57 protein-coding genes (1 of these 57 only partly in view) are annotated in these 55,946 nt (G+C 60.1%); 22 read left to right on the top strand and 35 right to left on the bottom strand.

Going from position 1 to position 55,946, the window contains the following annotated elements:
* The 5 genes from iadA to WCL58_RS17695 form a co-directional block, all read right to left on the bottom strand.
* Positions 1-106, bottom strand: partial view of a beta-aspartyl-peptidase gene (gene iadA, locus WCL58_RS17715; RefSeq protein WP_336851439.1) — the 5' end (the start) only. The gene continues 1,058 nt to the left of window position 1, outside the view; only the first 106 of its 1,164 coding nucleotides appear in the window; its start codon is at positions 104-106; the stop codon falls past the left edge of the window.
* The gene (locus WCL58_RS17710; RefSeq protein WP_336851438.1) at positions 103-807 is read right to left on the bottom strand and encodes a creatininase family protein; all 705 of its coding nucleotides are present in this window, start codon (positions 805-807) and stop codon (positions 103-105) included. The genes iadA and WCL58_RS17710 overlap by 4 nt, the downstream gene beginning before the upstream one ends.
* 10 nt (positions 808-817) lie before the next feature.
* A complete protein-coding gene (locus WCL58_RS17705; protein ID WP_228011812.1) occupies positions 818-1,735 on the bottom strand; it encodes a GntR family transcriptional regulator in 918 nt (305 codons plus the stop codon).
* A 65-nt stretch (positions 1,736-1,800) separates the two neighbouring features.
* Positions 1,801-3,336 (bottom strand): sodium:solute symporter family protein, encoded by a 1,536-nt coding sequence (locus WCL58_RS17700; protein WP_141958937.1) that lies wholly within the window; start codon positions 3,334-3,336, stop codon positions 1,801-1,803.
* Positions 3,333-3,581: a hypothetical protein gene (locus WCL58_RS17695; protein ID WP_141958936.1), complete on the bottom strand. Its 249-nt coding sequence runs from the start codon at positions 3,579-3,581 to the stop codon at positions 3,333-3,335. Before WCL58_RS17695 ends, WCL58_RS17700 begins: the two co-directional genes overlap by 4 nt.
* A gap of 148 nt (positions 3,582-3,729) precedes the next feature.
* Here WCL58_RS17695 and WCL58_RS17690 point away from each other — a divergent pair, with 148 nt between their 5' ends.
* Complete coding sequence (locus WCL58_RS17690) at positions 3,730-4,911, top strand: DegT/DnrJ/EryC1/StrS family aminotransferase (protein WP_141958934.1); 1,182 nt, start codon at positions 3,730-3,732, stop codon at positions 4,909-4,911.
* Positions 4,912-4,959: 48 nt separating this feature from the next.
* Here WCL58_RS17690 and WCL58_RS17685 read toward each other — a convergent pair whose 3' ends face one another.
* Positions 4,960-5,406: a tautomerase family protein gene (locus WCL58_RS17685; protein WP_180548445.1), complete on the bottom strand. Its 447-nt coding sequence runs from the start codon at positions 5,404-5,406 to the stop codon at positions 4,960-4,962.
* A gap of 189 nt (positions 5,407-5,595) precedes the next feature.
* Between WCL58_RS17685 and WCL58_RS17680 the strand changes: the two genes are divergently transcribed.
* Positions 5,596-6,066 (top strand): winged helix-turn-helix transcriptional regulator, encoded by a 471-nt coding sequence (locus tag WCL58_RS17680; protein WP_208523541.1) that lies wholly within the window; start codon positions 5,596-5,598, stop codon positions 6,064-6,066.
* 7 nt (positions 6,067-6,073) lie between these two features.
* Here WCL58_RS17680 and WCL58_RS17675 read toward each other — a convergent pair whose 3' ends face one another.
* Positions 6,074-6,754, bottom strand: a complete 681-nt coding sequence (locus WCL58_RS17675) for a helix-turn-helix domain-containing protein (RefSeq protein WP_230458156.1) — start codon at positions 6,752-6,754, stop codon at positions 6,074-6,076.
* A gap of 375 nt (positions 6,755-7,129) precedes the next feature.
* Between WCL58_RS17675 and WCL58_RS17670 the strand changes: the two genes are divergently transcribed.
* Genes WCL58_RS17670 through WCL58_RS17645 form a run of 6 tightly spaced genes read left to right on the top strand, consistent with a single transcriptional unit; the run spans position 7,130 to position 14,062 of the window.
* Positions 7,130-7,663 carry a fimbrial protein gene (locus tag WCL58_RS17670; RefSeq protein ID WP_015377562.1) on the top strand — a complete coding sequence of 178 codons (534 nt, stop codon included), beginning with the start codon at positions 7,130-7,132 and terminating at the stop codon, positions 7,661-7,663.
* 59 nt (positions 7,664-7,722) lie between these two features.
* Entirely contained in the window at positions 7,723-8,475 is a 753-nt protein-coding gene (locus tag WCL58_RS17665) for a fimbrial biogenesis chaperone (RefSeq protein ID WP_249105897.1), read from the top strand.
* 20 nt (positions 8,476-8,495) lie between these two features.
* Positions 8,496-11,030, top strand: coding sequence for a fimbria/pilus outer membrane usher protein (locus tag WCL58_RS17660; protein ID WP_336851437.1), 2,535 nt, complete (start codon positions 8,496-8,498; stop codon positions 11,028-11,030).
* A 28-nt stretch (positions 11,031-11,058) separates the two neighbouring features.
* Positions 11,059-12,399, top strand: a complete 1,341-nt coding sequence (locus WCL58_RS17655; protein WP_336851436.1) for a fimbrial protein — start codon at positions 11,059-11,061, stop codon at positions 12,397-12,399.
* Positions 12,399-13,151, top strand: coding sequence for a fimbrial biogenesis chaperone (locus tag WCL58_RS17650; RefSeq protein WP_227818413.1), 753 nt, complete (start codon positions 12,399-12,401; stop codon positions 13,149-13,151). The genes WCL58_RS17655 and WCL58_RS17650 overlap by 1 nt, the downstream gene beginning before the upstream one ends.
* 44 nt (positions 13,152-13,195) lie before the next feature.
* On the top strand, positions 13,196-14,062 hold the full coding sequence (locus tag WCL58_RS17645; RefSeq protein ID WP_060419394.1) for a hypothetical protein: 867 nt from the start codon (positions 13,196-13,198) through the stop codon (positions 14,060-14,062).
* Positions 14,063-14,068: 6 nt separating this feature from the next.
* On the opposite strand, the gene WCL58_RS17640 is transcribed toward WCL58_RS17645, so the two are convergent.
* The 7 genes from WCL58_RS17640 to ebgR form a co-directional block, all read right to left on the bottom strand.
* Positions 14,069-14,662 (bottom strand): ATP-dependent Clp protease proteolytic subunit, encoded by a 594-nt coding sequence (locus WCL58_RS17640; protein WP_336851435.1) that lies wholly within the window; start codon positions 14,660-14,662, stop codon positions 14,069-14,071.
* Positions 14,663-14,707: 45 nt separating this feature from the next.
* On the bottom strand, positions 14,708-15,037 hold the full coding sequence (locus WCL58_RS17635; protein ID WP_060419398.1) for an SRPBCC family protein: 330 nt from the start codon (positions 15,035-15,037) through the stop codon (positions 14,708-14,710).
* On the bottom strand, positions 15,034-15,348 hold the full coding sequence (locus tag WCL58_RS17630) for an ArsR/SmtB family transcription factor (RefSeq protein WP_047727753.1): 315 nt from the start codon (positions 15,346-15,348) through the stop codon (positions 15,034-15,036). Before WCL58_RS17630 ends, WCL58_RS17635 begins: the two co-directional genes overlap by 4 nt.
* 101 nt (positions 15,349-15,449) lie before the next feature.
* On the bottom strand, positions 15,450-16,952 hold the full coding sequence (locus tag WCL58_RS17625; protein WP_049202532.1) for an amino acid permease: 1,503 nt from the start codon (positions 16,950-16,952) through the stop codon (positions 15,450-15,452).
* A gap of 58 nt (positions 16,953-17,010) precedes the next feature.
* Entirely contained in the window at positions 17,011-17,463 is a 453-nt protein-coding gene (locus WCL58_RS17620) for a beta-galactosidase subunit beta (RefSeq protein ID WP_055312129.1), read from the bottom strand.
* Positions 17,460-20,549 (bottom strand): beta-galactosidase subunit alpha, encoded by a 3,090-nt coding sequence (gene ebgA, locus WCL58_RS17615; RefSeq protein WP_336851434.1) that lies wholly within the window; start codon positions 20,547-20,549, stop codon positions 17,460-17,462. The genes WCL58_RS17620 and ebgA overlap by 4 nt, the downstream gene beginning before the upstream one ends.
* Before the next feature lie 169 nt (positions 20,550-20,718).
* Positions 20,719-21,699 carry a transcriptional regulator EbgR gene (gene ebgR, locus WCL58_RS17610; RefSeq protein ID WP_049202529.1) on the bottom strand — a complete coding sequence of 327 codons (981 nt, stop codon included), beginning with the start codon at positions 21,697-21,699 and terminating at the stop codon, positions 20,719-20,721.
* Between the two features lie 336 nt (positions 21,700-22,035).
* On the opposite strand from ebgR, the gene ygjJ reads away from it, so the two are divergent.
* A complete protein-coding gene (gene ygjJ / locus WCL58_RS17605; protein ID WP_336851433.1) occupies positions 22,036-23,106 on the top strand; it encodes a protein YgjJ in 1,071 nt (356 codons plus the stop codon).
* 17 nt (positions 23,107-23,123) lie between these two features.
* On the top strand, positions 23,124-25,499 hold the full coding sequence (gene ygjK / locus WCL58_RS17600; RefSeq protein ID WP_336851432.1) for an alpha-glucosidase: 2,376 nt from the start codon (positions 23,124-23,126) through the stop codon (positions 25,497-25,499).
* Between the two features lie 43 nt (positions 25,500-25,542).
* Here ygjK and WCL58_RS17595 read toward each other — a convergent pair whose 3' ends face one another.
* Together WCL58_RS17595 and WCL58_RS17590 are read right to left on the bottom strand one after the other, a co-directional pair.
* Entirely contained in the window at positions 25,543-25,968 is a 426-nt protein-coding gene (locus tag WCL58_RS17595; protein ID WP_015377548.1) for a universal stress protein, read from the bottom strand.
* 147 nt (positions 25,969-26,115) lie between these two features.
* On the bottom strand, positions 26,116-26,634 hold the full coding sequence (locus tag WCL58_RS17590) for a hypothetical protein (RefSeq protein WP_049202527.1): 519 nt from the start codon (positions 26,632-26,634) through the stop codon (positions 26,116-26,118).
* Between the two features lie 236 nt (positions 26,635-26,870).
* Here WCL58_RS17590 and metQ point away from each other — a divergent pair, with 236 nt between their 5' ends.
* The 5 genes from metQ to lhgO all read left to right on the top strand — a co-directional run bounded on the left by metQ (position 26,871) and on the right by lhgO (position 32,788).
* Positions 26,871-27,686 (top strand): methionine ABC transporter substrate-binding lipoprotein MetQ, encoded by an 816-nt coding sequence (gene metQ, locus WCL58_RS17585; protein WP_047727757.1) that lies wholly within the window; start codon positions 26,871-26,873, stop codon positions 27,684-27,686.
* 186 nt (positions 27,687-27,872) lie between these two features.
* Complete coding sequence (locus WCL58_RS17580) at positions 27,873-28,907, top strand: TAXI family TRAP transporter solute-binding subunit (RefSeq protein WP_049202560.1); 1,035 nt, start codon at positions 27,873-27,875, stop codon at positions 28,905-28,907.
* 13 nt (positions 28,908-28,920) lie between these two features.
* The gene (locus tag WCL58_RS17575; protein ID WP_336851431.1) at positions 28,921-30,876 is read left to right on the top strand and encodes a TRAP transporter permease; all 1,956 of its coding nucleotides are present in this window, start codon (positions 28,921-28,923) and stop codon (positions 30,874-30,876) included.
* Positions 30,873-31,592, top strand: a complete 720-nt coding sequence (locus tag WCL58_RS17570) for a FadR/GntR family transcriptional regulator (protein ID WP_336851430.1) — start codon at positions 30,873-30,875, stop codon at positions 31,590-31,592. Before WCL58_RS17575 ends, WCL58_RS17570 begins: the two co-directional genes overlap by 4 nt.
* Positions 31,592-32,788 (top strand): L-2-hydroxyglutarate oxidase, encoded by a 1,197-nt coding sequence (gene lhgO / locus WCL58_RS17565; RefSeq protein WP_336851449.1) that lies wholly within the window; start codon positions 31,592-31,594, stop codon positions 32,786-32,788. Before WCL58_RS17570 ends, lhgO begins: the two co-directional genes overlap by 1 nt.
* A gap of 29 nt (positions 32,789-32,817) precedes the next feature.
* Here lhgO and WCL58_RS17560 read toward each other — a convergent pair whose 3' ends face one another.
* The 5 genes from WCL58_RS17560 to WCL58_RS17540 form a co-directional block, all read right to left on the bottom strand.
* A complete protein-coding gene (locus tag WCL58_RS17560; RefSeq protein ID WP_049274233.1) occupies positions 32,818-33,582 on the bottom strand; it encodes an SDR family oxidoreductase in 765 nt (254 codons plus the stop codon).
* Between the two features lie 139 nt (positions 33,583-33,721).
* A complete protein-coding gene (locus WCL58_RS17555) occupies positions 33,722-34,642 on the bottom strand; it encodes a sugar ABC transporter substrate-binding protein (RefSeq protein WP_336851429.1) in 921 nt (306 codons plus the stop codon).
* Between the two features lie 63 nt (positions 34,643-34,705).
* On the bottom strand, positions 34,706-35,746 hold the full coding sequence (locus WCL58_RS17550) for an ABC transporter permease (RefSeq protein WP_025160279.1): 1,041 nt from the start codon (positions 35,744-35,746) through the stop codon (positions 34,706-34,708).
* A gap of 15 nt (positions 35,747-35,761) precedes the next feature.
* A complete protein-coding gene (locus WCL58_RS17545; protein ID WP_049202519.1) occupies positions 35,762-37,246 on the bottom strand; it encodes a sugar ABC transporter ATP-binding protein in 1,485 nt (494 codons plus the stop codon).
* Between the two features lie 75 nt (positions 37,247-37,321).
* On the bottom strand, positions 37,322-38,251 hold the full coding sequence (locus tag WCL58_RS17540) for a sugar ABC transporter substrate-binding protein (RefSeq protein ID WP_033642730.1): 930 nt from the start codon (positions 38,249-38,251) through the stop codon (positions 37,322-37,324).
* 484 nt (positions 38,252-38,735) lie between these two features.
* On the opposite strand from WCL58_RS17540, the gene WCL58_RS17535 reads away from it, so the two are divergent.
* The 3 genes from WCL58_RS17535 to dcuR all read left to right on the top strand — a co-directional run bounded on the left by WCL58_RS17535 (position 38,736) and on the right by dcuR (position 42,029).
* Entirely contained in the window at positions 38,736-39,578 is an 843-nt protein-coding gene (locus WCL58_RS17535) for a class I fructose-bisphosphate aldolase (protein ID WP_336851428.1), read from the top strand.
* A 125-nt stretch (positions 39,579-39,703) separates the two neighbouring features.
* Complete coding sequence (locus WCL58_RS17530) at positions 39,704-41,317, top strand: sensor histidine kinase (RefSeq protein ID WP_087762339.1); 1,614 nt, start codon at positions 39,704-39,706, stop codon at positions 41,315-41,317.
* Positions 41,310-42,029, top strand: a complete 720-nt coding sequence (gene dcuR / locus WCL58_RS17525) for a two-component system response regulator DcuR (RefSeq protein WP_336851427.1) — start codon at positions 41,310-41,312, stop codon at positions 42,027-42,029. The genes WCL58_RS17530 and dcuR overlap by 8 nt, the downstream gene beginning before the upstream one ends.
* A gap of 37 nt (positions 42,030-42,066) precedes the next feature.
* Here the strand turns inward: dcuR and WCL58_RS17520 are convergent, their stop codons facing one another.
* The 4 genes from WCL58_RS17520 to fabV form a co-directional block, all read right to left on the bottom strand.
* Positions 42,067-42,402, bottom strand: coding sequence for a hypothetical protein (locus WCL58_RS17520; RefSeq protein ID WP_060419415.1), 336 nt, complete (start codon positions 42,400-42,402; stop codon positions 42,067-42,069).
* 43 nt (positions 42,403-42,445) lie between these two features.
* Entirely contained in the window at positions 42,446-42,751 is a 306-nt protein-coding gene (locus WCL58_RS17515; protein ID WP_060419416.1) for a hypothetical protein, read from the bottom strand.
* Positions 42,752-42,922: 171 nt separating this feature from the next.
* Positions 42,923-43,141, bottom strand: a complete 219-nt coding sequence (locus WCL58_RS17510) for a hypothetical protein (protein ID WP_064291234.1) — start codon at positions 43,139-43,141, stop codon at positions 42,923-42,925.
* A gap of 226 nt (positions 43,142-43,367) precedes the next feature.
* Positions 43,368-44,567, bottom strand: coding sequence for an enoyl-ACP reductase FabV (gene fabV, locus WCL58_RS17505; protein ID WP_048322950.1), 1,200 nt, complete (start codon positions 44,565-44,567; stop codon positions 43,368-43,370).
* A gap of 286 nt (positions 44,568-44,853) precedes the next feature.
* Here fabV and WCL58_RS17500 point away from each other — a divergent pair, with 286 nt between their 5' ends.
* Positions 44,854-45,156 carry a hypothetical protein gene (locus tag WCL58_RS17500; RefSeq protein ID WP_049202506.1) on the top strand — a complete coding sequence of 101 codons (303 nt, stop codon included), beginning with the start codon at positions 44,854-44,856 and terminating at the stop codon, positions 45,154-45,156.
* Positions 45,157-45,206: 50 nt separating this feature from the next.
* On the opposite strand, the gene WCL58_RS17495 is transcribed toward WCL58_RS17500, so the two are convergent.
* From WCL58_RS17495 to ftnA, 6 genes are all read right to left on the bottom strand, one after another.
* Complete coding sequence (locus WCL58_RS17495; RefSeq protein ID WP_060419421.1) at positions 45,207-45,557, bottom strand: DUF4377 domain-containing protein; 351 nt, start codon at positions 45,555-45,557, stop codon at positions 45,207-45,209.
* A gap of 135 nt (positions 45,558-45,692) precedes the next feature.
* Positions 45,693-46,100, bottom strand: a complete 408-nt coding sequence (locus tag WCL58_RS17490; RefSeq protein WP_336851426.1) for a hypothetical protein — start codon at positions 46,098-46,100, stop codon at positions 45,693-45,695.
* A gap of 489 nt (positions 46,101-46,589) precedes the next feature.
* Entirely contained in the window at positions 46,590-46,931 is a 342-nt protein-coding gene (locus WCL58_RS17485) for a YebY family protein (RefSeq protein WP_025302452.1), read from the bottom strand.
* 69 nt (positions 46,932-47,000) lie between these two features.
* Positions 47,001-47,882: a copper homeostasis membrane protein CopD gene (gene copD / locus WCL58_RS17480; RefSeq protein ID WP_060440195.1), complete on the bottom strand. Its 882-nt coding sequence runs from the start codon at positions 47,880-47,882 to the stop codon at positions 47,001-47,003.
* A gap of 2 nt (positions 47,883-47,884) precedes the next feature.
* Positions 47,885-48,301, bottom strand: a complete 417-nt coding sequence (yobA, locus tag WCL58_RS17475) for a CopC domain-containing protein YobA (RefSeq protein WP_336851425.1) — start codon at positions 48,299-48,301, stop codon at positions 47,885-47,887.
* A 291-nt stretch (positions 48,302-48,592) separates the two neighbouring features.
* Positions 48,593-49,111 carry a non-heme ferritin gene (gene ftnA / locus WCL58_RS17470; RefSeq protein WP_025302449.1) on the bottom strand — a complete coding sequence of 173 codons (519 nt, stop codon included), beginning with the start codon at positions 49,109-49,111 and terminating at the stop codon, positions 48,593-48,595.
* A gap of 344 nt (positions 49,112-49,455) precedes the next feature.
* Between ftnA and WCL58_RS17465 the strand changes: the two genes are divergently transcribed.
* The gene (locus WCL58_RS17465; protein WP_070914783.1) at positions 49,456-49,686 is read left to right on the top strand and encodes a DNA polymerase III subunit theta; all 231 of its coding nucleotides are present in this window, start codon (positions 49,456-49,458) and stop codon (positions 49,684-49,686) included.
* A gap of 33 nt (positions 49,687-49,719) precedes the next feature.
* Here WCL58_RS17465 and pip read toward each other — a convergent pair whose 3' ends face one another.
* Entirely contained in the window at positions 49,720-50,673 is a 954-nt protein-coding gene (pip, locus tag WCL58_RS17460; RefSeq protein ID WP_038875880.1) for a prolyl aminopeptidase, read from the bottom strand.
* A gap of 194 nt (positions 50,674-50,867) precedes the next feature.
* Entirely contained in the window at positions 50,868-51,293 is a 426-nt protein-coding gene (gene dksA / locus WCL58_RS17455) for an RNA polymerase-binding protein DksA (protein ID WP_033653830.1), read from the bottom strand.
* Positions 51,294-51,662: 369 nt separating this feature from the next.
* On the opposite strand from dksA, the gene WCL58_RS17450 reads away from it, so the two are divergent.
* Both WCL58_RS17450 and exoX read left to right on the top strand, forming a co-directional pair.
* On the top strand, positions 51,663-52,409 hold the full coding sequence (locus WCL58_RS17450) for a carbon-nitrogen hydrolase family protein (protein ID WP_180548404.1): 747 nt from the start codon (positions 51,663-51,665) through the stop codon (positions 52,407-52,409).
* Positions 52,410-52,435: 26 nt separating this feature from the next.
* On the top strand, positions 52,436-53,104 hold the full coding sequence (gene exoX, locus WCL58_RS17445; RefSeq protein WP_004928833.1) for an exodeoxyribonuclease X: 669 nt from the start codon (positions 52,436-52,438) through the stop codon (positions 53,102-53,104).
* A gap of 37 nt (positions 53,105-53,141) precedes the next feature.
* Here exoX and WCL58_RS17440 read toward each other — a convergent pair whose 3' ends face one another.
* Positions 53,142-55,175: a S9 family peptidase gene (locus WCL58_RS17440; protein WP_047727774.1), complete on the bottom strand. Its 2,034-nt coding sequence runs from the start codon at positions 55,173-55,175 to the stop codon at positions 53,142-53,144.
* A 68-nt stretch (positions 55,176-55,243) separates the two neighbouring features.
* A complete protein-coding gene (locus WCL58_RS17435; RefSeq protein ID WP_060440713.1) occupies positions 55,244-55,897 on the bottom strand; it encodes a tellurite resistance TerB family protein in 654 nt (217 codons plus the stop codon).
* Between the last annotated feature and the right edge of the window lie 49 nt (positions 55,898-55,946).

Below are 55,946 nucleotides of genomic sequence, written 5' to 3'. Positions count from 1 at the left end.
AATCTTCAGCCATCGCCAGAACTTTGCCCATGCCGATGAGCAGGTTCTGCTTAACGATCCCTCGCGGAATAATCACTCGCGCATTACGGATCAATGTAAAGTTCATGGCATCCACCCTTGCTCCAACAGCACGCAAGTTTCATCCAGACCGGCGGCCCAAATCTGCGCCATTTCTTCATCGCTACGTTGGTAGTCGCCGCCATAATTGCCATCGCCGATGTAACCCCTGACTGCAGCGGCAGGCAGTTGCGCCAGTTTTGCCACGTTGATCGCCGGCTTCTCTTCCCGTGGCATGTCAACATTGGGCAGACGCGTCCAGGGGAAATTTTCCATCCAGGAGGCATGCGAAGCATTGGGGGAAAAGTGCTTCACTAACCCCATAACGTTGGGAGAGGCCCACCAGTTGTGCAACTGCACGCGAGCCTCGGGATACCGGTTGAGCCAATTGTGGATCTGAACCTGGACAGGCGAGTTACCGCCGTGCCCATTGACCAGAAATAAGCGACGGAAACCGCTGCGATATAGGCTGCTCAAGACATCATCCAGAAGCGCGTTGTAAGTCTGCGGTTGCAGATTGATAGTGCCTGGAAACTCGGTAAAGTAAGGTGCCATACCAAACGGCAGGCCGGGATAAACTGGAATACCTTGTTTCTCGCCCGCCTCTTCCGCCAATCGTGAGGCCAGCAAGTGGTCGGTGCACAGGCTAAGATAAGCGTGCTGTTCAGTACTGCCGAGGGAGAGGATCACACGATCGTCGCGAGTCAAGTAATCCTGCAGTTGAAACCAGTTCATCTCGCTGATTTTCATTATTATCTCCTTAAGGTTCCTGGTGTTGGCAATAGTGATGCCAGGCTGGACGTAGCGTCTCGCGCAGATAGCGTGGCTCCGGCGTATGCCGATACTCAAAGGCTTCGCTTGTCGCCGGTAGCATGGGCTGCAAATGGCTATGGCAACCGGTGCTGTAGATGAGGGTGCGATGGCTGGCCAGCGACGCAGCCAACCCTTCGTCCTCCAGCGCGATAACATCTATTTTTCCCAGATGTGGCGCAAAATTCTTCACACCCTCCAGCATGGCGGGCAAAAAAGTTTGATAGCGTGACACCAGCAATACGCCGGTATCCGCGGAAAGCTGTGCCAATCGGGTACGAGTTTCCTCTGATGGAATGAGATATGGCGCGAATATCGGAGTCGATTCCGCGACCCGGAGCCTCAACCGTGGGATGCAATGCGGGATGGTCAACCAGAACTGATAACTGTCCAATTGCTCTTGCGCCAAATCAGCAAACTCCCGAAATGTATAGGTATCGATCGTTTGTCGATGGCCCAGAACCTCCTGAATGCTCTCAATGTAGCTGAGGTTGATACGGTTGGAGTTGCCGACCAACGCCATCTTCAATACCCGTGGAGAGATATCCGGAGACGCGTTCTGATTCAGCGCTCCGATAAAGAACGATTCCGACAAACCGATGTTGGCTGCATCTTGCAACAGCTGTTTAAAGCGCTGTTGAAGCTGTGCTACCTGGTCTTGATGAGGCGTCTCCTGGCGATTTCGCACAACATAAGTGCCTTTACCGGCAATGGTTTCAATCAGCCCCATACCTTTCAAGGTTTGATAGGCATTACTGACTGTCAGTTGTGCGACGCCCAGCTGTTTGCTGAGCGCGCGTACCGAGGGCAAAGCGATATCATCGCGAAAAGTGCCCGCCATGATGCCATACTCAATGGCGCCGACGATCTGCGTTTGCAGGGAAATCGGCAGGTTTTTGTCGATATTGATAAGACACGCCTCTTTTCAATTTATTAATGTTCAGAGTGACCCATAGGCCGCCGGGCACGTCTGACGCACAACGCTTGCAGATCTTCAAAATGACGTTTGAGCGTCGCGTCGCTGGCTGGGCAAGTGAACAGGCTGACTACCACCATCACCACCATGGTGAAACTCCAGCAGATAATCAACGGGTCAAAACCAAAGGACCAGTCAGGCAGCCACAGTTTCATCGCCACATAGGCCAGTTCGCCCAAAATCACCGCACTGATGGCACCGGCTACCGTAGCGCGTTTCCAGTACATACCGAGGATAACCGGAGCAACCCAGATACCCAGGCCACCAAAAGCGAAGCGTATCAACGCAAAGATCCCGGCAGGTTTCATAATACCGATGATGATAGCGGCAATGCCCAACAAAACTGTCATCAGGCGCGACAACGTCAAAATCTGTTGGGACGAGGCCTGTGGACGTAGCATATTCTGGTAGATGTCACGCGTTACGCCGCCGGTGGCGACCACCAACAAGGCGGAAATAGTGGACATGCCGGCAGAAACAATCCCGGTTATCAGTAGCGAGGCGATCCAGGGCGACAAATTCTGCTGCAGGATCACGGGAACGATAAAGTCAGTTTCCTGTCCACTCAAACCACTGATGAAAGTAGCAGCGTTAACCCCCGACCATTCAATCATCGTCGCCGAAAACAGCATGCCCAATGTGCCGAGGATGACGGCTTTAAACATTGTGCGGTAGCTGTTCATGGTAAAGAACTTGGTGAACAGCGTTGGCTGACCGATAGTAAAGAAACTCCACATCACGATCATCGAGACATAGGTCTGCCAAGGGAAGTCCCCCTTTGCGCCGGGATGCGTCAAATGACTCGGCATCTCCGTCGCCAGCTTTCCGGTAATGACCTCCATTCCGCCGCCGGCGTGGACGGAAACGATGAATGTAACAACAGCAGTGGCGACCATCAGCCCGCCTTGCAATACGTCTGTCATCATCGCGCCGGTCATGCCGCCTATCATGCAATAGAGCACCACCACCGCCCCCATGACTACCACACCGATCCATTCCGGCAGCCCGGTGAAGGTGTTGAGAATGACGCCGGCCCCAACGGTCTGAGCGCCCATCATGGCTATAAGGAAAATGACCATCATAACCGCATGAACGCCGCGGATAGCATTAGACTCATAGCGATCGGACAGGTAGTCGCTCATGGTCATCAGGTTATATCTGCGCCCCATCAGCATTAATTTGCGACCGACAAACAACGCCGGGATTAGCATGGAGAACGCCAACCCGGGCACAGACACACTCATACCGGCAAATCCGGTACTGTAGGTCATGGCCGGTACCCCCATAAAGGTACTCATGCTGTATTGGCTGGCAAAGTAGGCGAAGCCACCAACGACTGCACCGGCTTTCCCTCCCATGACCAAGAAGTCACTGAGCGATTTGGTGGCGCGGGCGGCATACCAGCCAATGCCGCCGAGCAGCAGCAAGAACAGGCTCAAAGTCGTATAGAAGGACACCGGTTCAGGCTGTAACAGCGTAGTGAGATTGCTCATGCGTTGTCCTCCTCAATATCGTCCTGATACTCAGGGCGCTGCAGGCATTGCCAGGCAAAAAGAACAATCAAGGCAATAACTGTTACACCATGTATTAACCAACCAAATATAAACACCGGAACACCGAGCCAACCAGGCTGGTAAGCGGTGTTGTAGAAGAATGGGAAAGGCATCATTACCAACAGATACATAAACATGAAGACATAAAACCATTTTCTTTCAAAACAGTTACTTGTTACGTCCATCACTCCCCCTTGGTACCGTTTATTATTATTTATCTCAGCAGCACACCAGCAGATTATTTGTCGTTGCACTTACTGTTATTATTTAATATAACAGCATGAACAAAATAACAACAATTATCTTACAAAGATAAAAACTGCAGGAGGGGGTATGGAAAGGCTGCCTTTCAAGTCACGGGTAGAGCTATTGAATACAACGCTCGGCAAATCGGAAGATGCATGTGCACAGCGCTGGTTGGCTGGCCACGACATCTACGCGCCAGATGAAGCGGTGCACGTTCTGCATCGACAAATTGCCGAGCTCTGGCAATGCGGCCAGGAAGGCGTGGCGAGTTTTATGGGGGGGCGCGCGGCCTTCTATGCGGTAGTGCGTACCCTTGGGCTTCAACCCGGTGATCAGGTCCTGATCCCAGCGTTTACTTGCCAGTGCGTAACCAATGCGCTGACCTACAACGGCGTGGAAGCCAGGTTTGTCGATATTGAAACCGAAACCTTTGGCATGGATGCGGAAGCATTAGCGAAATCCATTACTCCCCGCACACGCGCAGTCATGATCCAGTACAGCTTTGGCTTGGTTTGCCGCGATCTGGAGTCGCTGTTGTCGCTGGCAAGCCGCCATGGGCTGTGGATTATCGAGGATTGCGCCCACGCTACCGGAGCCAGCTACCGCGGTCAGTTGCTAGGAACGTTGGGCGACATTGCTTTTTTCAGCAGCGAGCGTTCGAAGATCGTCAATACCATTCACGGTGGGTGGGTCATCACCCGTGATCCCGCTTTGAAAGCTCGTTTGCAGCAGGTGTATGCGCAGACAGCTGATGCCGAGCCACCATTCATACGAGCGTTGTTGCGCACTTTGCGACATGCCGTACAGGCCAACCAGCAAGGAAAGGCGACGGCGGATGCATCGTGGCCTCAAGAACAGCGGATACCGCAGATGCAGCAGACCGAACTCAGCGGTTTGTTCAGCCCACAGTATCACTGGCGAATGGCTGAGCCGGTCGCGGAACTCCTGACGCTGCAACTTAATCAGTTACCAGAGCTATTACAGCGGCGACGCCGTGGTGCGGAATTCTGGCGACGCTGGGCGCTAAAACAGAGATATTCCCACGCGCTGACCGTGGTGGGAGCAGAAAACAGTTGGCTGAGGTTCCCCTTAATGCTCTCAGCGGAGCAAAAGCAACAAAAGACAACATTGGAACAAGCGCTGAATGTCGACGTCGGCGTATGGTTTACCTCACCAATGCATCCTCAACCTTTGCTGCTGCCAGATTGTCCTAGGGGTATGTTGGCTGCCGCCACCTGTATCAATTTGCCCACCTGGTTGCCCGAGTAAGGGCTGATATGATGCCGCAATATGAAAATAACCGCCCTGGCATGCCAATCAACTGCCAGGCAAAATATCAGCCCCCTCCCACGCCGAAGGCCGGTTCTCGCTGCGCCATTTCTCCCCCGCCGTCGTTCCCGGCGCCGGGGGCTTCAAGCCTTCGATAGTCCACAGCGAGAACGGCGTTTCGTCCACGTGCAGCTCCCAGCGCAACCCGCGCGCGGCAAGGTAGGGTTGCAGGATGCGGGTGCAGGCCGCCAGGAATTGCTGCTGCTCTGCGTCGTTGTCCATGGCGCGCGCAATATGGTCGATGGTCACCCGCACGAAATCATCGGCCGGTTCGCCGCCGAGATAGGCCGAACCTGGCGGCAGCGCGTGGAAGAACACGTTGACGTAAAAGCGCGGCAAAAAGTCCTGGTACAGGGCAGTGACCTTCTGCGCAATCGCGCGTTTATCGGCGGCGCTGAAAGCCGGTTCAGGGTGGTAAATCTGCCACAGTGGCATCGCGTTATCTCCTCGGTAAAGCTGCGGGGTATCGACAATCGTTCTGGCCGGCAGCCTGTGTCAAACAAAACTCCAATAATAAGAGTAATAACTCCAATCATTGAAGTGATCAAGCCTAGGCGATAAAATTATCCGCATTAGGGCGGCAAACGGAGGCAAGGCAACGTGAAAGCAAAAGGGTTTGAAGGTATGACGTGTTCGGTGGCCCACGTGCTGTCGGCATTGGGCGATCGCTGGGGCGCGATTCTCATGCGCGATCTGTTGCTGGGGCTCTCGCGCTATGACGATCTGCGCCAATCGACCGGCATCACCAACAACACGTTGGCCGATCGGCTCAAGGCGCTGGAAGGCAGCGGCCTTATCGAAAAGCGGCAATACCAGACGCGCCCCGATCGCTACGAGTATCTTCCGACGGAGAAGGGAAAAGATCTCGGTCTGCTGGTGATGGCGATGATCCAGATTGGCGACAAGTGGAACCTGTCCGAGCTGGCCGGGCCGCCGCTGCGCGTGGTCGACCGTGCGACTGGCCACCCCGCCACTCTGCGCGTGGTCGATGCCGTGACCGGCGAATCGCTGCCGCCGCAAAACCTGGCGCTGGCCGCCGGGCCCGGCGCCGACGAGATCACGCGATGGCGGCTGGCCGTCGGCAAAACCCGCTAACGGTGCGCTACAACAGCGCAATCATCTTCAGCAGTTCGACCCGATTGCGGATGCCGAACTTTTTGCCGGCGTTATTGAGGTGCGAATAAACGGTTTTCGGGTGCAGGTTAAGCCGCCGAGCGGTCAGGCGGATATCTTCGGTGCGGGCGGTTTCACACAGCACTGCCGCCTCGCCAGGCGTGATTGCCGCCCCCCGCTGCCGGTTCACCACGTGCCGTTCGCTCGTCTCCTGGCGGGCCAGCGTTGCGCAGGTCTCTCGCACCACCTGCAGCGCTTCCCGTTTGTGCAAAATCGCATCCGGCTGCGCCGCGGCGATAAACGCCAGGATCAGCGGTGAAGTCTTATCGATGAAGAACAGTAACCGGACGTCTTTATATTCACTGCGTGAATATTTAATGAATTTTAAATACGCCTCGAACCGGTAAATCTCCTGAGGAAACTCCATAATAATTAAATCAGGCGCCGGGCTTATATTTTTAATGATATTCATATTGGGTGAGGATAAGGTTATCACCCCGCCACCCAATAATGTTTTCATGCCCAGCCGGCACAGCGGTGAACCATCGATATAAATCACTCTCACTTTAATTCTCCTTATCAGCATGGACGCATGCTTCCACACCTCAGGCGGCTTGTCGCTGCTCTTTTTTGGGGTAATTCGCCTGCAAAGCACACCGATATAAAACATCTTGATAACATGTTTTTCAAATAATCACGCAACCGTCAGCACGTTGATTAATACGCAAAAAAGGCATGAATGTTTCAAATTATTTCAATAACAAAAACTGGCGATCCAATAAAATCGCAACGCAATGATATAGATCTATTTTCTATTTTGTATGATATAAGCACAAATGAAAAAAAATGTAACAGCAGGCCCTCTCGTCTTATTGCCTTATTCAAAACACCTATAGGGAAAATTCTTAGTTTGTTAGGATGAAAATCCATGTTTGCCGACGCGTTTAAAAAACAATTGCGCAACATGATTAACCCACAACCGCACGTCAGTAATTTATTACTGTCAGGAAAGCTTTTCTCTAAAGTAAATTAAAGGGCATTTCACATGAATGTTAAATTAGTCGCATTATCCATGCTGGCTCTCTCCGGCGCCTGTGCGGCCGCTTCGTCCAATACGGTGCAATTTAAAGGCGAAGTCAGCACGCAAACCTGCTCGGTGAATATTAACGGCAACCAATCCAACCCGGTCGTTCTGCTGCCGACCGTCGCCGCCAGCAAACTCGCCACCAAAGGCGCCACCGCCGGCGACACCACCTTCACCGTCAACGTGACCGGCTGTGCGGCCGCAACCAGCGATACGGCGATCAAAACCGTGCTGGCGGGCAACAACCCAACCACCAACGGCAACCTGGGCAACGCGGGCGATGCGGCCAAAGTGTCCATTCAACTGCTGGACAGCGACGCCACCACGCCGCTGTCGTTCGCCAGCGGTTCGACCGTCACCACGTCGGCGATGACGCTGGCCAAAGACGCCACCTCCACCTCGCAGAACCTGGTGGCCCGCTACTACGCGGAAGACACCGGCGTGGCGGCCGGTTCGGTGATCGCCACCGCACAGTTCGCCATTAGCTACAAATAAGCCGGCGTCAGGCGCCATACCTGTTGATGCCAGCGCCGCCCTTCGCCGGGCGGCGCTGAATGACTCGCTCCCTTTATCGGTTCACGTTTATGCCGCAGATAACCCGCTCCGCCCGCCGATGGGCCGCCCTGTCGCTTTGCCTGATGAGTTTTGCCGCTACCCACGCGTCGGCCAGCGTGACGCTGCTCGGCAACCGCGTGATCTACCCCGCCGAGGCGCGGGAAAAAACGCTGCAGTTCACCAACGACGACGGCACCCCGGCGCTGATGCAGATCTGGCTCGACATCAATAACCCCAAATCCACGCCGGAAAACGCCGATGCGCCCTTTGTCGCCTCGCCGCAAATCTTCCGCATGAATCCGCACAGCGGGCAGATGGTGCGGCTGTCGTTCGTCGGCCAGCCGCTGCCGCGCGATCGCGAATCGCTGTTCTACCTCAACTTCCTGCAGGTGCCCGCCGTGCGCCAGACGGACAGCGACAAGAACAAACTGCTGCTGGTGGTCACCAATCGGCTGAAGGTGTTCTATCGCCCCGCCGGGTTGGCCGGCGACGCCAACCAGGTCATCGATCGGCTCAGCCTGCGCCAGGCCGGTAACGCGCTGCGCGTCGACAACCCGACCGGCTACTACGCCAACGTCAGCCAGGCCGCGATCCTGAGCGGCGCGAAGCGCATCACCATCCCGCAGGCGGATCTGATCCCGCCGTTTTCGCAGGCCAGTTGGCCGGTGAACGGGGAGGTGCGGCAGGTCGCACTGCGCGTCATCAATGACTATGGGGTGGAAATCTCACGCACCCTGAACGTCGCGCGCTGAAACCAGACAGGGAGGTTTTCATGTTCGATGTCCGCAAGGCGACGCCGCTGCCCGCGCGCTGGTGTTGCGCGCTGCTGGCGCTGCCGCTGGGCTGCGCCGCCGCCGACGGCTATACCTTCGATCCCGCGCTGCTGCGCGGCAGCGTGCTGAGCAACAGCGCCCTGAGCCAGTTCAACCAACAGGACGCCGTTGCTCCCGGCAGCTATCAGATCGATCTGTACCTCAACGGCCAGTTTCTCGAGCGCGACCAAATTCGCTTCGTGCGCGCAGGCCAGCAGGTGCTGCCCTGTTTCGATCGGCCGCAGTTGGCGCGCTTCGGGCTGAAAAATCCGCCGGCGGCCGCCGAAGCAGAATGCCTGCTGCCCGGTCGGGATCTCAAGGACATCGCGGTGAACGCCGATATTTCGCGGCTGCGGCTGGATCTGAGCATTCCGCAGGCGCTGTTGAACGGCCAGCCGCGCGGCAGCATCAATCCCGCCAGCCTGGACAGCGGCGAATCGATGGCCTTCGTCAATTACAACCTCAACCAGTACCACGTCAGTTATCGACAGGGGCAAACCCGCGATCTCGACTCGACCTACGCCAACCTGAACGGCGGGTTCAACCTCGGGCTATGGCGCTACCGCCAGCAGTCCAGCTACCGCTACGATCGGGAGTTCGGCGGCCACCTGGATACCAGCCGCCGCTATGTGCAGCGCGCGATCTTGCCCTGGCGCAGCGAAATGCTGTTGGGCGAAGGCTTTACCGACGGGCACTTCTTCTCCGGCTTGGGATTTCGCGGTATTCAGCTCAGTTCGGACGACCGCATGCTGCCGGATTCGCAGCGCGGCTATGCGCCGGTGGTACGCGGCGTGGCGAAAAGCAACGCGCGCGTGACGGTGCTGCAGGGCAAAAGCACGCTGTATGAAACCACCGTCGCGCCGGGGCCGTTCGCCATCAACGATCTGTACGCCACCAACTACGCCGGCGATCTCACCGTGGTGGTGACGGAAGCCGACGGCAGCGTCAGTACCTTCACCGTGCCGTTCGCCGCGGTGCCGGAATCCATCCGCCCCGGCCAGTCGCGCTACTCCGCGATCGTCGGCCGTTCCCGCTACGTCGGCGACAACGATCTGTTCAGCGAAGTGACCTGGCAGCACGGCCTGACCAACGCCCTGACCTTCAACCTCGGCAACCAGCTGGCGGACGGTTATCAGGCGATGATGCTGGGCGGCGTGTACAGCAGCTGGCTGGGCGCCTTCGGCATGGACACCACCTATTCCCACGCCAGCCTGCCGGACGGCGGCGCCTCCGGCTGGATGCTGCACCTCTCTTACAGCCGAACCTTCAGCCCGACGGACACCACCTTATCCATCGCCGGCTACCGCTACTCCACCGAAGGCTTTCGCGATCTCAGCGACGTGCTCGGCGTACGGCGCGCCGCCACCACCGGCCAAAACTGGCAGTCCGACTCCTACCGCCAGCGTTCGCGCTTCGAGGTCGCCGTCAATCAGGGGATGGGGGCGTTCGGCAGCCTGACGATGTCCGGCTCGACTCAGGACTATCGCGATCAGCGCGGCCGCGACAATCAGCTCCAGCTGGGCTGGGGAAAAACCTTCGGCAACGGCGTGGCGCTTAACCTTTCCGTCACCCGCACCCGCAGCCTGGGCTACAGCAACGGCGACTACCGCGGCTACGGGCCGCTGGATAACGTCTACAGCGCGCCGCTGGCGCAGAGCGCGCAGACCGTCACCGCCCTGTCGCTGAGCTTCCCGCTCGGCCGTTCGTCATCCGCCCCCAGCGTCTCGCTGTTGGCCAACCACAGCCAGGGCCAGGGCGGCAACTATCAGGCTGCGCTATCGGGCAGCGTCGGCGACGAACAGCCGGTCAGCTACGGCCTGAACTTCACCACCGATGACGATCGCCAACAAAGCATCTGGGGCGGCAACCTGCAAACCCGTCTGCCTTACGCCAACGTCACCGGCTCGTTCTCCACCGCGCGCCAGTACCGACAAGGCTCCCTGTCGCTGCAGGGGGCGGTGGTGGCGCACCGCGGCGGCGTGACATTAGGGCCGTATGTCGGCGATACCTTCGCCCTGATCGAGGCGCCCGGCGCCAGCGGCGCACGGGTGATGGACGGCCAGGGTGCGCGCGTCGATCGCTTCGGCTACGCCCTGGCACCGTCGCTGGTGCCCTATCACTACAACACCGTCGCGCTGAATCCCGAGGGCATGAACGACAAAGCGGAACTGGAAGACGGCCAGCGGCGCGTCGCTCCTTATGCAGGAGCCACGGTGCGCCTGCACTTCAACACCGTGCGCGGCCAGGCGCTGCTGATCACCGCGCAGCGGCCCGATAACGCACCGATCCCGATGGGCGCCAACGTGTTGGACAACGCGGGCAACAGCGTAGGCATGGTCGGCCAGGCCAATCAGGTGTATCTGCGCAGCGATAAGCGCGCCGGGGAACTGACGCTGAACTGGGGCGACGCCCCCGGCCAGCAGTGCACGCTGCATTACCGCCTGCCCGCCGGGGAAGACGGCCCGATTCAACGGCTCAGCGCCTCGTGCCGCTAGCCCGTTAAACTTATTTTCAGGAGAGACGATGAAACGCATTCTTTACCCGTTCGCCGCCCTGGCGCTGCTCGCCCTGTCGCTGTTCGGCGCGCCCGCCGCGCTGGCGCAATGCACCCGGGTCGCCCCCTGGATCGATTCCGGTTGCGATCCCTGCGGAGTGGGCATGGCGCTGGGCCGGGTCAATTTGACCAGCACTTACCTGCAGCCCGTCGGTACGCCGCTCGGCACCAGCGTGTTCGACTTCACCTCCGGCACGCGCTATCCGGATCCCAACAAGGTGCTGTATGAATGCGACGCCGGCGACGCGGGGCAGATCTATGAAGTCTTCGCCACCAACGGCGACGATCGCGTCGGCGGCTATTACGATCTGGGCGCCCAGGACGGCAACCCCAACTACTACGCCACCTACTTCCCCTACGTCGGCATCCGCCTGACCCATCTGGATTCCGGCAAGGTTTTTACCCGCTACTGGCAGTCGGCGCCGATTACCCGCTATGCCACCGTCGGCAGCAAAATTCAGATCCGGGTGAAAGACTTCAGCGCCATCCGTGCCGATCTGATCCGCATCAGCTCGCTGCCGGGCGCGGGCGCCAGCAACTACTGTGGCTACAGCGCCGGCAACCCGCTGGTGGGCATGGCCTCGACCACCGGCAATTCGAACTATACCTGCACGCAGCCGAACGGCTATGTCACCTTTCAGGGGCCCGGCATCGCCTCGGATCCTATCGGCAGCGACTCCGCCACCAACTACGCCACCTGGGGCACCGGGCGCTGGAACGCGATGGGCATGGGCACCGCACCGATCTCCTCCTTGACCTATACCGCCACCTGCGTGGCGCGCAACGTCACGCCGCTGGTGATCCTGCCGACCATTTCCGTCAGCCAGCTGACCGCCGGGCAAACCTCTCAGGCGCAGTTCACCATCAATATCGAATGCGACAACGCCGCCGTGTCCGGCGTCAGCAGCAACAATACCGCCCTCGGCCTGCAGGTACCGTATGAAAGCTATGTCGCGGCGCAGCAGCTCGGGCTGGTCAGCGCCAACGGCGGCGTGAGCTACCTGCTCTCCAGCGGCTACGGCACCGACAGCAGCGTCGCCACCGGCGTGGGCATCGCACTCGCCAACGCCGGCAACGGCGCGCCGATGAACTTCGTCGGCTGGGCGCGTTGCAGCGCCGGGCAATGCCCGCAGGGCAACGACGCCGGCTGGTACCCGGTGCTCAACGGCGCCAGCGGCGGCGGCAGCACCGCGGCGGGGTTTACCCACTACACCACCCAGCTCACCGCCACGCTTGCCCGGCTGCCCGGGCAAACCGTCACCGCCGGCAAAGTGGACGCCAGGGCCTACGTCTGGGTTAAGGTGCAATAATGATGAGAAAGAAATATCTGACAATGGGATGCGCCCTGCTGCTGGCGCTGGCGGCCATGGGCGCGCAGGCAGGCATCATCGCCTCCGCCACCCGGGTGATTTTCCGCGAGGGTGACACGGAAAAAACCCTGATGTTGCTCAACACCAACGGCTATCCGATCGTGGCGCAAACCTGGGTCGATAACGGCGACGTCAATGCCGCCCCCGAACTGTCGCGCGCGCCGTTTGTCACCCTGCCCAGCGTATTCGCCCTGCCGCCTTCGGCGCTGAAAGGGCTGCGGATCCTGTTTGCCGGCGCAGCCCTGCCCACCGACAGGGAGTCGGTGTTCTGGCTTAACCTGTATGAGATCCCGCCCAGCCAGCCGACCACGCCGCCGCTGGCGTCGCGCGTGACGCTGGCGATGAACACGCAGATGAAAATCTTCTACCGCCCCAAAGCGCTAAAGGGAAACGCCGAAAACGCGGCCGAGGCCGTCTCGTTCTCGCTGCAAAAATCGCCGGGCGGCTATCTGCTGCGCTGCCACAACCGGTCGGCGTTTTATCTCTCCTTCGCCCGCATAAGCGTACACATAGGAAAACGTGATTACCCGGTGCGACAAGAAAGCGACATGATGACCGCGCCGTTCAGCATGCGAGATTATCACCTCGACGGCGTTGCGGCGCCGACACTCCCTTCACAGATCACCGTTCAGGCCACCCTCATCAACGACCAGGGCCAACAGATCGTCAAGTCATACACAGCAAACCCATAACGATAAAAAGCAGCACATTTTTTAAGTACAGGAAATAGGGAAAAATGAGTCTAAGCAGATTCCAGCTACAGTTTCACCTGGAGAAACAGGCCAACAACATCAGGCAGTCACCGGGATTTCACGCCGCCATCGTCAAACACGGGGAGTTGTTGAAAGAGACCTACAAGAAGCATCCGCTGTTTTACAAAATCATCTTCAGGAACAGCCGGTTCATCATTTGTTCCACCATCCTGTCCATTTACTACCACCAGCCCGCCGCCGGGCTGAAAGACATCAAAGCCTTTTTTAAAGGAAAGAACATGATCAGCGAGAACTCCCTGGACTCCTTTCTGTTCTTTTTGCGGGTCGGCCGCCGGCTGGAGGTCAAACCCTGCGAACATGACAAACGCCAGTTGCGCTATAAGCCTACGCCGCACGCGCTGGCGGAAACCCAGGCGCTGATCGCCTCCATGGCGCGGCCCTATCAGGCGCTGGCGCCACAGATGCCCATCGCGGCGCTGCTGGCGGCGCCCGACTTTCTGCCCACCTTTTTCGCCGCCTACGGGCAGCTGATGCTCAAGGAGATCTACCTGATCGATCTGGTGCCGCAATCCGGACTGTTTATCAGCAAGGACGCCGGCCACATGGTGCTACTGATGCTGCATATCGAAAGCATCCGGCAGGACTCCCCCTTTCTGCTGCTCTCCTCGGCGAAAATCGCCAAGTCGTGCTCCGTCTCACGCGCGCACGTAAACCGCATCCTGCAGGCGGCGGAAAAATCGGGCCTGCTGACCACCACCAATAACGTAGTGATCGAACTCAACAGCTCGTTCTTTATCATGGCAGAGCGCTATTTCAGCCTCTATTTCGCGATGGTCGAATTCGGGCTTGAACGGGTTTGGCACACGCCGCAGGCCGCCGAGCCTCGCTGAGCCGTTTTACCGCTCCCGCAGCACCTTATCGATCAGCCCCCAGGCCGCCGCTTCGTCGGCGGTCATGAAGCGATCGCGATCCAACGCCTGCTCTACCGCTTCATCACTCAGGCCGCAATGTTGGGCGTACAGCCGGATCACCCGGTCTTTGGTGCGCTTCATCTCTTCGGCGTGGATCAAGATGTCGGAGGCCTGCCCCTGAAAGCCGCCCAGCGGCTGGTGCACGTGCAGGCTGGCGTTGGGCAGCGCCATGCGGTGCCCCGGCTCGCCGGTCATCAGCAGGAACGAGCCCATCGAACGCGCGGTGCCCATGCACAGGGTATGCACCGGCGCGCGCAGGTACTGCATGGTGTCGTAAATCGCCAACCCGCTGGTGATCGCCCCACCCGGCGAGTTGATGTACAGATGGATCGGTTTTTCCGGGTTTTCCGCCTCCAGAAACAGCAGCTGGGCGCACAGCATTTCAGCCACGTCGTCGTTGACTTCACCGTTGAGGAACACGATCCGATCGCGCAGCAGGCGCGAATAAATATCAAAGGAGCGTTCTCCCCGGCTGGTCTGTTCCACCACCATCGGGACGAGCATCATCTTCTCACGCATCGGTGAACTCCTGGGTTGGCAACAAAGGGAAGTGTGTTTAGCGCGTCAGGCGGCGCGCATCACCGTCGTCGGGCCGTCGTTGGCGGCGTCGAGCTGGTGAATAATCCGCAGCAGGCTGCCACCGCCGGCATCCGGCACAATCTGCAGCGTCACCACGCTTTCGCGGAACGGCGGTTGGTCGTCGCGCAGGCGGTAGCTCACCGCCTCGCCCGGCGTGGTGGCCAGCGGCTCGGCCTGCGCCAGGTCGCCCGTCGGCAGCCACTGCTCGCGCAGCTCGGGAATGCTGAGCGCCCGCCACACTTTTTCCGGCGGCGCATCGAGCGAATATTCCAACACCAGCCGATCGTGCGGCGGTGGCTCAGCCCGTTTGTTCATTGATCCATGTCCTTCAGCAAGGTTTGCAGCGCGTCGATGCGCGCCGGCCACCAGGCGCGATACTTCGCCAGCCACTGGGCGATCTGCGCCAGCCCGTCCGGGTCGACCTGATAATTGACGCAGCGCCCCTGCTTCGCCTCGCGCACCAGCCCGGCATTGCGCAGCACCGCCAGATGTTGCGACATCGCCGACTGGCTGATGGGCAGCCCTTCGCGCAGCGCGCTGGCGTTCATGCTGCCGGCGGCGAGTTTGTCGAAGATGGTGCGGCGGGTCGGATCGGCCAACGCCTTGAAGATGTCATTTTCGTTCATATAAAGACATTAGTATTCACTTATGTATTATGCAAACGCAGACGTGGATTTTTTACACAAGCGAGACTCCGCGCCTGAGCGCGGAGCCGATAGAGGAGAGATTACAGCGGCTTATTGCAAGCGGGCGTGGTCAGCGCGGGTTGCCCGGCCGGCGCCCCTTCCTGCGCTTCCAGCGCGAGGCGCGCCAGCGGCATGTCTTCGTGGTAGCGCGCCTCGGCGTTCAGGGTCTTCGAGTAGCGGTTGTACTTCCACCAGGCGTATCCCAGGAACACCACCAACCCGCCGACGTTATAGAACACGATGGTCATGATGCTGGCGCCGGTCGGGAACGTCGAAGCGAAGAAACCGACGGTGAAGATGGCGATCAGCACGCTGACGATGGCGATGCCCTGCAGGCGCGAGCCCATTTTGAAATCGCGCGCCACCCGGTCGTACTTCAGCCGCAGATTCAGGTAGGCCAGCATGATGAACAGCGGCGGCAACATCGAGGCGGCGGCGGTCATGTTGATCAGCGTGTTCATCAAATCCTGCACGCTGCTGGAACCCAACGTCGGGATCAGCATCAGCGGGATGACGATGAAGAACTGGATCCAGGCCGCGCGCGTCGGCACGCCGTGCCGGTTCAGGCGAATGGTTTTCTCGCCGAAAATGCCCTTCGGGATTTCGGTGAAGAAAATCTTCACCGGCGCCGCCGTCCACATCAACAGCGAACCGAACATGGCGGTGAAGGAAACAATGCCGACAAAGCGGTTCATCAGCACCGTCGGCAGGCCGAAGTGTGCCGACAGGCCTTCGAACACCTGAACCGTGCCGCCGGTAAAGTGCAGATCGGTGCGGTGCACGAATACGTTAATCAGCAGCGAAGACACCGAATACAGCACGCCGATGAACAGCCCGGAAACGATGATCACCTTCACGAAGGCGCGGCTGCCGCCTTTCACATCGTTCACGTACACTGCCACGGACTCCGCCCCGCCCGCCGCCTGGAAGATCCAGGCGGTAATGCCGAGGAACGCCCAGTTGAAGTTCGGGGTCATCGCCTGCACGTTGATCGGGTCGGCCGGCTCGATGCCGCCCAGCACCGCCGCGCCCGCCAGAACGATGTAGGAAAACGTCAGCAGCAGCATCAGCGACGAGGTCACCGAGGTCATCGGCCCCAGCAGTTTTGCGCCGCTGTTGGAAATGTAGGTCGAGAAGGCGAACAGGAAGATGCTGATGATCGCCGTGGTCAGCGGGGTAAACACATAGTCATAGCCCAGGAACGCGTAAGAAGCGTAGGCAATGACGCGCGGCAGCAGCGCGGTAAAAAAGAACAGGTTTACGAACCAATAGGTGTAGGCGGTGATAAACGCCCAGCGCCCGCCGAGCGCGCTTTTCACCCAGGCATAAACGCCGGCCTCGGAGTTGCGGTTGAGCGAGACGAACTCGGCGATGATCAGACAAAAGGGAATGAAGTAAATGATCGTCGCCACCAGGAACACCGGCGACGAGGCGATGCCGAGCTGAATATTGTTGTTGATCACGTTGTTGAAACTGAACACTGCCGCAAACGTCATCGACAGCAGGCCAAACTTGCCGATGGTGTTTCTGTTCGACGCAGCCATAGAGATTCTCCGAATGGTGTAGGGGACTTCGGTTTGTTGTTATCGATCGGCGAGCGCGCTATTTATTGACGAAATAGCTGTCTTCCACCGTCACTTTTAAAATGACTTTTTTTACCTTGCCGCTTTCTGCGAAGCGGTGAGCCTGGTGGTTTTCGAAGATCACCACGTTGCCTTTGCCGACCCGGCGCCTCTCGCCTTCGCCGCTGAAAAACTCGCGGTCGGTTTCGTCCTGATAGGGCGCCACCGTCGTCAGCGCCCGTTTGTCGGCAACCTCGACGGTCTCTTCCCCGTCGAGGTAATAGTGCACGTCGAAGTAACGGCGGTTGCCCTCCAGCCAGCCGTGCTGGCGGCCGGCGCCGACGCTCAGCCGATACGTCAGCGAGTCGCCGATCGAATGGCACACGTTTGGGCTGATGCGCTCGACATTGGCGATCGCTTCCATGCAACGCAGCCACTTCTTGCCGCTGTGATAAATGCGCTGGAACTCCGCCAGGGATTCGAGAATGATCATGCGTTTTCCTCCGCAGACTGCGGGTGATGATGAGCGGGCGCGAAGTCATAACCGGCGAGCGCGGCACCCTGCGTTTGCCGCCCGTCGAACGGCACCAGTGTGAAGCCGTAGCTGAACGGCGCCAGATAGACCCGGTGGGTATCCAGCACTTCGGAGCCCCAGGAGTTGGAGCCGAGGCCGAGGATCTGGTCGTCCAGGTTCAGCGTCAGGCAGTCGCTCGGTTCCAGCTCGTTGATGTGTTGGGCCTGGTGCAGCATCTCGGCGCTGTAAGGCCACAGGCTGAAGTTGATCGGCCGCCGCGGTTGGATGAAGATCCCCTTGCCCGCCGCGTCCTGCAGGCTCAGCCAGCGCACGTCCTGCCGGTTGCCGTTGTCCTGCGGGAACGGATAGTGTTCGAACAGCGCCTCGGCGCGCTGCCGGTAGTGGCCGATGAGGTTGGCTCGGCAGCTGTCGCGGTAGTTCTCGCCCGGCCCGCGGCCGTAGTATTCCACCTGCACGAAGCGGCGACTGATGCCGAAATCGAGACCGATTTTCGGGATAATCTGCCGGAAATCGCCGTAAGGCTCACCGGACAGATCCAGGCTGACCCCGCCCTGCGGGGAGATGCGCCAGCGGTAGGTGCAGCGCATGCCGAAGTCGAACACCGGCGGCGCAATCAGGCTGTGCACCTCGAGCAGCAGATCTTCGCCCTGCCATTGCCGGCTGAGGCGGCGGAAGTGCTGCTGCATGATGGGGAAATGTTGCGGCAGCCAAATCCCCTCATATTCCTGTTTATGGTTATCGATCACCGGTTTGAAGAAGGTGATGCGCGGCGCGCGCCCCACCATTTCTTCATCGTCTACCCGCCACGACAGCAGTTCGCCGCTCAGCAGCGAGAACGCCAGCTGGAACCGGCCGCCGCTGACGAGCAGCTGATGATTCTCCTCGCGGCATTGCAGCGCCGGCGCATCGGCCAACGGTGGAGCCGGTCGCCGCGTCGCCGCCTGGCGCAGATGCTGATAATGCCCCAGCCGCTGGCCGCTCTCGCTGTAGCGGGTGGCGCTGTCCTTATGCACCGCCACGTCGATCAGCGTTTCCCCCTGCCCCAGCGCCAACACCGGCAGATGCATGTCTTCGCTCTCGCCCGGCTGCAGATGCGGCAGCTTGAATTCGTAACTTGCCACCTGGCGGCCGTCGGTCTTGACGCTGACCTTCAGCGTGATGTCCGCCAGCGAGCTGAACCAATAGCGGTTTTTCACCCGCAGCACGTCACCCGCCCCCTCTTCCGCCGTCACCTCCACCGGGCACAGCACCTGCTGGTATTCACGCAGGCCGGGGCCGGGGCGCTGGTCCGGATAGATCAGGCCGTCCATGCAGAAGTTGTAGTTGTTCGGGTAGTCGCCGTAATCGCCGCCGTACTGGTAGCGCTCGCGCCCCTGCGCGTCGTGCCTCAGCAGCCCGTGATCGCACCACTCCCAGATGTAGTGCCCCTGCAAACTGGCGTGACGGTTGAACACCGACTGGTATTCGAACAGCCCGCCGGGACCATTGCCCATCGCGTGGGCGTATTCGCACAGGATGCGCGGTTTGGGGTGCGGGTATTCGCCGAAGGCGTTCATCATCGCCACGCGGGAATACATGGTGCTGATCACGTCGGTCACTTCGGCGTCACGATCTTCTTCATAGTGGATCAGACGAGTCGGATCGAGCGCCTTGCAGCGCCGGGCCATGGCGCGAATGTTGCAGCCGTAGCCGGACTCGTTGCCCAGCGACCAGATGATGATCGACGGGTGGTTTTTCTGCGCCGCCACGTGGCGCTCGATGCGCTCGACGTAGGCCTGCTCCCAGCGCGGATCGTCGGTGATGCGGCTCAGATCGCCGACGTTGGCGAAGCCGTGGCTTTCCAGATCGGTCTCCGCCATCACGAACAGGCCGTAGAGATCGCACAGCTCGTAAAAGCGCGGATCGTTGGGGTAATGGGCGGTGCGCACCGAGTTGATGTTGTGCTGCTTCATCAGCACGATGTCGCGCTCCACCCGCGCCATATCGACGGCGCGCCCTTTGCGGTGATCGTGATCGTGGCGGTTGACGCCGTGCAACTTGAGGTAGCGCCCGTTGACGTACATCAGCCCGTCGCGCACCGCGATCTCGCGGAAACCCACCCGCTGCGGCACCACGCCCAGCAGGTTGCCGGCGCCGTCATACAGGCTGAGCAACAGCTGATACAGGTAGGGATTTTCCGCATTCCACTGCTGCGGGCGGCTGACCGGCAGTTCGAAACGGCAGCTCAGCGCCTGCTCGATGCGCAGATCGTCGCGCCACTGCTCCGCCACGCAGCGATCGCCGTCGAACAGCTGCGCCTGCAGGCGGCAGCCCTCGGCGGCCTGCACACCGAGATGGCGCAGCTCGGCATCGATCGCCAACTGCGCGTCGCAATAGCGCTCATCAAAGGTGGTGACCAGTGTCAGGTCGTGAAGGTGAGTGGCGCTCTGGCCGATCAGATAGACATCGCGGAAGATGCCGGCCATCCACCACATGTCCTGATCTTCGATGTAGGTGGAATCGGCCCACTGCATCACCCGCACCGACAGCAGGTTCTCGCCCTGCCGCACATAGGGGCTGATGTCGAACTCGGCGCACAGCCGGCTGCCCTTGCTGAAGCCGACATAGTCGCCGTTAACGTACACCTCGAAGTAGGTTTCCACGCCGTCGAATTTGATCAGCACCTGCTGATCTTGCCAGCCGGCGTCGAGCGTAAAGGGGCGCTGATAGGCGCCGGTGGGGTTGTTGGTCGGCACGTAAGGCACGTCGATCGGGAACGGGAAGCCCTCGTCGGTGTACTGCAGGTGGCCGTGCCCTTCCAGCTGCCACATGCCCGGCACCGCCATATCGCCCCAGTCGTTCATCGGCTCCCGGTAAAACGCCGCCGGCACCTGCGCCGGGTGCTCGAAGAAGCGAAAACGCCAGCGGCCGCTCAGCAGCTGGAAGCGCCGGCTGGCGTTGCGATCGAAGCTCAGCGCCTGCCCGGCGTCCGCGTAGCTGAAGAAGCTCGCGCGCGGCGCCAACCGGTGCTCCGACTGTTTTTCAATGTTTTCCCAATTATTCACGTCACGTCTCCCGACACCTGTGCAATGCGGAAACGATAGTAAATATTTAGTAAAAACTACAGTTGATATTTACCAAATGACGACAGGATCACAATAAATCTCAAATGCCTTTTTTTATCATGACGTTAATTTTGGGCGCCAACGCAACGCCCCGCCGAAGCGGGGCCGGTCAGGCGACGGTGGTGTCGCGCAGCTGCAGCGAGCTGGGAACGAAGATCGACAGCGGGACGGCGCGCTCATCGCGCAGCCGCTCCGCCAGCAGGTTGACGGCCTGTGCGCCCATGGTCTCCGAAGGGATGCGCACCGTGGACAAGGCGGGGAAAATAAAGCGGGCGGTGGGAATGTCGTTGACGCTGATCAGCGCGATCTGCCCCGGCACCTGAATGCCGTGTTCGTGCAGCGCACGCAGCACGCCGATCGCGATCGAATCGGTCGCCACCAGCAGCGCCGGCGGATAGCCATTCTTGCTCTGCAACATCGCTTTGGCGCACTGGTAGCCCGACTGGCTGCTGAAATCACCGTGGTAAATGTCCTGCGCTCGCACCACGTTTTGCTGCCGGCCATACTCGACGAATGCCTGCTCGCGCTGGTCGATGCCGGCCGGATCGTCGCGCCCGCCGATAAAGCCGATGCGCTGATAGCCGCGGCCGATGAAGTAGTCGATCACCTTGCGGCTGATCTTGTACAGGTCGACATTGACGCAGTCGAACCGCTCATCCTCCACCACGCCGTCGATGAATACGACCGGCGTTTCCTGCTGCCTGAGCTGCTCATACAGCGCGGGCTGTGGCCGGCCGATCACCAGCAGGCCGTCGGCGGCCGGCAGCGCCTTGTCGCCGTTGAAGTCATATCCGGCGCTCAGCGCCACGCCCAGCTTTTCGCACTGCGTTTCGATGCCGTAGCGCATCGCCAGGTAATAGGGATCGTTGATCTCCACGCCCTGCGTATAGGTGAACAGCGCGGCGAAATGCAGGCGTTGCCCGCTTTGCCGTTTGGAAGGTGCAACCTTGTATTCGAGGCGCTCCGCCGCTTCCAGGATCTTCTGGCGGGTTTGCGCCTTCACGCTCAGGGTGGGGTCGTCATTCAACACGCGTGAAACGGTGGCGACGGACACATTAGCGGCTTCAGCAATTTCCTTCAGTGTGGCCATAGAGTCCCAATGCACAGACGAAAAACGGTAGCTTAATCGGATAGCGCCACGGCGTACAGCGCCGCCCGCCTCCTCTCCTTCCCAGACCGGGCCAGCGCACGCTCATGCCAGCCGTTGCTGGGCGCCTGCAGCGAAAGATACCCATTTCGCCCGCTGTGATCAAGTTAACGATTTACTGATTTAAGCGTATTTTTTACTAAATATTTTACTAATATACCTGCCGTTTACTGCCCCATGAGGGCGGACTTTTTCTCTTCTCCCAGGGATCCGGGAGCGACCTCGCGTGAGCCGCCGCTCGGCTGACGTTCCGATCCATCCAACACCAGGCTATGCCCCATGAAATCACTAAGCCATCACGCCCTGTTGCCCTTGTTGCTGCTCGTTAATGCGCCCGCCTGGGCGGCGCAGGAACCGGTGACCCCGGCGGAGCGCAATCAGCTCCCGCCACCGCCGCTTCCCGATAGCACCGCGACCGCCCTGCGTTTTTACGGCGAGCTCGGCATCGGCGGCAGCGTCTATTTGAACGGCGAACATCAGCATCAATACAGCGACGGCACCTATATCGAAGGTGGCCTGGAGATCAAGCGGGGACACTGGTTCGGCCTGATTTACGGCGAAGGCTGGACCGTGCAGGCGGACAGCCAGGGCCACGCCTGGACGCCGGACCACAGCTGGGGCGGCTTCGAGGGTGGATTGAACCGCTTTTACGGCGGTTATCGCACCGACGACGGCACCGAGATGATGCTCAGCGTGCGCAACGATTCGTCGCTCGACGATTTGCAGTGGTGGGGCGACTTCACGCCGGAGTACGGCTACGTGATCCCCAACACCCGCGATCTCAGCTACGCCGCCAAGCTGCAAAAACTGACCGGGCGCTTTCGCTACAGCGTGACGGCTGCCCCGGAAAGCCGCACCGACGAGAGCAAGGCACTGCTGCACTTCGGTAAATACGACCGCTATTCCGACAAGTATACCTACCGGGCGATGGCCAACGGCTACACCCAGTACGACCTGCAGGAGAATCTGACGCTGCTGACCGGCCTGGAAGTGACCGACGGGCTGGGGCAGCTGTTTCTGCTGGGGCTGCGCGGTAAGCACCTGGCCGGCCGCATCTGGCACCACACCGGCAAAGGCGACAGCGGCGGCCATCCCGGCAGCGAATCGGGCCTGATGCTCAGCGCGATGACGGAAACCGCCAAAGGGCTGTATCTCTCCAGCGCCTACAGCTACGCCCGTCACCGGTTTGATAACGCGGCGGACACCGCCACCTCATACGCCCAGTTTGGCGTCTGGTACGAATACGCCGGCGGCAGACTGGCCACCGCGTTGGACAGCAAATTCTTCATGCGCAACGACAGCACCGGTGCCAGCAACTCGGTGTTTCTGATGCAATATTTCTATTGGTAACCGTTGAGGCTCCTACGATGAACATGACTCCCCTGACACCGCTGGCCACTGCCCTCACCCTCGCGTTGGCGCTAACGGGCTGTGCGCCGAAAACGCCCGACGCCGACGCCCCGTTGGCCGAGCGCTATAAAAACGTCATCGACCGCCGCGGCGCGCCGCACTTTATGCTCGATTACGATTTCGACGATCACCAGCGCTTCAATCCGTTCTTCGATCTCGGCGCCTGGCACGGCCACCTGTTGCCGAGCGGGCCGGAAGGCATGGGCGGTTTCCCCGGCCCGGCGCTGCTGACCGAAGAGTACATCAACTTTATGGCCAACAATTTCGATCGGCTCAGCGTCTATCGAGACGGTAAACCGGTGCATTTCACCATGACGGCCTACAGCCTGCCCGGCGCCCTGGTGCAGCGGCTCAGCGCGCCGGGCGTGACCGTCAACCTGACGCTGCGCTTCGCCGCCGCGCGCACCTCGCTGCTGGAAACCCAAATCCTGACCGACACGCCGCTGGAGCTGGTGTGGGACGGTGAATTGCTGGAGCGCTACGCGGCCAAAGAGCAAAAACCGCAGCCGCCGGCGACCCTCGAGCAGGCGTTTCCGGACTACACGCGCCGCATTGTGCCGACCGCTGACGGCCTGCGCGTCACCTTCGGCAAGGTGCGCGCACCGTCGCAGTTGATGACCTCGGGCCAGTCCGAGTATCAGATCCACAAATCACTGCCGCAGCGCACCACGGTCGACGGCCACCGCTTCCGCGCCACGGCGCGCATCGCCGGTTCCACCACCCTGTACACCACCTACTCGCACCTGCTCACCGCCGAAGAGGCACAGCGCGAACAGCGCGCTATCGCCGATATCCTCGCTCACCCGCAGCGCTATATGGCCGCGTCGGCCCAGCGCTGGGAACGCTATCTCGCCACAGGGCTCAGCAACCCGCACGCCACGCCGGAACAAACCCGCGTGGCGGTCAAAGCGATGGAAACGCTGAACGGCAACTGGCGCGGCGCAGCCGGGGCGATGAAGTTCGACTCGGTCACCCCGTCGGTGACCGGGCGCTGGTTCTCCGGCAACCAAACCTGGCCGTGGGACACCTGGAAACAGGCCTACGCCATGGCGCACTTCAACCCGGACGTGGCCAAGGACAACATTCGCGCAGTGTTCGCCTTCCAGATCCGACCGGGCGACGCCCTGCGCCCGTGGGACGCCGGTTTTCTGCCCGACCTTATCGCCTACAACCCCAGCCCGGAGCGCGGCGGCGACGGCGGCAACTGGAACGAGCGCAACACCAAGCCGAGCCTGGCGGCCTGGGCGGTGATGGAGGTGTATCGCGTCACCGGCGATAAGGACTGGCTGGCGGAGATGTACCCGAAGCTGGTGGCCTACCATGACTGGTGGCTGCGCAACCGCGATCACAACGGCAACGGCGTGCCGGAGTACGGCGCCACCCGCGACAAAGCGCACAATACCCCCGACGGGCGCATGTTGTTCACCGTCAAACGCGGGCAGCGCGAGCAAACGCTGGCCGGCCTCGACAATTACGATCGCATCGTGCGCGAGGGGCTGTACGACAGCATCGAGATCCCGGCGCAGACCGCCGCCTCCTGGGAGTCGGGCCGCGACGACGCGGCGATATTCGGCTTTATCGATCCGGATCAATTGGCGCGCTACGTGGCGCAGGGCGGCAAACGCGAAGACTGGCAGGTAAAATTCGCCGAAAACCGCGCGCCGGACGGTACGCTGCTCGGCTACTCGCTGCTGCAGGAGTCGGTGGATCAGGCCAGCTATATGTACAGCGACAACCGCTATCTGGCGGAGATGGCCGATATTCTGGGCCGCGGTGCCGAGGCCGCTGCCTTCCGCGCCAAAGCCGACCGGCTGGCGGCCTACATCAACACCTGCATGTTCGACAAGCAGAGCGGTTTCTTCTATGACATCCGCATCGAAAGCCAGCCGTTGGCCAACGGCTGCGCCGGCAAACCGATCGTCGAACGCGGCAAAGGGCCGGAAGGCTGGTCGCCGCTGTTCAACGGCGCCGCCAGCCAACCGCACGCCGATGCGGTGGTCAGGGTGATGAAGGATCCGCGCGAGTTCAATACCTACGTGCCGCTCGGCACCGCGGCGCTGACCAATCCGGCGTTCGGCGCGGACATCTACTGGCGCGGCCGCGTGTGGGTCGATCAGCTGTATTTCGGCCTCAAGGGCATGGAGCGCTACGGCTATCGCGACGATGCGGTGGCGATGGCGCAGGCCTTCTTCCGCCACGCCGACGGCCTGGTCGCCGACGGGCCGATCCGCGAGAACTACAACCCGCTCACCGGCAAGCAGCAAGGCGCGCCGAACTTCTCCTGGAGCGCGGCGCACCTGTACATGCTATATAACGACTTCTTCACGCAATAAGCCGCAGCGGCCACCGCCATCGTTGCCCGGCGGTGGCCCGCGTTTATGAGCGGATCGGGATCACCAGCACGTCGATATTCAGCTGGTTGATGGCATTGCGGGTGGAAGAAAACAGGTTGCTCCACAGATCGTGGTGATGGCCGAACACCAGCAGATCGATGTTCTTATCCACGACTGCCGTACGCAGTTCGTCGACGAAGCCGCCGCGCCCGATAATCACCTCCGCGATCGGGTAATTGACGTTTTGCGTGGTGGGCTCCAGCTCTTTGCGGATCTTCTCTTCGAACGGCACGCCGTCATAGCTGCGCTCCGAAAAGCCGATCGCCGCGTGGTAGGTGTCGTAGTGAACGTCCACATAGATCAGCGAGAGTTTGGCCTGCAGCGCCTCCGCCAGCAGCGCCCCCTTTTCGACCAGCCGTTTGCCGTCATCGCTCAGATCGGTGGCGATGACAATATGGTGGTAACACATAGCGCCTCCTGTCATGGACTCGGTAGAGCCGAGGCTCCGATATCACGCCGGGGTCATATCGTTATGGTTAATTTTAGTTCAGAAATGGCGCGTATGACGGGTGGCGACGCGGAGGGAAAGCCCCGTTGCCGGGGCTGAAGGCAAAAATTACTTCTCGCGCTGCGCCTCAAACCAGACGTTGCACAGCGACAGGATCAGCGTGTTGGCGTCTTTCACCAGCACGTTATCGCCGGGCACCCCATCGGTGCCCTGATCGGTGATACCTTTGATGGCGGTATCCGCGTGCTGAATGGCCACGCGTTCGACCGACGGCGTGCTGATGCCCAGCATCGGGAAATCGATGTAGGAGCTGCTGCCGGAATTGTCCTCGACAAACTCCTGCGCTTCTACGGTGCTGACGGTGGCCCCTTCGCTTTTCAGCGCCGTGCCGTTCCAGCTGAACGCATCCGCTTTGTAGCTGATTTTGCCGCCGATCAGGCTCTGCGCCTGCTGTTGATCCCAGCAGCCGGTGGTCTGGGTCGGCACAATTTTACTGACGCGCCAGTTGCCCAGCAGCTGTTTGGGGATCGGCCCGGTATCGCTCTCCGCCGCCCGAACCTGAGTCGCCGAGACGCAGGCCAACACCACCAGCGGCAGCAGCGCCTTGCTCCAAGTGTTCAATCGCATTGTCTTTTCCTTCGTTTCAGTACCCAGTCTGCCCTCACGGGCCAACGGCTATCATAATAAGCCCGCCGATTCGCCGTCAAAACAATCCGCACCGCGCCAGGCGGCGGCCGCTCATAGCTAATCGCTATGAGTCATAGTGAATCAGTATTTTGTTTTAGCCCAGCGATTACCTACAGTCACTGCCACTATTCTGCCTGCCAAAATTAGCAGGCAATGTTGACAAGGACCCTGGGAAAATGACATTTACGCTGAAAAACCTCACCCTGGCGCTGGCCGCCGCCGGCACGCTGCTGCTGACCGCCTGTGGCCCGACGGCACAGGACGATCACCACATCAAGGTCGGCATCAGCGCCGGTATCGATCAGTCGCTGTGGGCGGTGGTACAAAAGGTCGCCAAGCAGAAATACGATCTGGACGTGGAGGTGGTGACCTTCAACGACTACGTGCTGCCGAACGAAGCGCTGAACAACGGCGATCTGGACGTCAACGCCTTCCAGCACAAGCCGTATCTGGACAAGCAGATGCAGGAGCGCGGCTACAAGCTGGCGGCAGTGGGCAACACCTTCGTCTACCCGATCGCCGGCTATTCGAAGAAGATAACCGCACTCAGCCAACTGCCGGACGGCGCGCAGGTGGCGGTGCCGAACGATCCGACCAACCTGGGCCGCTCGCTGCTGCTGTTGCAAAAACAGGGGCTGATCACCCTGAAAGAGGGCGTCGGCCTGCTGCCGACCGCGCTGGACATCGTCGGCAACCCGAAAAAGCTGAAGATCGTCGAGATTGAAGCGCCGCAGCTGCCGCGCGCGCTGGACGATCAGAAAGTGACGCTGGCGATCATCAACACCAACTATTCCAGCCAGATCGGCCTGTCGCCGGCCAAGGACGGGCTGTTTGTCGAAGACAAAAACTCCCCGTACGTCAACATCTTCGCCAGCCGCATCGACAACAAAGACAGCGAGAAAGTGAAAGATCTGGTCAAGGCCTATCAGACCGACGAAGTGGCGGCCAGCGCCGCCGACATCTACAAGGGCGACGCCGTCAAAGGCTGGTAACCCTCCCCCGCATGCCCGTGGCGCCCGGCCACGGGTTTTTCATTTCCGCCCTCTGCTGCACCGTTCAATTTTCGCCCACTTAGATCACAAATCAAGCACTGCGCTTTAGGTGAATAAAGCTGCCATGTTGTATACAAGTTTGCGTAAATGTTTTCTATTTGTTTCAAAAAACCGCTGGGGAAAATAATGAAAAATAGAAAAATCAAAACGTTGCTTGTTACCTGCGCCGTGGTCGGTGCCGCGTTGTTGGCCATCGCCGGCAAAGCGGAAAACGCCGATAAAACCTTCCTCTCCGTCGCCACCGCCTCCACCGGCGGTACCTACTACCCGATGGGCGTCGGGCTGGCCAACGTCTGGAGCAACCGGCTGAAGCACCAGGGAATTCAGGTCACCGGCCAATCCTCCGCCGGCTCGATCGAGAATATCGACCTGCTGCAAAAAGACGAGGCGCAGTTGGCGATTTTGCAAAGCCTGATCGCCGTCGAAGCCTATCAGGGCGTGCGTAACTTCGACGGCCGCGCCTACGGCGATCTGCGCTCCATCTCCATGCTGTGGCCCAACGTCGAACACTTCGTGATGCTGGAAAGCCGGGTGAAAGACGGCACGCTGAACGATATCGCCGGCACGCGCTTTTCCGTCGGGCCGCAGGCCAGCGGCACCGAACAGTCGACGATGATCATCCTGCAGGGCGTCAACCTGACCAAGAAGTCGCTGTCGGCGGAATACCTCGGCTACGGCGACACGGTTTCCGCGATGCGCGACGGGCGCCTGGACGGCGGCGCCCTGCCCGCCGGGGTGCCGGCCGCCGCCGTCACCGATATGTATGCCAGCGGCGTGCCGGCACGCATCCTGGAAGTCACCGACGAACAGCTGGCCAGCATCAACGCCATCGCCAACTCCTGGTTCCGTTTCGACATCAAGGCGGAGACCTACCCGCGCCAGCCCAAGGCGGTCGCCACCATCGCACAGCCCAATATTCTGGTGGCCCTCAGCCGGCTCGATGAAAAGTTGGTGTACGACCTGACCAAAACGATGTTCGAGAACCTGCCGGAAGTGCACCAGGTACACAGCTCGGCCAAATACATCTCGCTGGAAAATGCGCTGAAAGGCGTTTCGGTGCCGCTGCACCTCGGCGCCTATCGCTACTACCGCGAAGCCGGCGTCGAGATACCCGATTATCTGATCCCGCCGGAAGCCGCCGCGCTGGCCGCCAACCCTTAATCCAGGAGGACGTATGAGCACTCACTCTTCTTCACCGCAGCCCGCCGTCGATCTGGACAAGGAAGCCGGCGCCGGCAACCGGCCGCTGAGCGGCGTTTATTTGCAGCTGGCAACCGTCCTGGCGATCGCCATCTCCGCCTATGCCATCTACGCCAACGCGCTGTCCAACACGCAGGAGTTCTACCGCAACACCACTTTCCTGAGCGGCATTCTGATCCTGGGCTTTATCCTGTTCCCCTTCTCGGCCCGGTACGCCACTCGCAGCTTCAACCGCTGGGACTATCTGTTCATCATTCTGACGCTGGTCAGTTACGGCTATTTCTATGTTAACTACGTCGATCTGCACGTGGTGCGCAAGAGCATCCCCAACACCACCGATTATGTGATGGCGGCGATCGGTATCGGCGTGCTGTTCGAAGCCGCGCGGCGCACCACCGGCTATTTCATCCCCGGCCTGGCGAGCTTCGCCATTCTCTATGCGCTGTTCGGGCAGTACTTCATGGGCATCTTCGGCCACGGGGGCTTCTCGGTAGAACGCCTGCTGTATCGGCTGTTCATGACCGGCGAGGGGATTTTCGGCATCACCCTGTCCACCGCCTCCACGGCCATCGTGGTGTTTATTCTGTTCGGCGCCTTTCTCAGCGTCAGCGGCGCGACCGCGCTGTTCAACGATCTGGCGCTGGCCGCCGCCGGACGCCGCCGCGGCGGCCCGGCCCAGGTGGCGGTGATCTCGTCGGCACTGACCGGCTCGTTGAGCGGCAGCGCGGTGGCCAATGTCGCCACCACCGGCACCTTCACCATTCCGCTGATGAAAAGCATCGGGTTGTCGTCCCGCTTCGCCGGCGCCGTGGAAGCCACCGCTTCCACCGGCGGCATGATCATGCCCCCCATCATGGGTGCGGCGGCGTTTATCATGGCCGGTTTCCTCGGCATCTCGTACACCACCATCGTCATCGCCGCCATCGTGCCGGCGCTGCTCTATTACGCCGCGCTGATCATGGCAATCGATCTGGAAGCCAAGAAACAGGGCCTGAAAGGCATCAACAAGGAGAACATCCCTCAGGTGCGCGCGGTGCTGAAGGCGCGCGGGCTGCTGCTGCTGCCGCTCGTCATCGTTATCGGCACGCTGCTGCTGGGCAAAACACCGATCTATGCCGGCTTCCTCGGCATCATTGCCATCATCGTCGCCAGCTGGCTCACCCCCGACAGTTCGGTGCGCATGACGCCGAAAAAAATCGCGCTGGCCTTGAATGACGCGGCGCGCGGCTCGATCCAGGTCACCATCGCCTGCGCCGCCATCGGCGTGATCATCTGCGTGGTGACCATGACCGGCATCGGCTCCACGCTGGCGTTCAACATCGTCGCCATGACCGACAACACCCTGTGGATGATCCTGCTGGTGGTGATGCTGGTGTGCATCGTGCTCAGCATGGGGCTACCCTCGACCGCGCTCTACATCGTGGTCGCGGTGACCGTGTCGCCGATCCTGATCAAAGCCGGCGTGCTGCCGCTGGCGGCGCATTTCTTCGTGTTCTGGTTCGGCGCGTTGTCCAACATCACGCCGCCGGTGGCGCTGGCCAGCTACACCGCCGCCAGCATCGCCCGCGCCGATCCGATGCAAACCTCGTGGGACGCGGTGCGCCTGGCGCTGCCGGGCTTTATCATCCCGTTCATTCTGGTCTACAACCCGATGCTGTTGATGCAGGGTGACGATCTCAACCCGCTGTCGGTGCTGCATATGGTGATCAGCGCGCTGGTGGGGATCTACGCCCTGTCGATCGCCAGCGCCAATTTCTGGCTGATGAAGACCCACTGGCTGGAGCGGGTGCTGTTTACCGCGGCGGCGATTTTACTGATCAAACCGGGCCTGATGACCGATCTGGGCGGTGCGGCCCTGATCGCCGCCGCCGCCGCCATGCACCTGCTGCGCTATAAACAGCGCGCCGCGCTGCCGGGAGACGCGTCATGATCCGCAAGGTCACGCGCCAGAAAGCCTCTCATCAGGTGCTGGCGCAGCTGAAAGCCGGTATCAACGACGGCACCTTTCCGGTCGGCGAGAAGCTACCGTCGGAAAACGTGTTGGCGGACGCGTTCGGCGTCAGCCGGGTGCCGGTGCGCGAGGCGCTCGGCGTGCTGGAGGTCAGCGGCATCATCTCCTCACGCCAGGGCGGCGGCCACCGGGTGGAACAGCATTCGCTGCTGAGCAAATACGAACCGCTGGTGATGAAGGTAGCCGACCGCCGCGAGGTGGAAGCGCTGCTGGAAATGCGCGAGGTCATGGAGCAGCAGGCGGCGCGCATGGCCGCCGAGCGCCGTACCGAACAGGAATTGCAGGCGATCGAACAGGCGCACCTCGCCTTTCGTCACTGTACGCTGAACGACGGCCAGATCGGCTATCGGCAGGACTACCTGTTCCACCGCGCCATCATGCAGGCTTCGCATAACCCCTTTTTCGTGCAGATCCTCGATAACATGCACGAGCTGTATCTGGGGGTGCTGGTGTACTCGCTCAGCAAAAACCTAGGGCGGCAGGCCGAGCGCCAGCGGGTGATCGACGAACATGAGCGGGTGTTTATCGCCATTCGCGACAGCGATGCGGCGGCGGCCACCGCCGCCATGCAAAGCCATCTGAACAACGTACGCGGCAAATTACGCCGCCTGGAAAACGAGGAGCAAGAGCCGTGATGTACGACGCGATCGTTATCGGTGCCGGCCTGGTGGGGCTCGGCGTGGTGAATGCGCTGCAGGAAGAGGATCCGCAGCGGCGCATTCTGATCCTGGAAAAAGAACGCGGCCCGGCGGCGCACCAAAGCGGCCACAACAGCAACGTGGTGCATTCCGGCATTTACTACACGCCCGGCAGCCTGAAAGCGCAGTTGGCAAAACAGGGCAACCGCAGCATGTTCGCCTTCTGCCGCGAACACGACCTGTATCACGACCAATGCGGCAAGGTGATTGTCGCCACCCAGCTAAACGAACTGGATCGGCTGGAGAACATCTATCAGCGCGGGCTGCAAAACGGCCTGCAGGTCACCCGGCTGTCACAGGCGCAGCTGCGGGAGCGCGAACCGCACGTCAATGGCCTTGAAGCGCTGCTGGTGCCCGACGCCGGCATCGTCAACTACGCGGAGGTGGCCGCCAAGCTGGCGGAGATCATTGTGCGGCGCGGCGGCGAGATCGCCTACGGCCATCAGGTTGAGGCCATCCGCGAGCACGCCGGCGGCGTCACCGTCACCGTCACCGCCGCCGGCGACACCTTCGAGGGACGGCTGCTGATCAACTGCGCGGGGCTGTTCAGCGATCGCATCGCCAAACTGACCGGTTACGAAACCGGCATGAAGATCGTGCCGTTCCGCGGTGAATACTATGTGTTGGACGACGCGAAAAACCACCTGGTCAACCATCTGATCTACCCGGTGCCCAACCCGGATTTCCCTTTCCTCGGCGTGCACTTTACCCGCATGTATAACGGCAAACGCGACGTCGGCCCCAATGCGGTGTTGGCCTTCAAACGCGAAGGCTACCGCAAATGCGACTTCAGCCTGCGCGATCTGAGCGAGGTGCTCGGCTATCGCGGCTTTTGGAAAATCGCCGGCAACTACCTCGGCGAAGGACTGGCGGAAATGCGCCGTTCGCTGTCGCGCCGCCGCTTTGCCGAGAACGCCCGTCGGCTGATCCCGGCGCTGCAGGAGCAGGATATCCGGCCCGGCCCGGCCGGCGTGCGCGCTCAGGCGCTGACCGCCGACGGCAAGCTGGTGGACGACTTCCATTTCGTGCAGGGTAAACGCTCGCTGCACGTGTGCAATGCCCCTTCTCCGGCGGCGACTGCCTCGCTGGAGATCGGCCGCGAGATCGTGCGCCGCCACCTGTCCGCTTTCTGACGCCCGCTGAGGCCACGGCGCCCGTGGTCTCAGCCGCGCTGGATGGACACGCCACCGTCCACCAGCATCGCGGTGCCGGTGACAAATGAGGAAGCGTCAGACGCCAGATACAGCGCCGCCTGCGCGATCTCCTCCGGCATCGCCAGCCGCTTCAGCGCGTGCAGATCGGCCACCTGCGCCAGCGCCTCCGGGGTATTGCTCATCTGCCGGCCCATCGCCGTATCGGTGCCGCCCGGCAGCAGTGCGTTCACCCGAATGCCGCGCCCGCCGAACTCCACCGCCAGCGCCTGCGTCAGGCCGATCAGCCCCGACTTGCCGGCCGCATAGGCCGCCGTGCCGGGAAACGCCGCGGTGTGGCCGACGAAGGTGGAGGTGAAAATCACCGAGCCCGCGCCGCGCGCCAGCATGGCGGGGATTTGATATTTGGCGCCGTAGTAGGCGCTCGACAGATTGGTTTCCAGCACCTCGCGCCATTCTGGCGCGGTGAGCGCCAGCGACGGCCCCAGCGGCCCCAACGTGCCGGCGTTGTTGAAGGCGATATCCAGCCCGCCGAATTCGTCGACCGCCGTCGCCGTCAGCCGTTCGGCGAAGGCTTCATCGCGCACGTCGCCCGCCACCGCGAGCGCCCGGCCGCCCTCGCGCCGAATGTCCTCCACCAGCTCCGCCAACAGCCGCTCGCGCCGCGCCCCCAACACCAGCGCAGCCCCCTGGCGGGCGAACAGCAGCGCCGCCGCCCTGCCGATCCCCGAACTGGCGCCGCCGATCACCGCCACCTTGCCGTTCAATGCGTTCATCGCTCATCCTCACGCGGTTTAAAGATCCTCAGTGTGAAGCAAGATCCCGCGCCGCGCTGGCCGCAAGCGGACATGTAACTGACGCCAATAAAAAAGGCGCTGCAAGCAGCGCCCCGGCAACGCGAATCTGACGGTTAACTCACGGCCTGGTCGCATACTTCTGCATCGTGGCCGGCGTCACCAGCTCGAACGGGATCCAGTAATACGGCTCGAGCTTTTCACCGTTGATCATGCGCTGCGCCACATCGACCGAGGCTTTGCCCTGCCCGACCGCGTCCTGGAACACCGTGACCTGCATCTTGCCGGAGGCCAGCGCCTTGAGGCCGTCCGGCGTGGCGTCGATGCCGCCGATCAGCACTTTCTTGTCCGCCTTGCCCGCCTGCTGCAGCGCCATGATTGCGCCGATCGCCATCTCGTCGTTGTTGGCGGCGACGATGTCGATCGCTTCGCCGTTGGTCAGCCAGTTCATCATCAGGTCCATACCTTCACTGCGTGAATAGTTGGCGCTCTGCTTCTGCACCACCTTCATTTTCGGGTACTTGCTCACCACCTGCTCCACGTCTTTGGTGCGCTGCAGCGCGCCGGCGTCGGTCAGGTTGCCGACCATCACCGCCACGTTGCCCTGATAGCCGGCCAGCCGCGCCAGCTCTTCCATCTGCAGCGTGCCGGATTCCCGCTCGTCGGAGCCGACGAACACCACGCCCTGCGGCAGTTTGGCGTCGCCCGGCGTGCGGTTCACGTACACCAGCGGCACGCCGGCGGCCTGGACCATTTTGGTCATCACCGGCGTGCTGGCCGAGTTGACCGGATCGACGATAATCGCGTCCACCCCGGCGCTGATAAAGCTCTGCACCTGATCGGTCTGGCGGCCGACGTCGCCGCGCGCGTCCTCAAACTGCACGGTGATGCCGCGCGCCTTGGCCTCCTTGTCGATCGCCTGGCGGATGATGGTGAGGAAGTTCTGGTCGAAATAGGCCATCGACACGCCGATGGTTTGCGCCCATGCCGGGGTAGACGCGCACAGCGCCACCGCCAGCCACAGCCCTTTCAGGTAATTCATGATGTGTCCCCCGGTAAAAAAACGCCGCCGGCCAACCCTGGCGCCGGCGGCAATTCACGGCAATCAGTGTTTTTTGCGGTTGCGCCGCATGTCGATCGACACGGCGGCGACGATAATCACGCCTTTGATGATGTCCTGAATGTAAGAATCGACGCCGATAAAGGTGAAGCCGCTTTTGATCAGGCCGAGGATCACCGCGCCGATCAACGTGCCGGTGATGCGCCCGACGCCGCCCATCAGGCTGCTGCCGCCGATCACCGCCGCGGCGATGGCGTCCAGCTCGTAGGACATCCCCATGCTCGACTGGCCGCTACTGACGCGCGCCGCCAGCACCACGCCCGCCAACCCCGCCAGGCCGCCGGCGATGGTGTAAACCGTCACCAGGTACTTATTGACGTTGATGCCGGAAACCCGCGCCGAGGTCATGTTGCCGCCGATGGCGTAGATGTATTTGCCGTAGCGGGTGTGCTTGAGTGCGATATGGAAGATCACCGCAATCACCAGGAAGATGATCACCGGCATCGCGCCCTGGCCGATTGACGTGAAGCCGTCCGACAGGAAGCTGACCGGGTTGCCCTTGGTGTAGTACTGCGCCAGGCCGCGCGCCGACACCATCATCCCCAGCGTAGCGATAAACGGCGGAATGCCGGTGCGGGTGATCAGGAAGCCGTTGATAAAGCCGCAGACGATGCCCACCCCGATCCCCGCGCCGATCGGGATCGCCGCCGGCAGATCGAGCAGCCCCGGATACATCGGCGAGATGCTGTCCGAGGTCTGCGCCAGACTGGCCGCCACCACCGCGGTCAGCGCAATCAGCGAGCCGGAGGAGAGATCGATGCCGGTGGTGATGATCACCTGGGTGACGCCCACCGCGATGATGCCGATGATCGCCACCTGCAGCACGATCAGCAGCAGGCGGTTCGGGTTCAGCAGGAATGACTGATCGCGCATGTACCAGCCGAGGATTTCGAAGATCAGCGCGATGCCGATCATCACGATGAAGATACCGGTATCCTTCGGCATTTTGCCGCTCAGCCCGGAGAACAGCGTTCCCTTGCCCGTTGAATCGGCGGAGAGCGGCTTCTCAATCTTTACGTTACTCATGATGTTCACCCTTCGTTATTCTGAGGCCAGCGCCAGGATCTTCTCCTGGTCCGCGTCGTCTTTGTCCAAAATGCCGGTGATGCGGCCGCCGTGCATCACCATCACCCGGTCGCTCATGCCGAGGATCTCCGGCAGCTCGGAGGAAACCAGAATGATGGCGACGCCACGGTTGGCCAGCTCGCTGATCAGGCGGTAAATTTCCGCTTTCGCCCCCACGTCGATACCGCGCGTCGGTTCGTCGAGGATCAGGATTTTCGGCTGCGCCAGCAGCCAGCGCGCGATCAAGACCTTCTGCTGGTTGCCGCCGCTGAGGTTATTGATGATCTGATCCATGGTCGGCGTTTTGATGTTGAGCTTTTTAATCTGATCCATGCAGTCTTTGGCCATCTGCACGTGGCTGACGAAACCGTTCTTGCCGATGTATTCCGACAGGTTGACGATGCTCATGTTCTCAACCACCGACAGCACCAGAAACAGGCCGGATTTCTTGCGGTCTTCGGTGAGGAACGCCAGCCCGCTCTCGATCGCCTTCGCCGGGGAATCCACTTTTACCGCCTGGCCTTCGATAAAGATCTCGCCGCCGTCCGCCGGGTGCATGCCGAACAGGCTCTCCATCACTTCGCTGCGCCCGGCGCCCACCAGCCCGGCAACGCCGAGGATCTCGCCGCGCTTGACGCTAAACGATACGTCATGGAACCAGCCGCTGCGGCGCAGCCCCGCCACCCGCAGCACTTCCTCGCCGATATTGTTGTTGAATTTAGGGAACATCTGCGTCAGTTCGCGCCCCACCATCATGGTGATCAGCGACTGTTTGGTCAGGTTTTCGGTTTTGTCGCAGGCGATGAAGGTGCCGTCGCGGAAAATGCTCACTTCGTCGGTGATGGCGAAGATCTCGTCCATCTTGTGGCTGATATAGATGATGCCTTTGCCCTGCTCGCGCAGCTCGCGAATGATGGCGAACAGGTGCACCACTTCGCCTTCGGTCAGCGCCGAGGTCGGTTCATCCATGATCAGCACGTCGGCGTTGTAGGATACCGCCTTGGCAATCTCCACCATCTGTTGGTTGGCGATGCTCAGCTCGCCCACCAGCGTTTCCGGCTGCAGTTTGATGTTCAGCCGCGCCAGCAGTTCGCGGGTCTGTTCGTTCAGCTGTTCGTGGTTGACGAACCCCAGCCGCGCCGGTTCGCGCCCCAGCCAGATGTTTTCCGCCACCGTCATGTAGGGCACCAGGTTCAGCTCCTGGTGAATCATGGAAATGCCCGAATGCAGCGCCTGCAGCGTGTCGCTGAAGGTGACCGGCCGACCTTTGATTTTGATCGAGCCTTCGTCCGGGTGGTAGATGCCGATCAGGCATTTCATCAGCGTCGATTTACCCGCGCCGTTTTCCCCCATCAGCGCGTGCACGCTGCCGGGTTTGATTTTAATCGAGACCTTATCCAGCGCTTTGACGCCGGGGAACTGCTTGCTGATGCCTTCGGCCTCAAGAACATAAGGGTACATACCGCTTACCTCCGCACTGACCCACGTTTTCCGCCGCGCTCGCCCCACACCGGCGCCCGCGGCGGGCTTCACGGCTTATTTCTTGTTTTTATCGGCGAATTGCTGGTAATTGGCCTGGGTGATCAGTTGGTAAGGGATCAGCACGTTGCTCTCCACTTTCTCGCCTTTCACCAGTTGAACGGCGGTCTGCACCGCGCCTTCGCCCTGGCCTTTGGCGTCCTGGAACACGCTCAACGCCAGATCGCCCTTCTTGATGAACTCCAGCGCGTCCGGCGTGCCGTCAACGCCGGCCACCAGCACGCCGGATTTCTTGGCCTGCTTCAGCGCCAAAATAGCGCCGATGGCCATTTCGTCGTTGTTGGAGGCGATGGCGTCTATCTGCTGGCCGGACAAAATCCAGTCGGTGGTAACGTCCACCGCCTCTTTGCGGAAGAACTTGGCGGTTTGCTTATCGACTATTTTGATGCCGGGATAGTTGGCCGCCACCTCTTCCACGCCGCGGGTGCGGTCGCGCGTGGCTTCACTCGACAGCTCGCCCATCAGGATCATCACGTTGCCCTTGCCGTTCATCAGCTTGGCCAGCGCTTCCATCTGCAGCTTGCCGGCCAGCTTGGAGTCGGAGCCGACGTAGGCCATGCCGGCCGGCAGCGCCACTTCCGGCTTGCGGTTGACGAACACCAGCGGGATCTTGGCCTTCTCGGCCAGCTTAATCATCGGCTTGACGCCCTGGGTATCCACCGGGTTGAGGATGATGGCGTCGACGCCCTGGCTGACGAAGTTTTCGATTTGTTGAATTTGCTGCGCGATGTCGCCCTTGGCGTCTTCGAACTGGCCGCTGACGTTGCCGTCGGCCTTCATTTTGTTTTGCATCGACTGGCGCAGAATGGTGAGGAAGTTGTCATCGAAGTAAGCCATGGAAACGCCGATCTTGATGTCTTTCGCCAACACGCTGGCCGGCAGCATGCACATCAGTACCGAGGCGGCGATCAGTTTCTTCAGCTTCATGTTCGTTACCCTTTAATCGTTAGAATGAAGAGGTCTGTTGGTTGACAGCTAATGAAAAATATTTTTTACATTCAAACAACAATACGGTCGGTGTTATCCCTTTGATACGGCGAATTTACCGCGTTATCGCCGTATAAAGGTCGTTGGAAAAATGGTGATCAATATCTCAAAACAGATTAAAAACAACCAATTGAAATAAACCCCTGGCACAACAAACGGCACCTCCGGCACGTTTTTAAATTTTTATTTCATAATTTAGATTATTGAAACTTTTTAACCCAAACAAGCGAAACATGCATTTTGGAATGGCTTATTAACAAAAACATGACACGGATCTAACAAATGAAATGAAAGCCGCCGGCGAGCGTTCCTCTTTCGTGCGCCGGCAAAAACTGCGAGCGGCCACGCAGTTTGCGGTTTCCGCGTTTCCCGACCATCCTTACTCGGCAATAATGGACATATCCCTATCTCAGGAGGACCTGACATGCAGCTCAGCAGTAAGGTGCGGATGAACCGCCTGTTCAACAACGGCAAGTGCCTGGACGTGGCGATCGATCACGGCATCGCCAACGAACCGGATTTCTTGATCGGCCTGGAAGATATCGAACGGGTGATGGGCAACCTGATCGCCGCGCGCCCCGACGCCATTCAGGTCAACTACGGCCAGGCGGATCTGCTGCAGCGCGCGCCGCAGCGCGACAAACCGGCGCTGGTGATGCGCTCCGACGTCGGCAACGCCTATAACGCCGCGCGCCACCGCGAAATGTGGGCGGTGCTGCACAACCCGGAGGCGCCGATCCTCGCGGCGCTGCAAATGGACGCCGCCGCGGTGGTGGTCAATCTGTATATGATCCCGGATGAGCCCGGCATTTTCCGCCAGTGCGTGGAAAACATCGGCCGCCTGCGCCACGCCTGCGATCAATACGCCATGCCGCTGATGATTGAACCGCTGGTGATGGCCCCAGCCGGCCAGGGCGCCGCCTACGGCTCGCTCGGCGACGTGGAGAAGATCGTGCCGCTGGTGCGGCTGGCGCGCGAGCTGGGCGCCGACATCATCAAGGCCGACCCGACCGAACGCGTGGAAGACTTCCACCGCGTGGTCGAAGCGGCGCGCTGCCCGACGCTGGTGCGCGGCGGCGGCAAGGGGGAGCTGGGGCCGGTGCTGGAGAAATCCGCCGCGCTGATGGCCCAGGGCGCCTCCGGCATGGTTTACGGCCGCAACGTCTATCAACACAGCAATCCGTCGCAGGTGGTGCGCGCGTTGATGGCAATCATCCATCAGGGCGCCAGCGGCCAACAGGCGCTGGAGATCTACCACCAGCAGTGACCCGCTTTTGTAACTAAAATAACCCCCTACTCCCCCGGCAGCATGCTATAACCTGCTGCCGGTAACTGCAGCTTGCCTCATTCCTCGCTAGAATACGCCGTGATATCGCCATTCGGAGAACCGCCATGCCAAAACAACGGGTGCCGCTCAAGCTGAGCACCTCCATCACGCTGATGGTGTCCGCCATCATCGCTTCGGTGCTGCTGGTGGTATTCGCGCTGTTTTTCGTGCAGATGAGCCGCGAGGGGCAAGATCAGCTGCAGCAGAAAGCCATCGCCGTCGCCAATACGCTGGCGCTCTCCAGCACGGTGGTTGACGGCCTGCAGCGGCGCGACCAAAGCGGCGCCATTCAGCGCTTCGCCGAGCAGGTGCGCCATCAAAACGAGCTGCTGTTCGTGGTGGTGGTGGATATGCAGGGTATCCGCTATTCGCACCCCAAACCCTGGCTGATCGGCCAGCATTTTATCGGCGACGATCTGGCGCCCGCGCTGCAAGGCAACGTCAACAGCGCCATCAACCGCGGCACGCTGGCCCCGGCGCTGCGGGTGTTCGTGCCGGTGTATGACGCGCAGAAACAGCAAATCGGCGTAGTGGCGCTCGGCATCGCGCTGGATACCGTGCAGCGGGTGGTGGCGGAAAGCCGCTGGATCATCTATTGGACCATCGCCTTCGCCGCGCTGGTCGGCAGCCTGGGCACCTTCTTCCTGGTCTCCGCACTCAAGCGCATCATGCTGGGTTTCGAGCCTTACGAAATCTCCAACCTGTTCGAACAGCGCAACGCCATGCTGCAATCGATTAAAGAAGGCGTGATCGCGGTCGATAATGAATCCCGCATCACCATCGTCAACGACGAGGCCAAGCGCCTGCTGCGCCAAAGCGGCCCGGTGGAAAACCTGCTGCTGGAAGCCGCCAGCAAGCATTGGCCGGCGCAGCTGCATCTGGCGGAGGTGCTGGCCAGCGGCAAACCGCTGCGCGATCGGCAGATCAGCTTCAACGGCAGCGAACTGCTGACCAATACCGTCCCGGTGATCGTCAACGGCCAGGTGACCGGCGCCATCGCCACCTTCCGCGACAAGACCGAGGTCAGCCGCCTGCTGCAGCGCCTGAGCGGCATGGCGCACTACGCCGATGCGCTGCGGGTGCAGTCGCACGAATTTATGAACAAGCTGCACGTGATACTCGGCATGCTGCACATGAAGGCCTACCAGCAGTTGGAAAACTACATCATCAATACCGCCAGCAACTATCAGGAAGAGATCGGCGCGCTGCTGCGCAAGATTCACTCGCCGGAAGTGGCGGGCTTCTTCATCGGCAAGATCAGCCGCGCCCACGAAGCCGGCGTTGAGCTGACCATCGAGGAAACCAGCCTGCTGCCGGAAACCGACGACGCGGAAACCACCCATGTGCTGATCAGCGTGCTCGGCAACCTGATCGAAAACGCCATCGACGCCATCGACGGCGTTGAGGGCCACGAGATCGGCCTGAGCTTCCATCACCACGACGATCAATTACACTGTATCGTCAGCGACGACGGCCCCGGCATCGATCCGGCGATCGGCGCGCGCATCTTCGAACACGGATTTTCTACCAAGGGAACGGGACGCGGCATTGGCCTGGCGCTGATCCGCAGCCATCTGGAGAAACTGGGCGGCAGCATCGATTTCGAATCCGAACCGGGCGAGCTGACCCAATTTTTCGTGCACCTTCCCTATCAGGCCAAGAGCAGAGCCCATGATTAACGTACTGATTGTCGACGACGACCCGATGGTGGCGGAGCTGAACAAATACTACCTGAGCCAGGTCAGCGGTTTTCACTGCCAGGCGACGGTCGCCACCCTGAACCAGGCGCGCGCCCTGCTGTCCGATGCCAGCGTCAGCATCGATCTGGTGCTGCTGGATATCTACATGCAGCAGGAGAACGGGCTGGATCTGCTGCCCGGCCTGCGCGAACTCGGCGAGAAGACGGATGTGATCATCATCTCCTCCGCCAGCGACGTGAACACGGTGCAAAAGGCGCTGCACTACGGCGTGGTGGATTATCTGATCAAACCGTTCCAGTTCAGCCGCTTCAAGGAGGCGCTGAGCCACTACCGGCAGCAGTCGCAGATTCTGGCGCAGCGCGAGTTTTCGCAGGCCGACGTCGACAGCCTGCTGCGCCGCCAGCCCGGCGGCCAAGAGAGCAAGAAGCTGCCGAAGGGACTAACCAGCATTACCCTGAGCACGGTGTGCGAGTGGATCGAACAGCAGCATGACAGCGAATTCTCCACCGACAACCTGGCCAACGCCATCGGCATTTCGCGGGTGTCCTGCCGCAAGTACCTCATCTATCTGGCGGAGAGCGGCATTCTCGGCACCCGTATTCTGTACGGCGCCACCGGCCGCCCGGTCTATCTGTATCAGCTGAAACCGGACGCGATCGCCATGCTGAAAGAGCATTGCCGCCCGGCCTAAACGACGCCGGGCGCTGATGGCGCCCGGACGGTTAATGTTAGAAGCTGTGCATGTAACACTTCGCCTCGCGGTGAGGATCTTTCGAGTGTCTCCGCAGGCAGCGCTGCTTTTTCTCCTGCTGTTCCAGGTGATGCTGCTGCCGTTTGGCGCTCTCTGCCGCCTCGCGCTGCTGTTCGCGCGCAATCGCCTGCTCGTTGGCCAGCGTCAGATTATCGACATTCCACACCTTGTGGCGCAATGCGTCGCGCTTTTTCTGATACTCCTCGGTGACCTTGCTGTCCTTCGGCGCCGCCGCATGGTATTCCAAATCCACCCGCGCCTGCGCGAAGCTGGCGCAACACAAGGCCGCGCCGGCCAACACTATCCTTTTCATTAATGATTCCTTTTACATCGTTTTACTCTGCGCGCACGCCGGCTCAACAACCGTTCGGCGATGCCGGCGGCTTTTCCTCTGAACGGGGCGCGCGCTGCCCGCCGGTGACGGGCGCTTTGCCGGGCTCGATACCGCACTCCGCCAGCCGCGCCAGCTCTTCCGCATCGCGCTCTGCCGGTGGCGCTTCCTCGCTCATTTCCTGCCGCAGATCCTGCGCCAGCGCTTTCAGCCGCTTTTGAAACAGCACCGGCGACACGCCTTCACATTGCCTGTCGTAGCGCGCCGCGCCGGCGCTTTGGCTTAGCGGCAGCAACAGCAAGAGAAAGATCGCGGCCATGTCCTTCGCCATGGGCAACTCCTTTGATTACACCGAAATAAACCGGCAGTTCCCTATAAGGAAAACGAATTGTCTGCTAACGCAATAAATGGTCGGGCCACGGCAGAATAGCGTAGGAAAGGTAAACCCTCCGACAATATCGACAGAATGCGCGCATTAATTTGGCTGAATATATTTAGCGGCTTAACGATCGAATATTTTCGACCCATCGAAGGTGCCGCCAATGCCGACATTTCCTTCGTGCAATACCGAGGAGGCGGACTCGCCCGCCATGATGCGCTGCCGCTGCTCCCGCGTGGCAGGCTGCGGCTGAGACCAGTCTGGGGACGTTGACGTCGGCTGAATCGCGCTGCAAGCGCTCAACAACAATAACGATGCCGGGGCCCAATAACGCCATGTCATCGTTTTCTCCTTAAAGGAAATAAAATACCCGCAGCCGGCGGCAAGGGTAAATAAAAAAATGACTTTCTTTAGTTTAATAACCGTCGTTATTTCAACGCCGCCCGCCGATGTTAATCACCTGGTTAACCTATTAACCTGAAATAAACATTTTCGCTTAGCCACCCGATAATTCGCGTGCAATAAAAAAGGCCGGGCTAACCCGACCTTGTTTGACCGCTCGACGCGCTTAGACCAGCTCGATCACATCGAAGTTGGCTTCGCCGCTCAGATCGGCGTCGTAGTCAACGCCCTGCAGACCAAAGCCGAACAGGCGCAGGAATTCCGCCTTGTAGCCCTGGTAATCGGTCAGTTCGTTGATGTTGTTGTCGTTCAGCTGCTGCCAGATTTCACGGCAGGTTTCCTGCACGGCGTCGCGCAGCTCCCAGTCATCCAGACGCAGACGGTGTTTCTCGTCGGTGTCCGGCGCCGCACCGCTGTACAGCTTGGTGGCGAACAGACGCTGGATCTGCTCGATGCAGCCTTCGTGAATGCCCTGCTCCTTCATGATCTTGAACACGATGGAGATATACAGCGGCATTACCGGAATGGCGGAGGAAGCCTGAGTCACTACCGACTTGAGCACCGCAACGTAAGCCGCGCCGCCTTTGGCCTGCAGCTTCTGGTTGATGGCGTGTGCCGCGCGATCCAGATCTTCTTTCGCCTTGCCCAGCGTACCGTGCCAGTAAATTGGCCAGGTCAGATCGGTACCGATGTAGGAGTAAGCGACAGACTGCGCGTTATCCGCCAGCACGCCCGCTTCGTCCAGCGCGTCCATCCACAGCTGCCAGTCCTGGCCGCCCATCACCTTCACGGTGTCGGCGATTTCTTGCTCGTTGGCCGGCTCGACCACGGCTTCAACCAGCACGTCTTTGTTGGTGTCCAGCGCGACGGATTTGTACGGCTCGCCGATCGGCTTCAGTGCGGAACGCACCACTTCGCCGGTTTCCGGCATCTTACGCACCGGCGAAGCCAGCGAGTAAACCACCAGGTCAACCTGACCCAGGTCTTTTTTGATCAGATCGATCACGGTCTGACGACACTCGTTGGAGAATGCGTCGCCGTTGATGCTTTTCGCGTACAGGCCTTCTTCTTTAGCTGCCTTGTCGAAACCGGCGGAGTTGTACCAACCGGCGGAACCGGTTTTGCCTTCGCTGCCAGGCTTCTCGAAAAATACGCCGATGGTGGCCGCACCGCTGCCGAAAGCGGCATTGATGCGCGAGGCCAGACCGTAACCGGTGGATGCACCAATGACCAGCACCTTTTTAGGCCCGTTTTTCAGTTCGCCGCGCGACTTAACGTAGGCGATTTGCTCACGGACGTTGGCTTCACAGCCTGCCGGGTGAGCGGTGGTGCAGATAAAACCACGAATTTTAGGTTTGATAATCATAGTAATTTTTTCTTGGTAGCTAAAAACCGAAGGACAATATACCTGATTTTCTCGATATACTTAAGAAAGTGCGAAAACAAGCGCAGTGAACAGACCAGTTTAGTCGAGGGATCAGGGTTGCCCAACTCCGCATCGTGCTGCCTCCACGCGCCACGCGTCGCACCCTCAGCGCGTTCAAGCCTTCCCTCTTCAAATCAGCAAAAGTTGATCATGCTTCTGGCGTTGCGTTATGGTGTGGCTGTTTTTCGGTCGAATATCAGGGAAGATAAAATCACCAGGAACAGTAATGGAACCGACTTTATATTATATTCTTTCAACTCTCGCTGCCGCGGCCTGTCTGGCCGTGAAATACGGCTTCAGACCGCCTCTGGGTTCCAAGGGTTATGTCGTTCTGGTTACGATATGCTTTTTAATCCTTTGCTGGCAATTTACCCTTTTTGCCAACGGCAACGCGATGTTTATTGCTGACTCTGAAACATGGGCCAAAGAAAATTGGCCTCTACGCTACTGTGCGTTGGGGTTTGCTCTTGCACATGCCTTCGCCACTTTCGAATCCTCCAGAAGAAAGAAAAAAGACAAACTTTCCTGAAGACGTCACCACCAAATGAAACGCCATTTGGTGGTGACAAGGTAGATCCATTACGCCTTGTTCTTTTCCATCTGCTCAATCAGCGTATAGCGCAGCGATGAAGCATCGGCCGGCACGTTCTCCACCGGAGTAACAAGCACTTTCAGCCGATACTGATAGCCCGGTTCGAAGGTGAAACCCTCGATACCGGTATAGAACAACTCCCACGGCTGCTGCGCGGAACGGCGCACCTGCATGCACTTCATCGGGCCGACGCCCACGCAGTCCACCAGCGCGCTGTTCACCAGCAACACCTCCGTTTGGCCGCCTTTCTCGTTCGCGGGCTGATTCATCGAGGTTCCCTCCTGGCTGCAGCCGGCCAGCGCGGCCAACGCAACAAATAACAACGCTTTAATTTTCAATGTACTGCACCAATAGTCATGTAGGTCAGGCGATCCTAACAAATTGACTGGATGAATTGAACCTTGCTCCGTATCACAGGAGCGACATTATTCGTTCGCGTTTATTCTCCAAACTCACGCGTTACAGGACAGCGGTCATGACGGTACGCTGTCGTTTTTATCATCGCCATCAATGAGAAAACCGGCATCACGAATCGCCGCCTTCACCTGCCTGGCATCCATCACCGCCGTTTTCACATAGCCAAAAAAGGCTACCCGCGTGCCAGGCAGACGGACTGGCGTCGCCAGTTGGACACTGAGTTCGAGATTGCGCTGCGCCATCAGCTCAGCACGCGCCTGCCAAAACGCGGCGAGATCGGAGGGAGTTTCAGTGGTTGTTTCGAACCGAGACGCCAATTCGCTTAGCGCCTCCCACTCCGCCAACAGGGCGGCAACCAGTTCGGGGTTGGCCATCTTCCCCCAGTCAGAGGGTAAAGCCCCCTCACGCCACGCCTCGAGATAGCCGGGCAACGCCATCTTCAACTGGCTCAACCGATCGTTCAACGCTGGTTTCCTTTTACAACACCTAATGCTTTGATATTCCCCATAATGTCACTCTCATTTAACGGTGATGGGAGCAATGATCGGAGCTTATCAGCGCCATAAATGACGTAATAACTTTTGGTGCGGCGAAATTAGCGATATGTGCGGGTGGGGAATAAGGATGGAGATCGGGTTGGTGGCTATGACTCGAAAAGAGGAGCGGGGATTGCTGGTGGTGCCTTAAATGAAATTTCCTTATAAATCAATCACACAAAAAAAGACCGAATACGATTCCTATATTCGGTCTAGGGAAATGGCTCTTGGGAGAGAGCCGTGCGCTAAAAGTTGGCATTTAATGCAGGGCTTGTTCAGCCGTGCACTTTAAGAGTAGCCTACCGCGCCAGTTTTGCCAGCCGCCCGGCGGCCGCGTGATAGTTTCGTGACGAAATAACTATGCGGCAAATGCGCATCAATCCGCGTACGTTGGGCAAGACGTTGGCAAACAAGCGGTTAGTCAGCGCACAGCTTCTCGGCGCGTTCGATAAACGGCGCCAGGCTCATTTTTTTCCCCGGTTCGGCAGGGTCGTCCAGCAGGAGCACCTCCAGCGGTTGCGCGCGCTGATGGCCCTTCTTCACCTGCTGCTCCGCTGCGTCGTTGAGCGGGTATTGCATCAGAGTGCTGTTGTTGAGCACGAACAGCGCGCCGCCGCTGCGGCACTGCAGCGTCACTTCTTCCTTGGTGAACGCCCACTGTTTGCCGTATTCCAGTTTGGTGATGTTTACCAGTTTGTCTGCCGCCAGCGCGCCGGTCGCGGTTGCCAGCAGCGTAATGCCGAGTAATACCGATTTCATGTGTTGGCCTTAAGGTTGCTATTCACGTCGATTTTCCCGCAGCTTGCCCGGTTGCGGCAAGCCGAAATGTCAAACCGGCGCATAGGTTGCAAATAAACTGACCAGCAGCAGCACCGCCATCCCCAGCCCGACTTCGAGCCAGCAGGCCAGCACCACGCCGCGCTGCGCCAGCGCCGGCACGCGGCTCATTGCCGGCACGATGGCGTAGCGATTGGCCAGCGCCACCATCACCATCAGCGCCACCAGCGCGGTTTTGATCAGCAGCAGGCGCTGATAAGGCGAGCCGAGGTTGAGCGGCCAACCGCCGAGAATGATCAGGCTGTTGACGATGCCGGTGACGATCACCGCCGCCACCGCCAGGTGCCCCCAGCGCGAGAAACGGATCAGCGTGGTGATGGCGTCGCTGCGCCACTGCGGCGGCTGCAGGTAGCGCAGGCAAACCAGCAACGGCGCCAGACAACCGAACCAGTAGCCGGCGGCCAGCAGGTGCACCGCATGGTTGGCGCGGTGCAGCACGCCCAGCGTGCCTTCGTGCATCGCCGCGTGGCCGATGAACGCCAGGCTGACCAGCAGCAGCGCCGAACACAGCGCCAACGCCTGCGCGCGCGGCCTTTCCGGCAGCAGCAGGCTCAGGATCGCCAGCAGCGACAGGCCCAGATGCCAGCGCCACACTTCGCCGAAGGTGGTGCCGAGCACCGCCCACCAGACCTCCAGCCGCCAGGCGTCTTCCCAACCGTCGCCCATTTGCCCGGCTTGAATGGCCAGCAGCGCCACGGCGGAAAGCCCGGCAATCCAGGTGCCGGCAAGCAGCAGCGGGCGCACATCGCGGGAGAGGATCGGGGAGAGGCGCTGCGGTGACAATAAGGCGGTGAACAGACTGATGCCGAACATCAGCATCACCGCCGCAAAGTGCACCAAGCGACACAGAACGAACAGGGTCGCCAGACTCACGATCAGTTTACGGTGAAGCTGTACTGGCCTTTGGTTTTATGCCCGTCGACCGAAACCACATGCCAGCTGACGTTGTATTTGCCCGCTCTCAGCTCGCCTTCGATCGGCACGTTGACCTGGGTGTTGTTGTTCGGATCGAGCTGCAGCTTGCCGGTTTTCACCACGGCGTTGTCCGGGCCGGTGATTTTCACGCCGCTGAAGTTCGGCTCGATGCCTTCGGAGAAGCTGAGGGTCAGCGCTTTCGGCGCCAGGCTGACGCTGGCGTCGGCCTTCGGCGTTTCCACTTTCAGGTGGGCGTGCGCCAGCGCTTGCTGCGAAGACAGGCCGACGAACAGGACAAAAACGGTGGAAAGCAGGCGACAGGAGGAACGAATTTTACCGATCACAGTGGTATCCCTTAACAGTATAAAGAGGGTCATAAGGGTTAAGGCCACAGCCAAGGCGATGTATCAGCGGCCCCAACCCACCGCAAATGATTGCGCCACGGGTAAACAGAAAAACGGGTTGTATCGGCTAACCCGCTGTTTTGACTCTACCATCCCTGTAGCGTATCGCGGTAAATCATAACGACCAGGCTGCGGCAAGTCGAGCGCATCACTGGCATTTTGCGATCCGGCAGCACGTATCGCCGCATAACCGCGATAAACGCAGGGTAAAAAAAACCGCGCGTCAGGCTCGCCCGCGCGCGGTTTTCGATTTTCTGATGCGGATTAAGCCTGGCCGTTGCCGCCCTGGCCCATCGCGCCCATTTTCTTCAGATCTTTGTCGATGAAGAACAGGCCTTTGCCGCTGGTGCCCACCAGCGCCAGCTTATCCAGCACGGATTTGAACAGTTTCTCTTCTTCGTGCTGCTCCGCCACGTACCACTGCAGGAAATTGAAGGTGGAGTAATCGTGTGCGGTCATGGCGGCGTGCGCCAGTTCGTTGATCTGACGGGTGATCAGCTGTTCGTGCTCGTAGGTCTGCTGGAACACGTCCGCCAGCGATTCGAACGCCACCGGCGGCGCGGCGATGCTGCCCAGCAGCGGCAGAGAGCCGGTGTCGCTCAGGTAGTCGAACAGACGTTGCATATGCTGCATCTCTTCCTGAGAGTGCTCTTTAAGAAATGCGGCGGCGCCTTCAAAGCCTTTATCGCTGCACCATGCGCTCATCTGCAGGTACAGGTTGGCGGAGTAGAACTCCAGATTCAGTTGCTCATTCAGCTTTTGAGTCATTTCTTGCGTCAGCATAATGATTCCTTTTATTTTGCAGGTCATGAATTTAATTTCCGCGCATTATGCCCTGCCGCCGTGAAAATAAAAACACCTTATTTACACTCAAATCACATTAATTATAAAAATCATATATATCAATAAATTAAAATATCAACACCACATTGAGAATTAACATGATAATTATTTTCATCTTTTATTTTAATCAAAAAGCGAATCATTCTTATTTAAAAGAATAAATAGATTGCATTACTCCCGGATAAATATCGCCCACGGCAGCGGCGCAACGGGCTTGCCAAGCGCCCCCGGGTGGATTACCTTCTGCGCAGGTTCAAAGCGGCAAAGTAAGTAAGGAGCATAGCGTGGGTTACAATCTGGCCGAACTGTCTAAAGAAGAGATGGACCGGGTGAACGTGGATCTCGCCGCCTCAGGCGTGGCGTACAAAGAGCGCTACAACATGCCGGTGATCCCGGAAGTGGTGGAGCGTGAGCAGCCGGAAGTGCTGCGCGACTATTTTCGCGAGCGCGTGGCGTACTACCGCGCGGAATCCCACAGGTTTTCGCGCCTGCCGTACGAGCCGAAGGTCAAATAACAAAAAACCCGCCGTAACGGCGGGTTTTTTACGTCACTTGCCGGCGAACCGGTCGGTGGCGATCATCAGCTGGTGCAAGATGCCCGGCTCATCAAACGAATGCCCCGCCCCTTCCACGATATGCAACTCCGCTTCCGGCCAGGCCTTGGCCAGATCCCAGGCGTTCTGCACCTGGCAGGCCATGTCATAGCGGCCGTGGACGATCACCGCCGGAATATGGCGGATTAGCGGCACGTTGCGCAGCAGCTGGTCATCGCTTTCCAGGAAGCCCAGATGGGTGAAATAGTGGTTTTCAATGCGGGCGAACGCCAGGGCGAAATCATCCTCGCCGAACGAAGCGGATTCGCGGCTCGGCAACAGCGTCACCGTCTCCCCTTCCCACACGCTCCACAGCTTGGCCGCTTCGAGCTGCACCTGCGGATCGGCCGAGGTCAGCCGCTGCCGGTAGGCGGCGATCACGTCTTTACGCTCGTCATCCGACAGAATGGACAGCACGCGCGCCCATTTGTCCGGGAAGAAGCGTGAAGCGCCGTCCTGGTAATACCAATGCAGTTCCTGCTTGCGCAGGGTGAAGATGCCGCGCAGCACCATTTCACTGACGCGCTCCGGGTGGGTCTGCGCATAGGCGAGCGCCAGCGTCGATCCCCAGGAACCGCCGAACACCAGCCATTGATCGACGCCGGCCATGTCGCGCAGCCGCTCGATATCGGCCACCAAATGCCAGGTGGTGTTGTTGTCCAGGCTGGCGTGCGGACGGGAACGGCCACAGCCGCGCTGATCGAACAGCAGCACCTTGTAGCGTTCCGGATCGAACAGCTGACGATGATGCGGGGAGATGCCGCCGCCCGGCCCGCCGTGAATGAAGACCGCCGGTTTACCGTTCGGGTTGCCGCTCAGCTCCCAGTAGATCCGGTGGCCATCCCCAGTGTCCAGCCAACCGCTGTCGTATGCTGCTAACGGCGGGTACAAACCTCGTAATTGTTCCATGGCGCTTTCCGTCTCTCTGTGAGTCATGCTTTCATCAAAGCGGAAGCCGCCCGGCAGGTCAACGGTAAAACCCGAAAACTCGAACGCGCGCCGAGAACTCGGCGCGCGTTTGCTCAAAATCACAACGACCTGCCTGCAAAATGCCCACAGGTCCGATCGGTTGAGGGGCATGTTCGCCCCCCGGTGGGATTCAATTAGCCACCTTTGCGCATATGCGGCTCACGCATCTCCTGTGCGGTTTTCGCCTCGATGCTCAGCTCCGCCGTCGGGCGCAGCAGCAGACGCGCCAGCCCGATAGGTTCGCCGGTTTCCCGGCAGTAGCCGTACTCGCCGTTCTGCAATCGCGCCAGCGCCGCATCGATTTTCGGCAGCAGGCGGCTTTCGCGATCCAACTGGCGGAACAGCAGGCGCAGATCCTCTTCGCGCGCCGCCTTGTCGGCTTCATCGCCCGTCGCTTCACCGCCGTCGATCTCTTTTTTCAGTTCATCAATGTGCAGCAGCAGCTTTTGCCGCTCATCCTGCAGCAGCTGGCGGAAAAACGCCCGTTGAACCGAGTTCATATAATCAGAATCCGGCATGGCCAGCAGTTGCTGCGCATCCGGTAACGTCATGACTGTCATTGCGCTCTCCCAACACCAAAAGTGTAACATTATAACATAATATTTATTTTTAGCACCCGGTCATCCAAAAACAAAATTTCATGCGCAAACAGCCGGTTAATCTAAACCTGCACTTTGCCGCTTGCATCCTCTTGGCTTTAGGCGGTTAATGGCTGAGCAAGCCACCCAATCATAGGTAACGAGAGGCCATCATGAGTAAGGGAATGGATAGCAAAAAGAATGCGAAGAAGAAGCCGTTGAAAACCCCAGCTGAGAAACGTGCGGAGAAACGCGCCAAAAAAGCGCATCCGTCTGGTGAGTAAGCGTCCTTCCATCCGTCATTAAACCCGCCAAGGCGGGTTTTTTATTGCCTCACTGGAGAGATGACCGATGTCCTGCCTCACCCTTGCCGCCGCCCAATACTCCGCTGCGGCAGCCAATATCGCCTGCAACCTTGAACGTCACCTTGAATTTGTTGCGCAGGCAGCCGATCGGCAGGTGCAGCTGCTGGTTTTTCCCGAGCTGTCGCTGAGCGGCTATGAGTTGGCCAATGCTGCCGAACTGGCGCTGACGCTGGACGATCCTCGCCTGCTGCCGCTCAGTGCAGCGGCGCAATCACGGCAGATGACGATCATCGTCGGCGCGCCTTTGCGCAGTGGCCCGGCATTGCATATCGCCGCCTTGATCTTTCACCCCAACGGCGCATTGACTACCTATACCAAACAGCATCTGCACGGCGCGGAACAGCAATACTTCTCGCCCGGTGAGGGCGGCTCGTTGCTGGAACTCCATCACCACAACATCGCGCTGGCTATCTGTGCCGATACTTCGGAGCCCGGGCACGCGAGCGCCGCCGCACGGGCGGGTGCGCACATTTATGCCGCCGGCGTGCTGGTATCTGAAGCCGGTTACGCGAAAGACAGCGCCGCGCTGGCAGACTATGCCCGACGTTACGGTATGGTCACGTTGATGGCCAACCATGCGGCACCGACCGGTGGCTGGATCCCGGCAGGCCGCAGTGCCATCTGGGATAACACGGGAGAGCTCCTGGTTGCCGCGCCGGATGACGCCTCAAGTCTGATCATCGCCGACAAGACTTCCGACGGTTGGCACGGCCGCCTGTGCCGGTTAAGCTGAGGGCTGACGGCAACGCGGAGGAAAACATGACGTTACGCGTAATAGATACCGAGACCTGCGGGCTGGATGGCGGCGTGGTGGAAGTGGCCTCCCTCGATCTGCTCGACGGTCAATTGACCAACCCGATGAGCGATCTGGTCAGCCCGGATCGCCCCATCAGCCTCGACGCGATGGCGATTCATCACATCACCGAGCAAATGGTGGAAGGCAAACCGCGCATCGCGGTGGCGATCGGCCGCTATCAGGGCAGCCCCTACTACGTGGCGCACAACGCCGCTTTCGATCGCGGCGTGCTGCCGGAGATGAACGGCGCCTGGATCTGTACCCTCAAGCTGGCGCGCACGTTGTATCCGGACATCAAGTACGGCAACCAATATCTGCGCTATGCGCTGAACCTGGATGTGCAGCTACCGGCAGACGCCACGCTGTATCCGCACCGCGCGCTGTATGACTGCTACGTCACCGCCGCGCTGCTGCAACGCATCATCAAGGATTCGGGCTGGACGCCGGAGCAAATGGTGCAGATCACCGAACAACCGGTGCTGCTGAAGAAGTTCAAATTCGGCAAGTATCGCGGGCAGGAGATCGATCGCATCGCCCAGGAAGATCCCGGCTATCTGCGCTGGATGCTGAAATCCATCGACGATCTGAGCCCGGACATGAAGCACACGCTGAAATACTATCTGATTGGCTAACACGGCGGGCGGCACAGAGGCCGCCCGCCGAATGCCGTTACTCCGCCAGCGCCAGAATGAAGGCGTACTCCAGCGCAATATCCTCATAGGCCTTGAAGCGCCCGGACTTGCCGCCGTGGCCGGCATCCATGTCGGTATACAGCAGCAGCTGCCGATCGTCGGTTTTCAGTTCGCGCAGCTTGGCCACCCACTTGGCCGGCTCCCAATACTGCACCTGCGAATCGTGCAGGCCGGTGGTCACCAGCAGATGCGGGTATGCCTGCGCCTTCACCTGATCGTACGGGCTGTACTGCTTGATGTAGTCGTAATAGGCCTGCTCGTTCGGGTTGCCCCACTCGTCGTATTCACCGGTGGTCAGCGGGATCGACTCGTCCAGCATGGTGGTCACCACGTCGACGAACGGCACCTGTGCCACCACGCCGTGGAACAGCTGCGGCGCCTGGTTGATTACCGCCCCCATCAGCAGGCCGCCGGCGCTGCCGCCCATGGCGAACACCCGCTTGCCGTCGCCGTACCCTTGGGCGACCAGCGTTTCGGTCACGTCGATAAAATCGTTGAAGGTGTTCTGCTTATTGAACAGCTTGCCGTCTTCATACCACAGCTGCCCCAGCTCGCCGCCGCCGCGAATGTGCGCCAGCACGAACACGAAACCGCGATCGAGCAGGCTCAGGCGGCTGGCGCTGAACGCCGGATCCATGCTGCTGCCGTAGGAGCCGTAGCCGTACACCATCAGCGGGTTGGCGCCGCGCTGGAAGCTGTCCTGGCGATACACCAGCGAGACCGGCACCTCGACGCCGTCGCGCGCCTTCACCCACACTCGCTCGCTGCGGTAGTTTTCCGGCGTGAAGTTCTTCACTTCCTGCTGTTTGAGCATCGTCCGCTCGCCGCTGTCCATGTTCAGCTCGTACAGCGTGGTCGGGGTGGTCATCGACGAATAGCCGTAGCGCAGCAGCGCGGTTTCCGGATCCGGGTTATACGCCAGCCAGGTGGTGTAAGTCGGATCGTCGAAGGCGATGCGCTTCTCTTCGCCAGTCTGCCAGTGGATCTGGCGCAGCAGCGTCAGGCCGGCGCTGCGCTCCTCCACCACCAGCCAGTCGCGGAACAGGCTGAAGCCCTCCAGCATCACGTCGGCGCGCGGGGCGATCAGCGTCTGCCACTGCGCTTCGTCCGCCTGTTCGCTTTGGTACAGGCCGAAGTTCTTGCCGTCCTTGTTGGAGCGGATGTAGAAATGCTGGTGATAGTGATCGATGGCGTACTCATGATCCTTGCGGCGCGGCACGAACAGCTGCGGCTTGGCGTCCGCACGATCGGCGTCCAGCAGCAGGATCTCCGAGGTGGTGGTGCTGCTCAGGTGGATCAGGATAAAGCGCTCGGAGGTGGTCTTCTCCAGCCCGACGTAGAAAGTATCGTCCCGCTCTTCGTAAATCAGCTCGTCCTGCTGCGGATCGCTGCCCACCACGTGGCGATAGACCTGATACGGCAACAGCGTCTTGGCGTGCTTGCGCACGTAGTACACCGTCGAGGAGTCGTTGGCCCACTCGAAGCTGCCGGAGGTGTTCTCCAGCACTTCGTCCGCCCAGCTGCCGTCGGCCAGGTTCTTGAAGCGAATGTCATACTGGCGGCGCGACAGGAAATCCTCCGCCACCCCCAGCCGCTGGTTGTCGGGGCTGACGTCCAGCCCGCCCAGGGTGTAAAACTCGTGGTTCTCGGCGCGCTGGTTGCCGTCGATAAGCACCTCCCAGTGCTCGCTCTCGGCCTGCGGCTGGCGCACGGAAATCGCGTATTCGTTGCCCGGCTCATAGCGCGTCTGATAGCGATAGCCGTGGCGCACGTAAGGCACCGAATGTTCCTGCTGCGGAATGCGCGCCACCATCTCTTCGTACAGGGTTTCGCGCAGCGCCTGCTGCGGTTTCAGCATCGCATCGGTGTAGGCGTTCTCCGCCTGCAGGTAGTCCAGCACCTGGCGGTCTGCGCGCTCGTCGTCGCGCAGCCAGTAATAGTCATCCACGCGCGTGTCGCCGTGGATGGTGATGGGATAAGGGCGTTTTTCCGCTTTCGGTGGGGTCATCATTGCTAAATCATCCGCTTACATAGATTGCGGCAAGAGTGACACGATTCCCCCCGGCTTGCCAAGCAGCGCTATGCCAGCTCGCGCTTTTTCTCGTTGACGTCGCTCTCGATGCCCTGCTTGACGTCCGCCGGGATCTTCAGCGCCTGCGCCAGCGCATCGAGGTAGCCGCGCTCCATAAAGTGATCGACGTCGATCACCAGGCAGCTCAGATAGTAAACCTCCAGCGCCTCGTCTTCGTTTTGCACGCTGCGGGCGATCAATTCCGGGTTGAGCGGCTGATCGAGCGCTTCCTGCACCCAGCTCTGCGCCTCCTCCCCCACCTGCAGCTGCGCCAGGCTGTGATCGATGGCGCGCTGCTCGTCGGCATCGATATGGCCGTCGCTCTTGGCGGCGAACACCAGCGCCTGCACCAGGCGTTTGGCGCGCAGATCCACCGGGGTGGTTTGCAAACCGAACTGCGGTTCGCCCTGATGGGTCTCCTTCACCCGCTGCTTGTACTTGTTCCACAGCACCGCCCCCACCGCCGCACTGCCGCCGACGATCAGCGCATTCTTGCCGAACTTGCCCACCAGCTTGCGCGAGGATTTGTTGGCCAACAGCACGCCGACCAGGCCGCCCAGCGCCGTGGGCGCCAGCAGCTTGCCGATGCCTTCTGCTCCGCCCATCGCGCCGGCCTTCTGCCCGATCAACGTTTGAATCTGCTGCATCCAGTTACTTTTCATCATCTACCCCTTGCGTGAAAAAGCGCGGCGCGCAGGCGCGGCCGAACCG

Source organism: Serratia sp. TMDUHS_CL (assembly GCF_037137105.1).
In the GTDB taxonomy this organism is placed as follows: domain Bacteria; phylum Pseudomonadota; class Gammaproteobacteria; order Enterobacterales; family Enterobacteriaceae; genus Serratia; species Serratia nevei.
The sequence above is the reverse complement of the archived record's forward strand: the minus strand, read 5'-3'. Positions and strand labels throughout refer to the sequence as shown.

What these genes read in the sequence shown, in the direction of transcription:
- WCL58_RS17710 (WP_336851438.1), bottom strand. Translation starts at nt 807, where the DNA reads ATGAAAATCAGCGAGATGAACTGGTTTCAACTGCAGGATTACTTGACT.
- WCL58_RS17700 (WP_141958937.1), bottom strand. Translation starts at nt 3,336, where the DNA reads ATGAGCAATCTCACTACGCTGTTACAGCCTGAACCGGTGTCCTTCTAT.
- WCL58_RS17695 (WP_141958936.1), bottom strand. Translation starts at nt 3,581, where the DNA reads ATGGACGTAACAAGTAACTGTTTTGAAAGAAAATGGTTTTATGTCTTC.
- WCL58_RS17690 (WP_141958934.1), top strand. Translation starts at nt 3,730, where the DNA reads ATGGAAAGGCTGCCTTTCAAGTCACGGGTAGAGCTATTGAATACAACG.
- WCL58_RS17685 (WP_180548445.1), bottom strand. Translation starts at nt 5,406, where the DNA reads ATGCCACTGTGGCAGATTTACCACCCTGAACCGGCTTTCAGCGCCGCC.
- WCL58_RS17680 (WP_208523541.1), top strand. Translation starts at nt 5,596, where the DNA reads ATGACGTGTTCGGTGGCCCACGTGCTGTCGGCATTGGGCGATCGCTGG.
- WCL58_RS17675 (WP_230458156.1), bottom strand. Translation starts at nt 6,754, where the DNA reads ATGTTTTATATCGGTGTGCTTTGCAGGCGAATTACCCCAAAAAAGAGC.
- WCL58_RS17670 (WP_015377562.1), top strand. Translation starts at nt 7,130, where the DNA reads ATGAATGTTAAATTAGTCGCATTATCCATGCTGGCTCTCTCCGGCGCC.
- WCL58_RS17665 (WP_249105897.1), top strand. Translation starts at nt 7,723, where the DNA reads ATGACTCGCTCCCTTTATCGGTTCACGTTTATGCCGCAGATAACCCGC.
- WCL58_RS17660 (WP_336851437.1), top strand. Translation starts at nt 8,496, where the DNA reads ATGTTCGATGTCCGCAAGGCGACGCCGCTGCCCGCGCGCTGGTGTTGC.
- WCL58_RS17655 (WP_336851436.1), top strand. Translation starts at nt 11,059, where the DNA reads ATGAAACGCATTCTTTACCCGTTCGCCGCCCTGGCGCTGCTCGCCCTG.
- WCL58_RS17650 (WP_227818413.1), top strand. Translation starts at nt 12,399, where the DNA reads ATGATGAGAAAGAAATATCTGACAATGGGATGCGCCCTGCTGCTGGCG.
- WCL58_RS17645 (WP_060419394.1), top strand. Translation starts at nt 13,196, where the DNA reads ATGAGTCTAAGCAGATTCCAGCTACAGTTTCACCTGGAGAAACAGGCC.
- WCL58_RS17640 (WP_336851435.1), bottom strand. Translation starts at nt 14,662, where the DNA reads ATGCGTGAGAAGATGATGCTCGTCCCGATGGTGGTGGAACAGACCAGC.
- WCL58_RS17635 (WP_060419398.1), bottom strand. Translation starts at nt 15,037, where the DNA reads ATGAACAAACGGGCTGAGCCACCGCCGCACGATCGGCTGGTGTTGGAA.
- WCL58_RS17630 (WP_047727753.1), bottom strand. Translation starts at nt 15,348, where the DNA reads ATGAACGAAAATGACATCTTCAAGGCGTTGGCCGATCCGACCCGCCGC.
- WCL58_RS17625 (WP_049202532.1), bottom strand. Translation starts at nt 16,952, where the DNA reads ATGGCTGCGTCGAACAGAAACACCATCGGCAAGTTTGGCCTGCTGTCG.
- WCL58_RS17620 (WP_055312129.1), bottom strand. Translation starts at nt 17,463, where the DNA reads ATGATCATTCTCGAATCCCTGGCGGAGTTCCAGCGCATTTATCACAGC.
- ebgR (WP_049202529.1), bottom strand. Translation starts at nt 21,699, where the DNA reads ATGGCCACACTGAAGGAAATTGCTGAAGCCGCTAATGTGTCCGTCGCC.
- ygjJ (WP_336851433.1), top strand. Translation starts at nt 22,036, where the DNA reads ATGAAATCACTAAGCCATCACGCCCTGTTGCCCTTGTTGCTGCTCGTT.
- ygjK (WP_336851432.1), top strand. Translation starts at nt 23,124, where the DNA reads ATGAACATGACTCCCCTGACACCGCTGGCCACTGCCCTCACCCTCGCG.
- WCL58_RS17595 (WP_015377548.1), bottom strand. Translation starts at nt 25,968, where the DNA reads ATGTGTTACCACCATATTGTCATCGCCACCGATCTGAGCGATGACGGC.
- WCL58_RS17590 (WP_049202527.1), bottom strand. Translation starts at nt 26,634, where the DNA reads ATGCGATTGAACACTTGGAGCAAGGCGCTGCTGCCGCTGGTGGTGTTG.
- metQ (WP_047727757.1), top strand. Translation starts at nt 26,871, where the DNA reads ATGACATTTACGCTGAAAAACCTCACCCTGGCGCTGGCCGCCGCCGGC.
- WCL58_RS17580 (WP_049202560.1), top strand. Translation starts at nt 27,873, where the DNA reads ATGAAAAATAGAAAAATCAAAACGTTGCTTGTTACCTGCGCCGTGGTC.
- WCL58_RS17575 (WP_336851431.1), top strand. Translation starts at nt 28,921, where the DNA reads ATGAGCACTCACTCTTCTTCACCGCAGCCCGCCGTCGATCTGGACAAG.
- WCL58_RS17570 (WP_336851430.1), top strand. Translation starts at nt 30,873, where the DNA reads ATGATCCGCAAGGTCACGCGCCAGAAAGCCTCTCATCAGGTGCTGGCG.
- lhgO (WP_336851449.1), top strand. Translation starts at nt 31,592, where the DNA reads ATGTACGACGCGATCGTTATCGGTGCCGGCCTGGTGGGGCTCGGCGTG.
- WCL58_RS17560 (WP_049274233.1), bottom strand. Translation starts at nt 33,582, where the DNA reads ATGAACGCATTGAACGGCAAGGTGGCGGTGATCGGCGGCGCCAGTTCG.
- WCL58_RS17555 (WP_336851429.1), bottom strand. Translation starts at nt 34,642, where the DNA reads ATGAATTACCTGAAAGGGCTGTGGCTGGCGGTGGCGCTGTGCGCGTCT.
- WCL58_RS17550 (WP_025160279.1), bottom strand. Translation starts at nt 35,746, where the DNA reads ATGAGTAACGTAAAGATTGAGAAGCCGCTCTCCGCCGATTCAACGGGC.
- WCL58_RS17545 (WP_049202519.1), bottom strand. Translation starts at nt 37,246, where the DNA reads ATGTACCCTTATGTTCTTGAGGCCGAAGGCATCAGCAAGCAGTTCCCC.
- WCL58_RS17540 (WP_033642730.1), bottom strand. Translation starts at nt 38,251, where the DNA reads ATGAAGCTGAAGAAACTGATCGCCGCCTCGGTACTGATGTGCATGCTG.
- WCL58_RS17535 (WP_336851428.1), top strand. Translation starts at nt 38,736, where the DNA reads ATGCAGCTCAGCAGTAAGGTGCGGATGAACCGCCTGTTCAACAACGGC.
- WCL58_RS17530 (WP_087762339.1), top strand. Translation starts at nt 39,704, where the DNA reads ATGCCAAAACAACGGGTGCCGCTCAAGCTGAGCACCTCCATCACGCTG.
- dcuR (WP_336851427.1), top strand. Translation starts at nt 41,310, where the DNA reads ATGATTAACGTACTGATTGTCGACGACGACCCGATGGTGGCGGAGCTG.
- WCL58_RS17520 (WP_060419415.1), bottom strand. Translation starts at nt 42,402, where the DNA reads ATGAAAAGGATAGTGTTGGCCGGCGCGGCCTTGTGTTGCGCCAGCTTC.
- WCL58_RS17515 (WP_060419416.1), bottom strand. Translation starts at nt 42,751, where the DNA reads ATGGCGAAGGACATGGCCGCGATCTTTCTCTTGCTGTTGCTGCCGCTA.
- WCL58_RS17510 (WP_064291234.1), bottom strand. Translation starts at nt 43,141, where the DNA reads ATGACATGGCGTTATTGGGCCCCGGCATCGTTATTGTTGTTGAGCGCT.
- fabV (WP_048322950.1), bottom strand. Translation starts at nt 44,567, where the DNA reads ATGATTATCAAACCTAAAATTCGTGGTTTTATCTGCACCACCGCTCAC.
- WCL58_RS17500 (WP_049202506.1), top strand. Translation starts at nt 44,854, where the DNA reads ATGGAACCGACTTTATATTATATTCTTTCAACTCTCGCTGCCGCGGCC.
- WCL58_RS17485 (WP_025302452.1), bottom strand. Translation starts at nt 46,931, where the DNA reads ATGAAATCGGTATTACTCGGCATTACGCTGCTGGCAACCGCGACCGGC.
- yobA (WP_336851425.1), bottom strand. Translation starts at nt 48,301, where the DNA reads ATGACCCTCTTTATACTGTTAAGGGATACCACTGTGATCGGTAAAATT.
- ftnA (WP_025302449.1), bottom strand. Translation starts at nt 49,111, where the DNA reads ATGCTGACGCAAGAAATGACTCAAAAGCTGAATGAGCAACTGAATCTG.
- pip (WP_038875880.1), bottom strand. Translation starts at nt 50,673, where the DNA reads ATGGAACAATTACGAGGTTTGTACCCGCCGTTAGCAGCATACGACAGC.
- dksA (WP_033653830.1), bottom strand. Translation starts at nt 51,293, where the DNA reads ATGACAGTCATGACGTTACCGGATGCGCAGCAACTGCTGGCCATGCCG.
- WCL58_RS17450 (WP_180548404.1), top strand. Translation starts at nt 51,663, where the DNA reads ATGTCCTGCCTCACCCTTGCCGCCGCCCAATACTCCGCTGCGGCAGCC.
- exoX (WP_004928833.1), top strand. Translation starts at nt 52,436, where the DNA reads ATGACGTTACGCGTAATAGATACCGAGACCTGCGGGCTGGATGGCGGC.
- WCL58_RS17440 (WP_047727774.1), bottom strand. Translation starts at nt 55,175, where the DNA reads ATGATGACCCCACCGAAAGCGGAAAAACGCCCTTATCCCATCACCATC.
- WCL58_RS17435 (WP_060440713.1), bottom strand. Translation starts at nt 55,897, where the DNA reads ATGAAAAGTAACTGGATGCAGCAGATTCAAACGTTGATCGGGCAGAAG.